The sequence below is a fragment of the Microbacterium sp. NPDC055665 genome, assembly GCF_053618035.1.
Genome location: NZ_JBSHGY010000008.1, coordinates 1 through 55,295, shown reverse-complemented (window position 1 = coordinate 55,295; position 55,295 = coordinate 1). Strand labels below are relative to the sequence as shown.

Below are 55,295 nucleotides of genomic sequence, written 5' to 3'. Positions count from 1 at the left end.
CGGCGGCTTCGGCATCGAACACCTCGCCGGTGAACTCGACCGCGCCGGACGCGAGGCCGGAGTCGAGCACATGGAATCCGTCTTCGGCCGTGACGAAGACGTGGCCGTCGTGGTCGCCGGCGCCGTTCACGCGCAGGAAGCCGTCGAGCTCGACCTGCCCGATGGTGTCGAGGGTCTCGCCGTCGAGCACGAGCACACCCCCGTCATAGGTCACGGCGATGCGGGTGTCGCCCTCGTGATGGTCGTCCGGCGCGGAACCTGCGGTGTTCTCGGCGGCGGGACCTGAGGTCGCGCATCCGGCGAGCGCCACGGCGGCGATCACGCCGAGGGCGCCGATCGCGAGGCGGCTGCGGGGTCGGGACATGGATCGTCTCTCTTTCTTCTGGGTGGGTGCGCGGGATGCGCGACGACGACGGAGTCGTCGAGGGATCAGCCGACCTGCTGCACGAACCGGGGGTCGAGGTCGGCGAAGGTTCGGGTGACGGCGCCGTCACCGTGGTCGATCTCGTGCACGGCCCCGGTCGCCGGGTCGGTCACGTAGGCATGCTGGGCGTCGACGAGCAACTGCACGCGGTCGCGCAGCGCGGGGTCGGTGACGGATGCTGCCAGCAGCGGCTCCGTGCGGGCGAGTACCGTTCCGTCCGGCGCGAGCACCCGCACGCGACCGTCGGCATCGATCGCGACCGTGCGGCTGTCGTCGTCACCGAGGGCAGCAGCCTGCACGAGGGGCACGTCCGAGGGGAGCAGCATCCACTGCCGCTGTCGCACGTCGAGCAGCCAGGCGCCCTGAGCGCCCGTGACACCCGCGAGGTCGGGGCGGTCGGTGCGGCCGGCGAGGCTGGTCACGGGGGCGGTCGCCGCGGGGTACGGGATCGTCTCGGCAGCAATGGCGCCGCCCACCTCGCGGGTGAACAGCACGGCCCCCTCGGTGCAGGTGAACACGGCGCCGACGCGAGTTATGTCGGCGTCCGAGGGGTCGGTGCACGGGGTCGCAGCGTCGGCGACCGGGGAGCCCGCGGAGTCGAGCAGTTCGATCGTCGAGCCGGCTGTCGGCACGAGCAGATGGTCGGCGAGGAACGCCACGGGGCCGGAGGCGTCGACGGTCGCGCGTGGGGCGGCATCCAGTCCATCGGCGAGAGCGTCGTGGGCGAGCAGGACCAGCTCCCCGCTCGCGAAGGCGACCGTCGCCCGCTGCTCCCCTGCGACGACCCGGACGTCTCCTTCGCCCTCAAGGGTTCCGAGGGAGCGGGGCTCGCCGCGGAAGGAGTGGGTGTGATCGCCGTGCGGCACGGTCCAGCGGGCGGAGTCGATCACCTCGACGGCGGTGCCACCCTGCGCGTCGTGCACACGGTAGAGGAGGCGGCCGTCGCCGAAGAGGCCGGTGACATCGCCGTGGCCCGGCGCGAGGGTCGAACGCTCCTCGGTGTCGAGGTCGAGGAGAGTGAGCTCGCCGTGCCGGTCGGCGATCACGAGGGCGCGAGCCGGGGCGGCGACCTCGGCCGCGCCTCCCCCGTCGATGCCGTGCGCGTCGGGGGCCGCCGGTGTCGCCGGTGCCGGAGCGGACGGCGCACAGGCGGTGACGCCCAGCAGCAGCGCGACCGCGGCAGCGAGGGGTGCGGTGGCGGTGGATGCGGCGAGGGAGGGGGCGCGAGGGAAGTGAGAGTTCATGTCTCCGTCACTTTATTGAGAACGATTCTCGTTATCAAGTCAAGGCGGTTGGCGCGGGGCATGTGTGGCGAAATGAAGCCGTCTTCCCGAACGGGCCACACGGAATGAAGGAGAACTCTCGACATGAAGGAGCGTCGAGACCGATCACTCCTTCATTTCGTGCGAACTCCTTCATCCCGCGTCATACCCACGGACGAGGTGTCCGAACGTCGGCACCCCGGCGTAGGGTCGCAGCATGAGCAGCACAGCATCCCGAGAACGTCATGGCGTGGTTCCCTCCTACCTGCTCGCGCGCCTGGCCGAGTCGGGCCGTTTCCCCAAGGCCGCAGCCGCCGCGCGGCAGACGCTCACCTCGGGCCGCCCGCCCTTCCGCGCGCGCATCGACCTCTCGATCGACGAGAACGGAGACCTCGTCGCGCAGCTGTCGGATGCCCCGAACCGCACGATCAGCGATGCCGGCAATACGCAGCAGCTTCCTGGCGCGGTGGTGCGCGGGGAAGACGATGGCCCCGTGGAAGACACCGCGGTGAACGAGGCCTTCGACGGGCTCGGCGCCACGTTCGAGATGCTGCTCGCCGCGTTCCAGCGCAACTCCCTCAACGATGCCGGCGCCCCGCTCGATGCGACCGTGCACTACGGCATCGACTACGACAATGCGTTCTGGGACGGTGAGCGCATGGTGTTCGGCGACGGAGACGGTGAGGTGTTCCAGGGGTTCACCGGGTCGCTCACCGTCATCGGACACGAGCTCGCGCACGGCGTCGTGCAGCACACCGCGAACCTCGAGTACCAGGGGCAGCCCGGCGCGCTGAACGAGTCCATCGCCGATGTGTTCGGGGCCCTGACCGAGCAGTACGCGCTCGGGCAGACGGCCGACCAGGCGACCTGGCTCATCGGCGCCGAGATCTTCACCGACGCCGTCGAGGGTGCGGCGCTGCGCTCGATGATCGCGCCCGGCACCGCCTACGACGACGACGAGCTCGGCAAAGACCCGCAGCCCGACCACATGAGCGGCTTCGTCCGCACGACCGAGGACAACGGCGGGGTGCACATCAACTCCGGCATCCCCAACCGCGCCTTCGCCGTGTTCGCGACCGACCTCGGCGGCAACGCCTGGGAGCGCGCCGGCACGGTCTGGTACCGGGCTCTCACCGGAGGCCTGTCAAGCACCGCGACCTTCACGGAATTCGCCGACGCCACGGTCGCCGCAGCTACCGCGCTCGACGATGCCACGGCCGAAGCGGCTCGACGCGCCTGGAGCGCCGTGGGAGTCTATGAGGATGAGCGAGTCCCCTCCACCGACTGACACGCACGTCGTGATCGCGGTGGTGCGCTCGGGCGGCATCGCCGGCATCCGTCGTCAGTGGCGGGTGGAAGCCGAGCCCGACGACGCCGGGGAGTGGATCGACCTCATCGACGGCTGCCCGTGGGACGAGGAGACGGATGCCGGCACCGGCGCCGACCGCTACGTCTGGAGCATCCGGGCCCGCACACCCTCCGAGCGCCGAGAGCGAGACCTGCCCGATTCCGCACTCGACGGGCCGTGGCGCACGCTCGTCGAAGCGGTGCGCACGGCCGCCCGGCGCTGAACCCGCACGCTCCGGCATCCGATCAATCCGGTGTGAATCCGGCCCTGCCGCCGACGCGCAGGTTCACAATGGAGACCATGGGACTGTTCCAGCAGAAGCCGGAAGAACAAGAGAACCAATGGGTGCTGCCCTCTGAGCCGCTCGAGCGCACGGAGGCGGACACTCTCGACACGGCGCCCGTCGTCGATCCGCTGTCGATCGGTCTGGGCGCCGAGACCAGCGGCGACCTGAGCTCGGTCCTGTTCCCGGTCGCGCCACCGACCCCCGAGGCCGTGACAACCGAGAGCCGCGAACCCGAACCCGAAGACGACTGACCACCGGCACGCCGTCGCAGGATCACCTCGGCGACGGATGGCAGGCATCGGTTCCCTGCGCCCCTGTGTGCGAATCGACGAAGCGCCGCGCGGCTACGGTTGAGGGATGACGATCACCGCCGCCGCAGACGGCTCCGCCCTGGGCAACCCCGGCCCCAACGGCTGGGCCTGGTACATCGACGACGCGAACTGGGCAGCCGGCGGCTCCCCGCACGGCACCAACAACCAGGGAGAGCTGCGCGCGGTGCTCGAGCTGCTGCTCGCCACGGCCGGCACCGACGAGAAGCTGCTGATCGAGTGCGACAGCCGCTACGTGATCGACTCCGTGACCAAGTGGATGCCGGGCTGGAAGCGCAAGGGCTGGCGCAAGTCCGACGGCGGGCCGGTGCTCAACCGCGACCTGCTCGAGGGCATCGACGAGGCGATCCGCGGTCGTGACGTCGAGTTCTCGTGGGTCAAGGGGCACGCCGGACACCCGCTCAACGAGGCGGCCGACGAACGCGCGAACGCTGCCGCCAAGGCCTACCAGGCGAAGCAGGAACCGCGGCGAGGACCGGGCTTCACGATGGGGACGGATGGCGGTGCCGCCGTCGCCGGATCGGCCTCCGTCGCGGCCTCGGCACCGGCACCGACCTCGGTCGCACCATCGTCGGCCGCAACATCGCCGGCGGCAGAGTCAGGTTCCGCGCCCGCACGCGACGGTGGCGCAGTCGCGACCGACGACCGCGCCCGCTCGACGGCGGCAGCGGCAGCATCCTCCGCTCCCTCTCCCGCCGCAGCGGCGTCGCTCGCAGAGCCGCTCTGGGCCGAGGCCTCCGACCTGCTCGACGGCCTGGACTCCCCCGACGATGACCCGATCGAGTTGCGGATCCCGCTCTCGTCGGACGAGCACGCCCGCCTGCGCGACCGCGCCGAGGCCCAGGGCGTCTCGCTCGAAGAAGCGCTCCGCCGCCTGATCTGAGCGCCGAACTGATCGATCCGCGAGAGGCGTCGCGGCGCGTCAGCCGAGACGCTCGGGACGCGCGCCGATCCCGACGAACCGCCCGGTGATCCGTGACAGCCGCGGATGATCGCGCAGCATCCTCAGGGGAAGCGGCAGCGGCGCACCCGGGTCACTCGACGAGAGGACCGGGCCCTGCAACCGTCGCTGCACAGCCTGCGTGACGATCAAGGGCCAGGTACGTCGACGCTGGACCCGTCGCAGATCGGTCGGGCGCGGGGCGCGCTGTCTCAGCACCGGGCCGAGGATGCGGGCGGTGGCGACGGCGTCCTGGATCGCCAGGTTGATCCCCACTCCTCCGGCCGGCGACATGGCGTGCGCGGAATCGCCGATGCAGAGCAGTCCGTCGAGGTACCAGCGACGCAGCCGCTCCAGGCGCACACGCAGGAGGTGCACGTCAGCCGGCTCGAGGTGCGCGGTCGCCTGCCCGAGACGGGAGGAGAGGCGGCGGAGACGGTCGCGCATCCGCCGCATGTCGTCGGCGGAGCCGGTCCAGGTCCCCGCAGGGATCACATGGGCGATCTGGAAGAAGTCGGTGCGATCGATCGTGATGACCATGCCCGCACCCGCCTGGATGAACGGGTACCGCTCGTCGGCGGTCTTCGGCAGCCGGAACCAGAGCACGTCCATCGCGGCCGCCACCCCGACGGGCGAGAGTCCGGCCGCGGCCCGGAGTTCGGAGTCGCGACCTCCGGCATCGACGACGAGCCGAGCGCGGACGTCGACCCCGCCGTCCGGCCCGGTTCCGGTGACGCCGACGATCCGCCCCTCCTCGCGCACGATGCCGTCGATGCGGGTCGACCGCAGCAGGCGAAATCCGGGGAGTCGCTCCGCGGCCTCGGCGAGAAGATCGAGGAAGTCCCATTGCGGCATGAAGGTCATGACCTTTCTCGCCGTGGGCAGGTGCGAGAAGTCGGCCATCGTGAGCTCGGTGCCGTGCCAGCTGAGCGTGACCTTCGACATGTCGGCGTGCGGTCGGGCCAGGAATTCGTCGAGCAGCCCGAGCTCGCCCAGCAACTCCTGGGTCGACGGGTGGATCGTGTCTCCGCGGAAGTCGCGCAGGAAGTCGGCGTGCTTCTCGATCACGGTGACCCCGACCCCCTGGCGTGCGAGCAGGAGTCCGAGCATGAGGCCGGCGGGGCCGCCTCCCACGATGACGCAGTCGGTGTCGATTCGCGTGTCCATGAGCTCATGGTCCTGCGCCGGGTGCCACGATGCGAGCATGGTCAATAAAGCCGCCGGACGTCCGCGCGGGGCCTCGACCGCCCGCGCCCGGCTGCTGGATGCCGCGCAGCAGCACTTCGATCGCGGTGATCTCGGAACGATATCCTCGCGCCGGCTCGCAGATGAGGTCGGCGTCAGCCACACACTGGTCAATTATCATTTCGGCTCCCGCGACGGCCTCGTCGCAGCGACGATCGCCCTGCGTGCAGCACCGCACGATGTCGTCGCGCTGTCTCGAAGCGGCGACGGCCGCGGACCCGTCGACCCGTCTCGGCTGGCCCACGGCATCCTCGCGGTGTGGGAGCATCCCGAGCACGGCGCGCGCCTGGCGCAGTTCGCGCGCCGACTGGCGTCCGGGCACGGTTCTGCGGCATCGATCAGCGACTACATCCAGGCCTCCGTCTACGAGCCGCTCGTCGCCGACTTCGGACGCGAGCAGGCGCGGAGGATGGCGGTCGCGATCGTCGGTTTCCTCTTCGGCAGGTATGTGCTGGTGCTGCCGATGTTCGCGACACTCTCACGAGAGGAGGCCGGTGCGCTCCTCCTCTCGATGATCCGATGATCGCTCTGCGCGACGTCCACACGGATGCGCCGAGGTCCGATCCGTAGACTCGGCGGATGAGGAAACGGCGGGTGACGCAGCGGTGAAGGCGCGTACCGTCTTCGGCCTGCTCCGCCTCGGCGCTGCCGCCGTCTGCCTCGCGGCGCTGATCCACCGGCTGAGCTGGGGGCTCGCGTCGCACACGATCGCGAGCCAGAACTTCTTCGCCTATCTGACCAACCAGTCCAACATCGCGTTCGTCGTGCTGCTCACGATCGCGGGCGTGATCGCTCTGCGCACGGCGCGGGATCCGCGATGGCTCACGGTGGCGCTGGCCCTCGTGCTCACCTGGACGATCACGGCCGGGCTGGTCTTCGCGATCCTCGTCTGGCAGGCCGGGATCCGCGGCATCCGCATCGATGTCCCATGGTCGGATCAGGTGCTGCACTTCTGGCTGCCGGCGCTGACCGTGGCCGCGTGGGCGCTGGCGCCCGGCCACCGCTCGGTGCCGTGGCGAGTGGTCCCGGTGACACTCGCCTATCCGGTGCTGTGGGGGATCGCGACGATGATCCGCGGGCCGATGATCGGCTGGTACCCCTACTACTTCCTCGACCCGCGGCAGGTGAGCGGGCCCTTGGAGTTCCTCGCCTCGTCGGCGATCGCGCTCGGCAGCTTCGCCATCGTCTCCACCCTGCTCGTGCTCATCAGCCGGATGCCGCTGCCCAGACGCCTGCGGACGGATGCCGATGACGATGAGGATGCGCCGGACGGGTCACCGGCGGTCGACGGCGAGCGCGTGCCGGAGGAATCCGAGCGGGAGACGGCGACCGCGCGAAGCTAGTCGTGTCGGACGGCACGGCGCCGGACGGAACGGTGCCCGCGGAAGCCGCTCGATGGGGAGCGGCGGTCAGATCCAGAGCGTGAGCGAGGCCAGGGCTGCTTCGAGCGCCGCCTTCTCGTCGAGCGCTGCGAAGTCCGCGGCAGCGGTGCCCCCGACGAGGCCCACGAGCACGTTCTCTCCGGTGGTCGGCTGCAGGTTGATCCAGGTCGGGATCAGCACATCGGCTCCCACGGCATGCCAGACCGACTCCTCGTTCTGCCAGAACGGCTCGTCCCACCGCAGCCAGACCGTCTCGATCGCACCCATGCCGAGAGCGGCGATCGCACCGCGCTGCGAGAACGGAAGCGCCGGCTCGAACTCGATGCTGCGCTTCTGGAGCACACCCAGCGGCACGGTCACCACGACCCGGTCGAACGACAGGGCCTCGCCGGTGCCGAGGCGGATGCTGACGCCGGAGTCGTCGTACGCGATGCGGGCGACGGGGGAGCTCAGCCCCACCTGCACACCGTCGAGGGCGTGCTCCACGAACGGGGTGAGATCGTCGCGCGCCGCCTTCGGATCGCCGGTCGGCAGGGGCGGGGCCAGCCAGCTGGAGAGCACGTCGGCATCGGCTCCGGTACGGGTGGCGAGTATCGCGAGCAGGGCGGCGGTCGCGGGGTCGGCGGGATCGACGCCCGCCGCGGTCAGGGCGTCGGCGACCGAGGAATCTTCGGGTGCGGCCTGCGCGGTCGTCATCGCCGCGGTGAACGGCTGCGGGTCGACCGGGTCGATATCGGCATCCGGCGTGCGCCAGAGCTCGCCGGTCAGCTCGTCGATGCCGACATCGCCGCTGGTCAGCTGATCGAGGACCTCGGAGTCGTCCTCGCCGAAGAGCCAGGCCCCGAGCTGCACCGGCACCGGCCACGAGTCGTCGACCTGCGAGTGGACGCGTCCGCCGACACGATCGCGCGCCTCGAACACGGTCACCTGCACCCCGCGTTCGGCGAGCAGTGCCGCCGCGGTCGCGCCCGCGAGTCCGGCGCCGACGACGGCCACCCGCTCGCCCGAGCTCGACGGGATCATGAGCTCCTCCACGGCGCGCACACCCGAGGCGATCGCGCCGCGCACCGTGCCGGGAGCTTCCTCGTCGGTCGCCTCACCCGCGAAGAACACGCGGTCGTCGATGGGCAGACCCAGTGCGGTGCGGGTGCCGGCGACGACACCGACGGGGGCGAAGCTGGCGGCGCCCAGGGCGAACGGGTCGGTGGTCCAGGTGCTGCGGACACTGCCGGCCGGCGCGGGAACTCCGGGCGGCGGCTCGGGCTCGCGGGTGCGCGTGGGCGTCGGCGTGGGCGCGGGTTCGGGGGTGCAGGAGGCGAGAAGCACCGAAGCGACGCCGGCTCCGGCGCCGAGGAGCAGAGTGCGGCGCGTGATCCTCATCGTGTCGCCACTTTATCCCGGCGCGGGGGATTCTCGATCCCGCCGAGCGGTCCGGACCCCTCCGCCGCTGCGACACAGAACGACGACGCGGGTAACCGGGCGTAACCACCGGTAACCCCTCGACTCCCCCGTCGGCCGGTTCTCGCACCTCACATAACGTTTCACCACCAAGACCCCCACACAGCAAGGAGAGGCCATGACGGCATCCCGGAATCGGTTGCTCGGAGCGATCGCAGCGGCCGCGCTCACCATCACGCTCGCCGCATGCTCGACGAGCGCCGGCGGCTCCCCCGGCCCCACCAGCGGCGACGAGCCCGAAGCGGGAGGAACGCTCAAGGTGGCTCTCAACGCCTGGGCGCCGACCAACCTCGACCCGCACCAGCAGGGGAACTCGAACGACCCGCTCATCTTCCGTGCGATCTTCGACACACTGTTCTGGCAGAAGGAGGACGGGACCTTCGAGGGTCTGCTGGCCGAGTCGTACGACCTCTCCGACGACGGCCGCGTGTACACGATCCACCTGCGACCCGACATCACGTTCCAGGACGACTCGCCGCTCACCGCCGAGGTCGTGCAGCAGAACATCGAGCACATCTTCGATCCCGCCACGGCGGCGCCGCTGCAGGCGTCGTACCTCGGGCCGTACGAGAGCTCGAAGGCCATCGACGACCTGACCCTGGAGATCACGCTCTCCGAACCGTACTCCGCACTCATCAACGTGCTGTCGCAGGCATACCTGAGCATCATCTCGGGGAAGCAGCTCACCGAGGCGCCCGAGACGATCGTCGATCACCCGATCGGCACGGGGCCGTTCGAGGTCGTCGACTGGCGGGCGGACGAGTCCCTCACGCTCGAGCGCAACGACGACTACGCGTGGGCGCCGGAGTCGGATGCCGGAAGGACGGGAGCCGCCTACCTCGACGGCATCGAGATCAGCTTCGTCGCCGAAGACAGCGTGCGCTACAACGGCCTGGTGGCCGGTGACTTCGATGTCATCGACTGGACTCCGCCGCAGAGCGTGGAGTCGGTGCAGAGCAATGACAGCCTCGAGTTCACCAAGTTCGACCGGCCCGGCCACCCGTATTCGCTGTGGCTCAACGAGAAGAATGCTCCTCTCGACGACCAGGCGGTGCGGCAGGCGATCTTCGCCGGCCTCGACCGCAAGGCGATCATCGACGCGGTCTCGTTCGGGCAGTGGACGGTGGCGGATGGCTTCCTCGTCCCGTCGACGCCGAACTACGCCGAGAACAGCACCGCCACGTTCACCTACGACGTCGATCAGGCCAACGAGCTCCTCGACGACGCCGGCTGGTCCGAGGTCGACTCCGAGGGGTTCCGCACGAAGGACGGCGAGCGCCTGTCGCTCTACTTCCCCACGACGGGCGACGTGACGCAGGCCAACCAGATCCTCGAGATCGTGCAGGACCAGCTCAAGGACATCGGCGTCGAGGTGCAGATCGATCTGCTCTCGTCCGAGGATCAGCAGGCCCGCGTCGCCGCAGGCGAGCAGGACATCAGTGCCGGCATCTGGACCACGAACACCGCCGACGTGCTGTTCATCAAGTACAGCTCGACCGAGGTCACGACGCCTGAGCGCCGGGGGACCAACCAGACCAACACCGCCGATGCGGAACTCGACGAACTCGTCGCCGCGGCACGGGCATCGACCGACGCCGACGAGATCGCGGATCTGTACGCGCAGGCGCAGGAGCGTCTGACCGAGATCGTCCCCTCGATCCCGCTGTACTACCGCCCCTCGCTCGTCTCCTCGCAGGACAGCGTGCACGGTCTGGCATTCGACCGCGCCTACGGCAACCTCTGGTTCTACAACACCTGGAAGGAGGGCGCGGGTTCCTGACCGGAACCCGCCACCCCTTTCGGAGGGGATGCTGCCGGCGGATCACACGACGATCCATCGGCAGCATCCCGCGTCCTCCACCCCGAACTTCCGCCGGCGACCATCCCCCGGAGCCCCATGACCTCGACACGAACCGCCCACCACGTGGCGGGGTATCTGCGCCATGCGGCGCTGCGCGCCCTCGCCGGCATCGGAGTGCTCTTCGGCGCCATCAGCCTGGCCTTCGTGGCCCTCTACGTCCTCCCCGGCGACCGGGTCTACGCCGTCGTCGGTGGCGCGGAGGTCAGTCTCACCGCCGACCAAGAAGCGGCGATCCGCGAGCAATACGGTTTCGATCAGCCGCTCTGGGTGCAGTACGGCACCTACCTCGGACGACTTCTCACCGGAGACCTCGGCACCTCGTATCAGCGCGACCTTCCGGTCGTCGACATCATCGGGGAGCAGCTCGGCCCGACCCTGCAGCTCGCCGGAGCAGCAGCCGTCGTCACGATCGCCCTCACCGTCGCCGTCGCGCTGCTCACCGCGAAGCGTCCGATCCCGCACCGCGTCTCGTCCGTCATCGAGATCTTCTTCCTGTCGGCACCGGGATTCTGGATCGGCATCGTGCTGCTGACGATCTTCTCGTACTCCCTGCACCTGCTGCCCTCCGTCGGCAGCGACGGCCCCGAGACCCTCGTGCTCCCGGCGTTGATGATCGGTCTCAGCACCGCTCCCGCTCTCATCCAGGTCTTCCGTGGGGCACTCGAGGACGCGCTCGACGAGCCGTTCATCATCACCGCGCGCACACGGGGAGTGAGCGAGGTGACCGTGCGGCTCCGTCACGCACTGCGTCACGCGCTGATCCCCCTCAGCACGCTCTCGGGCTTCCTCATCGGCGGCCTGATCGGGGGTGCGGTGATCGCGGAGACCCTCTTCAGCCGGCAGGGAATCGGCCGCGTCCTGGTGACGGCCGCGAACGCCAGCGATGTCCCGCTGGTGCTCGGACTCGTGCTCCTCGCCGCGGCCGCCTACGTCGGCGTCAACTTCATCGTCGACCTGCTGTACCCGCTCATCGACCCGCGCATCCGAACGGAGGCACACGCATGAGCGTGACAGAACTCGCCCGCCCCAGTCTCGTCCTCGAGCAGACGCCGACCACCCCCGTGGACGAACAGCGCCCCCGACGGCGGCGCGCCCTCCGCGGCTACCCGGTCGGCTTCTGGATCTCCGTCGCCTTCTTCGCGGTCGTCGTGGTCGCGGCTATCGCACCCGCCGCCCTCGCCCCCTTCGATCCGCTGTCGACCGACACCTCGAACGTCCTCGCGCCGCCGAGCATCGCTCATCTGCTCGGTACCGACGAAGCCGGACGCGATGTTCTCAGTCGCATCATCTACGGCGCGCAGCCGGCGCTGTTCCTCGGCATCGGCGCGACGATCATCGCGCTGGGGGTCGGAAGCCTGATCGGGCTCGCCGCCGGACTCGGCAATCGGTTCCTGGATGCTCTGCTGATGCGCGTGACCGATGTGTCGCTCGCATTCCCCGAGCTGCTGCTCGCTCTGCTCATCATCTCGATCTTCGGCGGAGGGCTGCTCAACACGCTCCTCGCGATCGGCATCGCGGGAATCCCCAGCTACGCCCGGCTCGTCCGCGGCCAGACCCTCGCGATCCGCAACGCGGGCTACGTCGAGGCGGCGCGCGGCATCGGTCTCAGCCCCACGCGGATCGCTCTGCACCATGTGCTGCCCAATGCGATCCGCCCGGTGCTCGTGCTCGCGACGATCGGCGTCGGCACGGCGACCCTCGCCGGTGCGGCGCTCACCTTCCTCGGTCTCGGCGTCGCACCCCCCACCCCGGAGTGGGGATCGATGCTGTCGATCTCACGCAACTTCCTCGAGCGCGCGTGGTGGTACGGCATCTTCCCCGGACTCACGATCACCGCTCTGGTCGTCTCCACGACCACGATCGGCCGAACACTGCAGCGACGTCTGGAGGGGAAGCGATGAGCCGCCCCCTCCTCGACGTCGCCGGCCTGCGCATCGCATTCGGTCGCCATGCGGATCGTCTCGACGTCGTCCACGGGATCTCGTTCTCGATCGACGCCGGCGAGACCCTCGCGATCGTCGGCGAATCCGGCTCCGGCAAGAGCGTCACGGCACGCACGCTCGTCGGGCTCACCGGCCCGGACAGCGACGTGAGTGCGGATGCGCTGCGCTTCGGCGACCACGATCTCCGGACGGCCTCGAAGCGCGCGTGGCGCGGCATCCGCGGCGGTGAGATCGGGTTCGTCCTCCAGGACGCGCTCGTCTCGCTCGACCCCCTCCGGACGATCGGCCGGGAGGTCGAAGAGCCGCTGCGCGAACACTTCTCGTGGGATGCCGAGCATCGGCGCGAAGAAGTGCTCGCGCTGCTCCGAGATGTGGGGGTGCCCGAGCCGGAGCTGAGACGTCACCAGCGCCCCCACGAACTCTCCGGTGGCCTCCGCCAGCGAGCCCTGATCGCCAGTGCCATCGCTGCTCGGCCGCCGTTCCTCATCCTCGACGAAGCGACGACCGCGCTGGACGTGACCGTGCAGGCGCAGATCCTCCGGCTTCTCGAGCAGTTCAAGGAACAGGGGCGCACGCTTCTGCTGATCACCCACGATCTCGCCGTCGTCTCGCAGATCGCCGACCGAGTGATCGTGATGAAGGACGGGAGGATCGTCGAGACCGGCGCGACCGCCGAGGTGTTCGCCGGGGCTGCACATCCTTACACCCGCCGGCTCATCGCCTCGATCCCCTCGCACCGCCCACGCCGGGCGGCGACCGTCGTGGATCGTGCCGCACCAGAAGACGGGCACAGCCCCGCGGACACCGTCGCCGTGGCGCAAGTGGACCACATCGGCCGCACGTTCCGCCTTCCGGGCGGGTCCGAGCTGCGCGCGCTCGACGATGTGTCCTTCACCCTGCACCCGGGTCGCACGCTGGGGCTCGTCGGAGAGTCCGGATCGGGCAAGACCACCGCGGGCCGCATCCTGTTGGGCCAGGAGAGAGCGGATGCCGGAGAGGTCCGAGTCGTCGGCACCCGCTGGGCGGATGTCGAGGGGCGCGAGCGAGCCGCTCTCCGTCAGCGCATCCAGGCCGTGTACCAGGACCCGCTGAGCTCGTTCGATCCGCGGCATTCGATCGATCGGATCCTGACTGAGGCCGTCGGGGCGCTCGGCCGCCACGATCGTACCAGCCGTCGACGTCGCGTCCGCGAGCTCCTCGACCATGTCGAGCTGAGCGCACAGCTGCTCGATCGGCGACCGCTGCAACTGTCCGGTGGGCAGCGCCAGCGCGTCGCGATCGCCCGAGCTCTCGCCCTGGAACCGACCATCATCGTCGGCGACGAGCCGGTGTCGGCGCTCGATGTGTCGATCCAGGCGCAGATCCTCGATCTCCTCGTCCGCATCCAACAGGAGACGCACGTCGCCCTCTTGCTCATCTCGCATGATCTCGGTGTCGTGAACGCGATCAGCGATGAAGTGCTCGTGTTGAAGAACGGCAGGGTCGTCGAGCACGACTCGGTGTCGAACGTCTTCGACCGGCCACAGGCCGACTACACCAAGGAGCTGCTCGCGGCGATCCCGCGAATCCACGGCTCTCCCCAGCCCATCTCCCCCACGATTGGAAGCACCATATGACCGCCCCCACGCAGACCGCACCGATCAGCACCTATCAGCGCCTCGCCGAACGGTTCCGTCCGCTGTTCGCCGAGATCGCCTCCGGCGCGACGGACAGGGAGATCAACCGCACGCTCCCCTTCGAACAGATCCGGCTGCTGCGGGATGCCGGATTCGGCGCCGTGCGCGTGCCCGAGGAGTTCGGCGGCGACGGGGCGTCCGCGGTGGATCTCTTCCGTCTGCTCATCGAACTCGCCAGAGCCGACTCCAACGTCGCCCATATCTGGCGCGGACACTTCGCCTTCCTCGAAGTGCGGCTCACGCACGACGACCCGGAGTACCGCCGGCATTGGGGGGAGCAGGCCGTCGCCGGCGTGGTGGTCGGCAATGCACAGAGCGAACCGGGGAGCGGGGCGCCGACCGAGAGCAACACCGTGATCACCGAGAAGGATGACGGCACCCTCGTGCTCAACGGTGAGAAGTACTACAGCACGGGCACGATCTTCTCGGACTGGGCGAACGTCACCGCGCGATACCAGGACCATCACGCCACCATCGCGGTTCCGCTGAATGCGCCCGGCGTCACGATCCACGACGACTGGGTCGGGTTCGGCCAGCGCCTGACCGGAACCGGGACGACTGCCTTCTCGGAGGTCGTGGTCGATCCCGCACACCTCACGGTGTACTCGCCGGGAGCGCGCGAGCGGAGCTACATCTCCGGCTTCTACCAGCTCTTCCTCCTCGCCGTGGTGGCCGGTATCGGGCACGCGGCCGTCGACGACGCCGCGGAGTACGTGCGCTCGCGCACGAGGCCGCTGCTCAGCGGGGCGGCGGTGCAGGACGACCCGTTGTCGCACGCGGTGCTCGGCAGAGCGGCGGGATCCGCATTCGCGGCCGAGGCGGCCGTGCTGCACGCCGCGCAGAAGATCGACGATGCGTACCGTGCGGCGTTGGACGGCGTTTCGGAGAGGGAGCCGTTCGAGGCGGCCGACGTCGCCGCGTACTCGGCGCAGATCGCCGTGATCCCTCTGGTGCTGTCGGTGACCACGGATGTCTTCGACGTCGGCGGATCGTCATCCGTCGCGCAGAGCCGAGCGCTCGACAGGCACTGGCGCAACGTCCGGACGATCGGCGTGCACAACCCGATCGCCGCGCGACAGCGCGCGGTCGGGCACCGGGTGCTCTTCGGTGCACTGCCCGATCCGTTCGCCGAGCGTGAGGCTCGGGAGAGCGGAACGGGTGCGGTGCAGGATGCTGCGCCTGTCGGTGCCGCGGAGGAAAGTGCGGCCGTATCGGAGAGCGAGGGCACCGCGTGAGCGAGCGCGATCGGCCTCTCGTCCTGAGCCTGTTCGAGATGGCCTCCCCCGTGCACCTGTCGCACGGGCTGTGGACACATCCGCTGGATCAGCGTCACCGTGTCGCCGACATCGGGTTCTGGCGAGAGCTCGGCTCCCTGCTCGAGTACGGCACGTTCGACGAGCTGTTCCTCGCCGATGTGCTCGGCGCCTACGACGTGTTCGACGACGGACTCGGCACCGCCGTGCGAGAGGGGTTCCAGATCCCGGCGCTCGATCCCCTCATCGTGCTGGGCGCGCTTGCGGACGCCACCGATCACCTCGGGCTGGTCGCGACGTTCTCGACGACCTATGAGCCTCCTTTCGCGTTCGCACGACGGCTCGCCACACTCGATCACCTGTCGAAGGGGCGCATCGGCTGGAACATCGTCACCTCGTACCTCACGAACGCGGCGAGGAACTTCGGTCTCGCAGACCAGATCGAGCACGACGCCCGGTATGAGATCGCCGATGAGTTCCTCGAAGTCGTGTACCGCCTGCTGCTGCAGTCGTGGGATGACGACGCGATCACCGCCGACCGTGACAGGCGCGTCTACGCCGAGTCGGACGCCGTGCGCTACATCGATCATGTCGGCTCTCGGTTCCAGGTGGCCGGCCCGAGCCTGACCTCACCCAGCTCCCAGCGCGTACCCGTGCTCTTCCAGGCGGGCAGCTCGCTGCGGGGCCTGTCCTTCGCGGCGAAGCATGCGGAGGTCGTGTTCGTGGGCGGATCGACCCTCGACGACATCCGTGCGAACGTCGACGCGATCCGGGCGCAGGCGGCAGAGTTCGGCCGCGACCCCGACACGGTCTCCTTCCTCGCGGGAGCGCATGTCGTCGTCGCGGAAACCGAGCAGGCCGCGCGCGAGAAGGCAGCGGACTACGACCGATATCGCACACCCCGGGAGGCTCTCACGCAGCCCGCCCGTACCCCCGACCTGAGTCGCTACGAGCCGACCGAGCTCGTCGAAGACATCATCCGGCGGGAAGATCACGGGTATCGGCTGCTGATCCGGGAGTGGCGTCCTGGGCAGACGGTCGGCGAGCTCGTGGCGAAGGCGGCGAGCTCGCGGAAGGGCATCGGCGGCGACTGGTCGATCGTCGGCGACCCGGTGCAGGTCGCCACGCGGCTCGAGCAGATCGCCGACTACGCACACCTCGACGGTTTCAATCTGAGCCAGGATGTGAGCTTCGAGTCGGCGCGCGACTTCATCGAACTCGCTGTGCCGGAGCTGCGGCGACGCGGCCTCGCCCGATCGAGCTATCGCGACGGGGAGACGCTGCGGGAGCGCCTGTCGCGCGACCGGTCCGGAGCCCGTCCGCACCCGACCCACCCCGCGTGGGAGGTGTCGTCGCCCGTGCGGTGAACGATTCAGGAAGACTGTCCGTCCGGAACTCGAAAACCGGCCGATCCGTGGGGCGGATCGGCCGGTTTTCCTGAGTTGTGAACGCGATGCCGTGGTCAGACGGCGAGCAGCTCCCGCTCCAGGCGGGCGAACGACGACTCCATGCCGTCGGCCATGCCGGTGGCGAGGATCATGTCGCGCGTCTCCTTGTCGGGGTACTCGATGAGCACCGTGACGAGGGTCGCGCCGTCCTCTTCGTACAGGTTCAGGTCGTTGAGCGTCTCGGTCGGCAGACCCTGCATCCGCTCGGTGGTGACCGCCCGGCGCGGGGCGTCGATCAGGAGCGCCTCCCCCTCGAAACCGAACGGCTCGCCCTCGGTGTCGCCGACCGGCGCCCAGGAGTTCCGGTACGACTGGCCCACCTCGGTGGCGGCCACGCACTCCGTCATCTCCCAGCCGTCGGGGCCGAGCATCCACTTGCGGATGAGCTCGGGTTCGAAGTGCGCGCGCCAGACGAGCTCGCGCGGCCCTTCGACCAGGCGAGTGATGCGCACGTGGGTGTCGTCGAGCAGCTCGACCCGGGTGCCCTTGCCCTGGGCGTACTCGCGGAGATCCTGCAGCACGGCATCCAGCTGCGCCATCGCCATCTTGATGCCCTCGACCTGGCCCATCTCGACGACCTGTTCGAGTGCATCGACCGAGTCGAAGTGGCTGGTCGTGACCATGCGGGTGCCCTCGGGTGTCGAGTCGAACGAGAACGACATCCGCTGCGCGGGGAAGCCCTCCAGAGGCTTGCCGGACTCGTCGACGAACGAGTCGATGACCTCGAAGGAGTTCGGTGCATCGATCGAGAGGAACTCCCACGACCCGGACGACTTCTCGCCGCGGGGGCCGTTCATCGAGTAGACCGCGCGTCCGCCGACGGTGTGGTCCCAGGCGGTGAAGGTGGCCGGCCATCCGGGAGGACCCCAGAATCGCTCGAGCTGGCGCGGGTCGGAGTAGGCGCTCCAGACGCGCTCGATGGGGGCCGCGAAGTCGGCGACCACGGTCATCGTGAGGTTGTCGGTATCGGTGGTGACGTCGGTGACAGGCATTTCAGTCTCCTTGCTCGTTCTTCTTGGTGTCGCTGTTGTCGGATGAGCCGGGTCGAGGGGTCTCGGCCAGCAGGTCGTCGAGTCGGGCGATGCGCGACCGCCACAGCTCTTCGTATCGGGCGAGGAGCGCCCTGGCGCGGGCGATCATCTCGGGGTTCGCGCGGACGAGCCGCTCGCGTCCCTCGGCGCGCTTGACGATGAGGTTCGCGGCCTCGAGCACGGCGACGTGCTTCTGCACCGCGGCGAACGACATCTCGTAATCGGCGGCGAGGTTCGAGACGGACTGCTCACGCTCGATCGTCCGACGCAGGATGTCGCGCCGGGTCGACGTCGCCAGTGCGTGGAAGACACGGTCGACCTCCGCTTCGCTCAGTTCTCTTTGTGCAACCATTTGGTTGTACGTTATGCCCGTGCGGAAGGGATGTCAAGGGTGATGTGTGGATTCCGCGCGCCCGAGGAGCTCATCGGCGCGCGGGCATCGACACGGCCACGATCAGCGCGAGGAGTGCGGCTGCCAGTGCGGCGATGAACGCCGCTCGGAAGTCGAACGCCTCAGCGAGGATCCCCGCGCTCACTCCCGCGGCGAGGATGCCGAGGTCCCAGAACGATGTCATGCCAGCCACGGTGGCACCGGCCGTATGCTGCGGGGAGCGCGCGACGGCCATCCCGACGGCGGCGGGGAATGCGAGGCTGCATCCGGCGCCGACGAGAGCCACACCCCCCAGCACGCCGGCAGTGGTGCCCGTGGCGACGATCACCACGAATCCGAGCGCCTCGACGAGCAGACTGACCGTTGCCACCGTGCGGCCTCCGATCCGGTCGACCATGCGGCTGCCGGCGACCCGGACGAGGAGGAAAGCGCCGGCGAAGACCGGCAACCCGAGAGAACTGCCTCCGGGGCCGCTGTCGAGGTAGAGCACCAGTACCGCGGAAAGAGTGCCGTACCCGTACGCCGCGAGCCCGAACATGATCGATGGCGCCGCCATCCCCCGCACCCACAGCGCCTCGAGCGCGAACGTCGGCAGGTGCACTCGCCCCGACGATCGGGTGGTGACCACGACGATCAGGCTCCCGAGACCGAGGGCGGCCAGTGTCAGCCAGGCGATGCGCTGGCCGCCGAGGACGGCGGTGCTCGCGACCAGCGGCCCGAGAGCGAGGCCGGACCACATCGAGAGGCCGAACAGACCCGAGGCACCACCCCTCTTGTGCGGGGGAACCTGGCGCCACGCCCAGGGAAGCGCCCCGGAGAAGACCGCGGCCTCCCCCGCCCCCATGACGACCCGCGACACGAGCACGTGCCACTCGGTGGCGGCCAGCGCCTGGCCGAGCGTTCCCGCCAGGGTGAGCGCCGCGCCGAGGATGACGACGCGCCTGCCTGCGCCCGCGTCGCTCGCCCACCCCGCGATCGGTCGACACAAGGCGGTGGCGGCGAACGCGATGCCCACCGTGAGGCCGATGAACGCCGCGTCGGAGTGGAACCGCGTCGACAGCGTCAGGGGAAGGAGCTGCAGGGTTCCACCGAATGCCAGATAGGCGAGGAAGACAGTCGCCCACAGCCGCCGCACCGGCGGGGCGTTCGTAAGATGAGACCGATCGGTCATCACACGATGTCCTGGCGAGAGGAGACACCATGCCCGTGCCGAAAGGGGCCCGGATCGATCCCGAGGAGACCCGGTCGAGACTGCTGGATGCCGCGGACCGTCTCTTCGCCGCTCGCGCCATGCACTCCGTCGGGGTGAGCGAGATCGCATCCGAGGCAGGCGCATCGAAGCTCAGCCTCTACCGCTACTTCCCCTCCAAGGCGGAACTCGCTTCTCGCGTCGCGGTCCGCCGGAGCGAGAGGATCCACGAGTGGTTGCGCCGGGAGACAGCGGAGGCCGAACCAGGACGCGACCGCGTATTGGCGATCTTCGACCTCCTCATCGAATGGTTCGCGCAGCCGCAGTACCGCGGATGCGCGGTTCTCAACGCCGTCACGGACAGTCGCGGTGACGACGAACGCCGGGTGCGGGCGACTGCCCGCTCCCACCTCGACAGCTATCGGGAACTGCTTCGCGCCCGCGTCGTCGAGGCGGGGGTCACGGACACCACGCGCGCTGACGGGCTTGCACGCCAACTCCTTCTGCTGATCGAAGGAGCCACCGCCGTCACCGTCGTCGACGGCGAGGGCTCCGTCGCCGGAGCCGACGCTCGGGCCGCCGCGGAGATTCTGCTCGACCGAGCGATCTGACTCGCGGATCCTTACTCCCGCGCAGCCGGCATCTCTGTATGCTCGCATCGTTAGATAATACTGATCGGTTCTATCTGTGGAGGTGCACCTTGGACTATCTGAGCGCTGACCCGCCGAACGGCGAGATCCCGCCCGCTGCCACCCGCCATGTCACTCTCGACAGCGCCGGCCACACGCTTCACGGCGTCCTGCACCTCCCCGCCGGAGCCGGTCCCCACCCCGTCCTGCTGCTGCTGCACGGCTTTCCCGGATGGGAGCGTAACTTCGACATCGCCCACGCCCTGCGCCGAGCCGGGGTGGCGTCGCTGGTCTTCCACTACCGCGGATGCTGGGGCATGCCCGGCGACTGGTCGTGGGCCAACACGCTCACGGACACCGACGCCGTCCTCGACACTCTGCTCCGCGGCGACCATCCGCAGATGCCCGAGTTGGACACCACCCGAGTCGGCGTCGCCGGGCACAGCCTGGGCGGCTTTCTCGCCCTGTACACAGCGGCTCGACGGCCGGAGGTGCGTGCGACCGTCTCGATCTCCGGATTCGACTTCGGGGCTGTCGCTGCCGCCATCGAAACCGACCCGGCACTTCTCGACACCTACGTCGATGCCTTCGGCTCCGAAACCTCCGTGCTCGCGAACACGGACGGCGAGTCACTCGCCCGCGAGATGCTCGAGGCCGGCCAGGATTGGTCGCTGCGCTCCTTGGCCGCGCACTTCACCGACCGGGAGGTCCTCCTGATCGGCACCAGCCGCGACGGCGTCACCCCCTCGGCGCTGCATCACGACCCGCTTGTCACGGCGTTCACGAACGCAGACAGCAGGGTTCGCCAGACCGTCTTCGACACCGATCACTCTCTCGCAGACCACCGCCTGCGGCTCACGGTCGAGGTCGTGGAGTTCGCACGCGCGCAACTGATCGACGCCCGCCCCACGTGACGCAGGCTTCGTCCGCGGCCGAATCTCCGCGTTCGCGCGTCGGCCTTCCTCGCCCGCGGCTCACTTCCTGATCGAGGCGCGGAGGATCCGCACGAGCGTCTCGTGCGCGTCGTCCTCGTCGATGCGGGAGGCGAGTACCGCGCCCGCGAGCACGTCCGCCGAGGCGAATGCCGCCTCCAGCGCGATCGGATCGATGTTCTCGGCGCCGACGACGCGGGCGAGGGCGGCGCGACAGCGTTCGACGTATGCCACCACAGATTCCTGCCGCATCCGGGCGAGCACCGGCGTTCCGTGGAGAGCCGCGACCACGCCCGCCATCTCGATGCCTTCGGCGCGGGCACAGGCGATATAGCTCGCGGCGACGACGTCCACGACTCCTTCGACGTCGGGCCCGGCGTTCGCCAGCGCAGTCTCGAGCGAGGCATCCTGGCGTTCGTCGAACTGACGGTACAAGGCGGCGAAGAGCCCCGAGCGGTCGCCGAAGTGCTCGTAGACGACGGGCTTCGTGATGCCCGCCCGGTCTGCCAGCGCACCGAGGGTCAGCGCATCGGCACCGTCAACACGGATCATCTCCCGCGCGACGCCCAGCAGCTGCGCGCGACGGTCCGCCTTGGACAGCCGCGGTCGCGCACCCTCTTTCGCCTTCGTCACGCTCACCCCTTGTGCCCCATACCTACTATGAGTAAGTTACGGTTGGTAGGTATCCAGCCTATCCCGCATGCCACCGGCACGCCACACTCCGAGGAGAGACATGACCGCCGACCTCCGGCCCACCACGCACTGGATCTACGCGCATCCGCAGTCGGGATCCCTGAACCGGCAACTGTTCCAGGCGGGGGTCGAAGCGCTCACGCCGCGTTACGACGTGCAGACCTCGGATCTGTATGCCCAGGGCTTCGACCCCCTGCTCGCTCAGCGCGATCTCGCCGGTAGCGAGGGCAACATCGTCGACCTGATGGGCCAGGTCTACGAGAGCGGACTCGTCCCCGACGACGTGCGCCTCGAACAGCGAAAGCTCGAGGCCGCCGAACTGCTCGTGTTCCAGTTCCCCCTGTGGTGGTACGGCGCACCGGCGATCCTCAAAGGCTGGTTCGATCGGGTGTTCACCAACGGCTTCGCCTACGGCGGCGTCGACGCGGAGACGGGGCTGCCGCTCCGCTACGGCGAAGGCGGCCTGAAGGGCAAGCGCGCGCTCATCATCGTGACGGCGGGCGAGGATGCGCGGAGCATCGGCTCACGAGGGGTCAGCGGCGACATCGATTCGCTGATGTTCCCGATCACGCACGGCACGCTCTGGTACACGGGGATCGAATCGCTCGACCTCCACGTCATCCACGATGCCGACGCCCTCGACGCCGCGGCCGTCACCTCCGAGCGCGACCGGCTGACCACGAGGCTCGCGGGCATCCATGACGAAGTGCCGTCTCAGCCGTTCCGCGCCCTACGTGACGGCGAGTACCGGGGCACGCGGGCGCTGCGCGCCGACATCCTTCCCGGACGAACCGATCTCGATATCCACCGCCGGTGACATACCCGCCCCGACTGCCCGGGCGCTCAGCGACCGAGCCGAGCGCCCGGGCGCTCAGCGTCCAACGACGTCGCGGATGGCTCGGATCACGGCATCCTCGCGCTCGATGTGCAGGTACTGATGAGAGGCGCCTTCGAGGACGCGTTGCTCACCCCGCGGCACCGATTCAGCGATCGAGGCCTGCATGCGACGCACCCCGTCCAGCGCCTCTCGCATCTGCGCATCAGTCATGAAGTTCGCCCAATAGGGGTTCGCGCCGCCCGCGGTGAGGACGATCAGGGGAATGTCCGAGAGAGGCCCGCCGGCGCGCAGCTCGTCGTAGACCGTCGTCTCGAAGTTCTTCGTCTCGGCGATCTGCGTGCGCCACGATCGGAGATGCTCCTCGATGAGCGGGCCGCGCACCTCCTCCGGCCACGACGAATAGATCTCTGCGTACTGTTCACGGGCTTGCTGCACCTGCTCGGCCGTCAGGTCCGGGAGCTCGTCGAGACCGGATGTCATCTGGTCATTCAGCTCAGCCGCCTGCGGGGGCATGAACGACATGATGTCTTCATGCCCAGGGTCGAGCAGCACGAGGCCTGCCGTCTCCTCCAGATGCAGCTGGGCATAGCGGCGGGCGTAGAAGGCACCCAGGGAGTGCCCGACCAAGATGTACGGCCCGGGGACACCGGCCGCGTGGAGCAGCGAACGGAGCTCCTCGGCCACATCGGTCGGAGTGCGGGGCAGGTCGACGGGGTCGCTCCAGCCCGTGCCGCCACGGTCGTAGAGCACACTCGTCGTGATTCTCCCGACCTCCCGATGCAGGTTGAGGAAGTCGTAGCCGATGAGGCCGGCGCCCGGAAGGAAGACCACGGCCGGCCCCTCGACCCCGGATCGGTGCAGCATCAGCCGGCGGCCATCGTACTCATGAAGCGCGCCGAGCGGCGGATGCTGGCGCCTGTCATCCATCGGAATGGTTCCCATCATGGACTCCTTAGTCTCATTTCTGAGACTAATCTAAACCATGAGACCATGGACTCGTGACCAAGCGCGATCTGCTCACGCACCCGGTGCGCCTCCGTATCATCCACGCCATGTCCGGAGGGCGTTCCGCCACCGGCTCCGAGATCCGAGCCGCGCTCGCCGACATCCCCAAGGCCACGCTGTATCGGCACCTCGCGCTACTCACGGACGGAGGCGTTCTCGAGGTCGACTCTGAGCAGCGGGTGCGGGGCGCGGTGGAGCGTCGATACCGCCTCAACCGTGCCGCCTCCGTCATCGATCCGGCCATGGCGGCGTCTACCTCCATCGCCGAACATCGTCGCGCATTCGCCGCCGCGGCCGCCGTGCTGCTGACGGAGTTCAACGCCTATCTCGATCGCCCGGACGCCGATCCCACAGCCGACCTCGTGGGCTATCGCCAGCACTCGATCTGGCTCAGTCCCGACGAGCGCGAACAGCTGATCAGCGACCTCCGCGACGCGATCGTCCCGCACATGGGGCACGAACCCTCCGCCGCACGGAGTCGCCACCTCCTCAGCCCCATCCTCTTCCCCGCCCGCAATGCCGAAGGGGGTCCGGACGAGGCGAGGAGCCCGGCGCGACCCGCTGCCGAAGGTTCGTCCAGCAACCAGGGTCGACCCGACCCGAGCCCCTGACCGGGGTCCGCCGAGCCGGTTCTACGACCGGGCCGGCGCCGCCACCCGAAGCGCGTCGGCGGCGGCATCCATCGCGTCGGCGTTGAGCGCGAAGTACGCCCACTTGCCGCGCTGCTCGCGCGTGACGAGACCCGCGTCGGCGAGGAGCTTCATGTGGTGCGAGACGGTGCCCTGCGAGAGACCGACCGGCTCGGTGAGGTCGCAGATGCAGGCCTCTCCTCCAGCCCCGGCCGCGATGAGCGACAGCAGCCGCACGCGCGTGGGGTCACCGAGCGCCTTGAACACCCGCGCGACGCGCTCGGCATCTTCGACCGCCAGTGCGGAGGTGACGCGCGGGACGCAGCAGGCGGTCGCTTCGATGGTCGTCGGCAGGCTCATGGGTCTATTCTGACACGTATTGACAATCTTCAATAGATGGGCGACAGTCTTCGTATTGAAGTTTTTCGATCCGAGGAGATGTGATGTCCGAGCTTCCCGTCGTCGTCATCGGAGCAGGCCCGCAGGGCCTCGCCGCCGCCGCGCACCTCGTCGAACGCGACGAGAACGTGATCGTGGTCGAACGCGGACACGGACCGGCATCCGCAGTCGCCGACTGGGGGCACGTGCGCCTGTTCTCGGCATGGCCGGAGCTCACTGACGCTGCGGCGCGCCGCCTGCTCGAGCCGACCGGATGGAACGCACCCGCGTCGGGCTACCCGACCGGCGCGGAGTGGATGAGCGAGTATCTGGCGCCTCTCGCCGATACGCTCGGCGAGCGGATCCGCTACGCGACCACGGTCACCGGCGTCGCGCGTCAGGGCCGGGACAAGGTCGTCGACGGCGGACGCAAGAGCCAGCCGTTCGTCGTGCACACCGTCGATGCCGACGGCGATGAGGGCCGCCTCCTCGCCCGCGCCGTCGTCGATGCCAGCGGCACCTGGGACCTCCCGAACCCTGCGGGGGCCGACGGCTTCCCGGCGCTCGGCGAGGCCGCAGCATCCGATCGGATCTCGTACCGGATCCCGGCCGACGTGTCCGAGCTCGCCGGCTCGCACGTCATCGTCGTGGGGGCCGGGCACTCCGCCACACATGCCGTGTTGCGACTGAGCGAGTTGGCGCGCCGGGCTTCGGGAACGCGCGTGACCTGGCTGCTGCGCCGAGGCAGCGCCGCCAACGTCTTCGGTGGCGGCATCGGGGACGAGCTTCCCGAGCGCGCCGCACTCGGCTCCCGCGCGCGGAAGGTGATCGACGAGGGAGTCGTGGAGCTGGTGACGGGGTTCCGCGTCGCCGAGTTCCGGAACGGCGACGACGGCCTGACGGTCGTGGCCGAAGACGGGCGCGAGGTGGCGGCGGTCGCGCACGTGTTCGCGCTCACCGGCTTCCGGCCCGACACCGACATGCTGCGCGAACTGCGGATCGACCTCGACCCCGCACTCGAAGCGGTCGCGGGCATCGCCTCAGAGATCGACCCGAACATCCACTCCTGCGGATCGGTGGGGGCGACAGGAGCGCGGGAGCTCGCGCAGCCCGAACCCGGGTTCTTCATCGTCGGCGCCAAGTCGTACGGACGCGCCCCGACGTTCCTCGCCCTGACCGGCTACGAGCAGGTCCGTAGCGTCGCCGCTCATCTCGTCGGCGATCACGAGGCAGCGGGCCGCAACGAGCTCACCCTTCCGGACACCGGGGTGTGCGGCGGAGCCGGTGGGTTCGACGACACCGCGGGCAGCTGCTGCGCTGCGCCGTCGGTGCTGCAGATCGGCGCGCGCCCGGTCACGGTGGGCTGATCGCGACACAGGTGACCATCGGGTGAACTCCGCCCACGTCGGTTGCGGCTGATATCGACGGATGTCAATATAGACACATGTCGATTCAAGGCCTCGCGAGCACGGGAACCACTCCTACCGCCGCTCCGCCCGCACGCCGCCTGTCGAACCTCGACCGATGGCTGCCGCTCTGGATCGGTCTGGCGATGGTCGGCGGCATCCTCATCGGGCGGTTCATCCCCGGCGTCTCCGACGTGCTCGCCCGCCTCGAGGTCGGGGGCATCTCGATCCCCATCGCGCTCGGGCTGCTCGTGATGATGTACCCGGTGCTCGCGAAGGTCCGCTACGACAGGGTCGCTGCCGTCACCGGCGACAAGAGACTGCTCGTCTCCTCGCTGGTCCTCAACTGGCTCGTCGGCCCGGCGTTGATGTTCGTCCTCGCGTGGACGCTCCTGCCCGACCTGCCCGAGTACCGCACCGGACTCATCATCGTCGGGCTCGCGCGCTGCATCGCCCTGGTCGTCATCTGGAACGACCTCGCCTGCGGCGACCGCGAGGCCGCGGCCGTGCTCGTCGCCATCAACTCGGTCTTCCAGGTGATCGCCTTCTCGCTGCTCGGCTGGTTCTACCTCACGGTCGTTCCCGGCTGGCTCGGTCTCGACGCGCAGGGGCTGGACATCTCGATCGGGCAGATCGCACTGAACGTCGTGATCTTCCTCGGCATCCCCCTCGTCGCCGGTTTCGCCTCGCGATTCATCGGCGAGCGCACGAAGGGACGCGACTGGTACGAGGAGAGCTTCCTGCCGAGGATCGGCCCCTGGGCGCTCTACGGCCTGCTGTTCACGATCGCGCTGCTGTTTGCCCTGCAGGGCGAGCAGGTCACGAGCCGACCGTGGGACGTCGCGCGGATCGCGCTGCCACTGCTGGCGTACTTCGCGATCATGTGGTTCATCGGCCTCTTCGCCGGCAAGGCGCTCGGGCTCGGTTACGCGCGATCGACGACACTCGCATTCACCGCCGCCGGCAACAACTTCGAACTCGCCATCGCCGTCGCCATCGGCACCTTCGGCGCGGCATCCGGCCAGGCTCTCGCGGGGGTCGTCGGCCCGCTCATCGAGGTGCCCGTCCTCGTCGGACTCGTCTACGTCTCACTCTGGGCGGCCCGCCACTGGTTCCACACCGATCCGTACACCGCCGCCCCGCACACCGCCGAGAGGATGCCGTCATGAACGTCACGCTGACCACCACGGATGACACCTGCAGCCCCGTCGCCACCCATGCCATCGGGCTGGAGGCAGCCTCGTCCGTGGCGTCAACGCTGAAGGCGCTGTCGGATCCGCTGCGGCTGCGGATGCTGTCGGCCATCGCCTCGGACCCGCGCGGAGAGTCGTGCGTCTGCGACTTGGCCGAGCTCGCCGAGGTCTCCCAGCCCACGGTCTCCCACCACCTCAAGGTACTGAAAGACGTCGACGTCCTCACCTCGGAGCGCCGGGGAACCTGGGTCTGGTACCGGATCAACCCGTCCCGGCGCCGCGCCGTCACGGCCCTGCTCGATTCGTTCGCTCCCGCCAGCATCGCGCCATGGAGTGCCTCCACTGACAACGATCAGCGACGGCCCGACTTCGACGCCCGGGTCACCCGTCTTGCGGATGAGCTCGCCGCAGAGGTACCCGAGCTCGATCACGATGTCGTGCTCACCACCGTGCGCGAGTCGTACACCGCCCTTGCACGGAGCGCCCGCGTCACCTCGGCGCTCGTTCCCCTCACCGAGCGCTTCGCCCGCCAGCGCCTCGCCGATCTCACCCGCGACCGCGACACTTCCGTGCCCCAGGTGCTGTTCGTCTGCGTCGCAAACGCCGGGCGTTCGCAGCTCGCCGCCGCGCTCGTGAACACGCTGGCCGCCGGCAAGGTCATCGCACGCTCGGCAGGATCGAGTCCCGCCGACGTCGTCCACCCGCACGTCCGCTCGCTGCTCGCCGAGATCGAGGGCGATGCCGCCGCCGAGCGCTTCCCGAAGCCCCTCACCGACGACGCCGTGCGCGCGGCCGATGTCGTCATCACCATGGGCTGCGGCGACGTCTGCCCCATCATCCCCGGCGTCCGCTACGACGACTGGGCCGTCGGCGACCCGGCCCTCGCTTCACGCGAAGGCGTCGAAGCCATCCGCGACGACATCGCCGGGCGCGTACGCGCACTCCTCGACGACCTTCTCCCTGACCACACCTCTCCGAAGGAGCAGCCATGACCGACACGACCACCAAGCCCTCCGTGCTCTTCGTCTGCGTGCACAACGCGGGACGCTCGCAGATGGCCGCCGGATTCCTCCGCGATATCGCCGGCGACCGCATCGAGGTCCGCTCCGCCGGCTCCATGCCCGCCGACCAGATCAACCCGACCGCCGTCGCGGCGATGGGCGAGCTCGGCATCGACATCACCGCCGAGCAGCCCAAGGTGCTGACGACCGAGGTCGTGCAGGCATCCGACGTCGTCATCACGATGGGCTGCGGCGACGCCTGCCCGTTCTTCCCCGGCAAGCGCTATGAAGACTGGAAGCTCGACGACCCGGCCGGTCAGGGCATCGACGCGGTCCGGCCCATCCGGGACGAGATCAAGGCGCGCATCGAGCAGTTGGTGAGCGAGATCGTCTAGCAGTCGCGCGCGTCCGCACCGAGTCAACCGCAGGCGCGATCCGGTGAGGCGATCGCACGGGCAGGCCTCAACGCGGGGAGAACCGGCCGGACCTGTCGACTATTCGGGGCGCCGGGTCTACCGTGGACGCAAAAGCGCAGGGGGGACTTGCGCCACGCATCCGGAGGAGTGCACCATGTCCGAACCCGCCGAGAACACCTCGCCTGGCACCACCCGCCGCACGATCCTCAGGGCTTCAGCCTGGTCTCTGCCCGTCGTCGCCGTCGCACTGGGCACACCCCTGGCCGCGGCCAGTACGCCCATCTTCGACATCATCGTCTTCTCGGGACCCGAAGGCAGCGAGATCGGCGCGACGAGCCCCGATGGCCTGCAGGCGTTCACCCTGCAGCTCCCTTCGCAGTTCGACGTCCTGGTCGAGGACCGCGGGGAACGCGTCATGCTCCCGCCGGGGGCGACGGTGCAGGTCAGTTTCGACACGAGGCTTCTCGGCGATCTCGTTCTGGAGATCTTCAACAACGGTCCCGCCCAACCGATCTCGTCGGACGTTCAGGGAAGCGTGCAGACAGTGACCTTCATCCTGCCGTTCGAGTTCGACAAGGTTCTTCTCCTGCCGTCGTTCGGCATCGTCAGAGACGGAGAGTGGGTCCCGGATGCGAACCCCTACACCGTGATCGTCATGTCCCCGCCCGGCGTCGACGAGCCGAACCTCGGGAACAACTCCCTCACGATCTTCCCCACCTATGCGCCCACCACCCCCTGACCAGACGCATCCATTCACCTGAATCCATCACCGATATTCAGGCGTAGGCTGGAGAGAAGGACGGACCGTCCGAGAAGATCTCCCGGCACCGTGCCCGCCCGGAAGTGGAGTCCCTCGTGGCTCAGTACGACGTCTCGAACCGCTCGGCGATCGTGACGGGAGCAGGCAGCGGAATCGGACGCTCGACCGCCCTCCTGCTGGCGAAGAACGGCGCATCCGTCGTGGTCAACGACCTGAACGCCGAGCACGCGAACGCGGTCGTCGAGGAGATCCGCGCGGCGGGCGGCATCGCGGAGGCCTCGGTCGGCGATGCGACGGATGCGGCCTGGATCGCCTCTTCGATCGAACTCGCGAACTCCCTCGCCCCGCTGCGCATCGGCGTCAACAATGCCGGCATCGGCGGCGCATCCGCCCCCACCGCGGAGTACGAGGGCGAGGCCTGGGACAAGGTCATCGCGATCAACCTCAACGCGGTGTTCCGCAACATGAAGGCGCAGATCCCGTCGATCCTCGCGAACGGCGGCGGATCCGTCGTGAACATCGCCTCGATCCTCGGCAGCGTCGGCTTCGCCGGATCGCCCGCCTACGTCACGGCCAAGCACGGCGTGGTCGGCATGACCAAGTCGGCCGCGCTCGAGTACTCGGCGCAGGGTGTGCGCGTGAACTCGGTGGGCCCCGGCTTCATCGACACCCCGCTGTTGGCGACCATGGGTGACGAAGCGAAGGACTTCCTGGTGTCGAAGCACCCGATCGGACGCCTGGGCCAGGCCGACGAGGTCGCGAACCTCATCGCGTTCCTCGCCAGCGATGCCGCGAGCTTCGTCACCGGCAGCTACCACCTGGTCGACGGCGGATACACCGCTCTCTGATCGAATGGCATCCGGTCCCGGGACCCGATTCCCGGTGACCGGATGCCATCCACAGCGACGTACCCCCCGAAACGTCGCTGTGCACCTCCCGCCCGCGGGCCGCACCGCTTTGCCCAGGATGCGCCGGCGGGGGAGGCGAGTCTGAAGTCAGGCGACCGCGTGCATCGACGGGAACGCGGACGACAGCGGCGAGAAGTCGATGTCGGTGAGATCCAGTCCACCGGCCGTGCTCGCCGCGGCCATCATCTTCACCAACAGCGGCCGCTCGAGCTCGATCTCCTCGTCGAGCGTGAAGCGGACCGGGATCGACGCATGCATCCACAGCGTCTCGGTCGCCGCACGCGATGTGCGCAGCGTGAGCGGAAACGACTCTCCGCGTCGCAGCTTGGTGACGGTGACGAGCCGCAGGTGCGCGAGCACCCGATCGTCGACCTCCACGATCTGCGATTCACTGGCGTAGCTGAGCTGACCCATGGCACCTCCTCGAGAATAACTTCAACGATTAGATTACTAGTTTAACTAGCTAAATGGTAGCCGAGAGTTTTGAGGCCTCTCCAATGGGGTGAGGCTTCCGGAGACTGAGGCTCCTGGATGCCGGTATTAGCGCGGAGACGAGTCGGCGAGGTCGGAGATCTCCTCCGTGAGGCGTCGGAGGAACCGAGAGATCACGGAGAGCTGCTCCGGCGTGAACTCGCTCTCGATGCCTGCCACCCGCCGGGAGATCTCGTCGGCGGGCGAATGCAGGTCGCGCAGCGAGGTGCGCAGGATCTTCGACCGCGCGTCGTCCGGGTGCACGGAGACGACGACATGCCCGCGCGCAGTGAGCCGACGGATCAGGGCGGTGACCGCTGCGGTGCTCACACCCAGATGCGCGGCGAGATCGCCGGGCGTGACCGGTCGGTCGGCCGGCGCATCGGCGATGAACCCCATGGCGGCGCGATCGGTCTCGTTGGGCTGGCGCTCCGCAGCGAGGCGGCGTCCGAGCCTGGCGTCCACGCGGCGCAGAGCTTCGACTTCGCGCGCGAGTTGCGCCGTCGCGATCTCCAGCTTCGTCCCCATCACACCTTCGCCTTTCCCCGGCGGCCCATGTTACCTCGATCGTCTGATTACCGGTTCGTCTAGCAAAATCGGTCGACCATCAGGCCCTTCCGTCGATGAGAGGATGGAATCACGATGAGAAGGGACGTCATGGTCGAGCCCATAGACCTCAAGGACGAGCGGTACATCGGCTTCGCCGATCTGCTGGATCACCTCCACACGCGGTTCCCCGCCGTCTCGCGGGATCGCATCGCGCGCATCATCGAGGCCGAGAACGACGCCATCACCGGCGGGTTCCTCCTCGTCGTCCCCGCCGAGGTGGCGACCGGCGCGACCGAGATGCTCGAACTCAGCACGTCACGTGCCCTCAGCGATGAAGAGGGAGTGGCATGATGGCCGAGCCTCAGGACTACGCCCGCTCCGGATACTGGTACCCCGACGGCAAGAGCGCGAGCACCATCGACGTGCTGAACATGCTGCGCCGCTACCGGGCAGCGGAGACCGCGATGCGCGAGCGCACCCGCATCTCGATGGGCATGAACGAGACCGACCTCATGGCGCTGCGATTCCTCCTGCGCGAGCAGCGCGCCGGCCGGATCGTGCGAGCGATCGACATCGCCCGGATGCTCAACATCTCGACCGCCTCGACGACCACGCTCATCGACCGCCTCGAGAAGGGCGGCCACGTCCGCCGCGAGGCGCATCCCACCGACCGGCGGGCCGGAGTCGTCGTGCCGACCGTGAGCAGCGACGAAGAGGTGCGTGCCACGCTCGGGGCGATGCATCACCGCATGCTCACGCTCGTGGACGAACTCTCCGACCAGGAGCGGGCCGTCGTCACGCGGTTCCTCGCCGGGATGACCGCCGCGATCGAAGAGGCATCCGACCTCGACGAGGAGCTGCGCGACGTGATCCGCGACCAGGCGGCGCCCGAGGCGGAGTGAGGCCTACAGGCCTTCCGCGATCTCCTTGATCGCGGCGAGGCGGCGGTCCCACTCGCGCCCGATCACGTCGAGCTTCGCCGCGGTGGCGGAGAGCTCGGCGCCGACGACCCGGAAGCGCACTTCCCGACCGACACGCACGGGTTCGACCAGGCCGACCTCCTGCAGCACGGCGAGGTGCTTCGCGATGGCCTGTCGCGACACCGGAAGGCGCCCGGCGAGGGCGGATGCCGAGGCGTCCCCCTCGCCGAGAGCCGTCAGGATGCTCCAGCGTGTCTCGTCCGCGAGCGCCGCGAACATGGGCAGCAGGGTCTCTGTGGTCACGCTTCGCCTTCCACCAGAGCGACCATCTTGTCGAGCTCCAGGTCCCAGCCCGTACGGTGCGACTCGAGGTTGGCACGCGGGTCGGACGTGCGCTCGAAGCCGCTCTCGACGACCGTGAGCCTGGTGCCGCCGTCGGCCTCTTCGAGCGTGAAGGTGAAGACGGTCGAGGTCGCCTCGTCGATCGCATCCGGGAGCTTGCCGAGGGCGTCGTCGTTGTTCCAGCGGTAGCTGATGCGCCGCGGCTCGTCGTATTCCTCGACACGCAGCGGGATCACGTCGTAGTCGGGGAACGTCATCGTGCCGGTCGCGCCGACACCGCTGCCGTCGAGCACGGTGCGTCCGAACCAGCGGGAGATGTGCTCCGGCTCGGCGACCGCTCGCCACACCTTCTCGACGGGTGCCGCGATCTGGATGCTGCGTCGGATGGAGAAGGTCTCCTCGTCGACGACGGATGCCTCGTTGTGGGTCATGCTCACCATGATGGATCCTTTCCGGGTTTCGCGCTGGCCGGTCGACCAACTGCAACTCCAGAGTTGCACACTGGTCAGCGTGACGCAACCCCCGGGTTGCAGATGTGTGGCATCTGTCCCGGCATCCGTCCACTTGTCGGGAGATTTCACAGATGCAGGACGAAACGCCGCAGATCCGTCCTGCATCCGTGCATCCGTCCGACATCTGCACCGGGGACGGGCGTGACGGGCGGACAGGACAGGGCGGGCGGATGCCGGGACCGGGACAGGACGGGCGGATGCCGGGACCGGGACAGGACGGGACGGATGCCGCGGGCTAGTCGCGCGGGCGGCGCTTCTCCAGGAACCCGGCGAGCAGCACGGCGACGAGGGCGGCGACCGGGGCGACGAGCAGCCCGGCGCGCAGGCTCTGGGTCTCGGCGATGTACCCGACGAACGGCGGCGACATCAGGAAGCCGAGGCGCAGCAGCCAGGACACGACCGTGAGCCCGACGCCCGCCCGCAGCCCCGGCAGCTCGTCGGCGGCATGCATCGCCGCGGGGATGAGGGTCGCGATGCCGAAGCCGACCGCCGCGAATCCGAGGATCGTACCTGGAACTGTCGGGAAGGCGAGCGCGAGCGTCATGCCCACCGCCGCGATGATGCCGCCCACCCGTGCGACCCAGCGCTGTCCGAACCGGTCTGTGAGCGGGTCGCCGAGCATCCGGCCGATGAACTGCGCGCCGACCAGGGCGATGAAGCCGAGCGGGGCGATCGCCGCGGCGGCCCCCAGGGATTCGGCGAGGTACAGGGTCGCCCAGGAGTTGCCGGCATCCTCGGCGACGGCTCCGGCCATCGCGATGAGGGTGAGCGCGATGATCGCGATCACGGTGCGCGGGGTCACGTGACGACGCATCGATCCCGTCACCTCGGTCGGCTCGGCGACGGCATCCGGCTCGGACTCGTCGTCGCGGCCGGGGAGGCAGAACCGCAGGGCCACGAGGGCGACGGTCGCGAACACGGCGGTGGAGATGCCGAGGTGCACGCCCAGGGGCAGCCGCAGGGCGATCGCGACGGCGGCCATCGCCCCGCCGATCACGGCGCCGATCGACCAGATCGCATGGAAGCCGTTGATGATCGACCGCCCGTAGCGCCGCTGCACCCGGAGGCCGTGCGCGTTCTGGGCGACATCCGTGATGGCGTCGGATGCTCCGCCGAGGAACAGCGCCACGGCGAACAGCACGCCCGAGGGCGCGAGCGCGGCCGACAGCAGGCCGATGCTCGTGAGCACGGTGCCGATCACGGCGATGCGCGCCGAGCCGAAGCGGCGGATCAGCACGGCCGCGAGAAGGCCGGCGGCGATGGCTCCCGCGGGGAAGGCGGCGATCGCGAAGCCGTAGCCGAGGTTGTCGAGCCCGAGCCCGGCCTTGATCTCCGGGTAGCGCGGCAGGATGTTCGCGAACAGCGCCCCGTTGGTCAGGAACAGGGCGGAGACGGCGATGCGCGCGCGCCGGGACGCCCGGTCCGGAGCCGGTCGTCGAATCGATTCGATTGAAGCCATGTCTACGATCGTAATGGCACGGCGCGCACTCCATATCCGCACCCGCTCATCGCCACAACCCCGTACCCGCCACCCGCTCCCGGTCGTACTCTCGACCCATGGCTCAACTCACCCAACCCACCGGCCGCGAAGAGGCGCTGCGCGCCGTCCCCCGTGACGACGGATCGGCACCGCGCGCGCTCGTGCTGGGTGCGACCGGATACGTGGGCGGGCGGCTGACACCGCGCCTGCTCAACGCCGGTTACCGGGTGCGGGTGCTGGCGCGCGACGCCGCCCGCGCGGCGTCGTTCCCCTGGGGTCCCGACTGCGAGATCGTCGAGGGATCGGCCGACGATGCGGATGCCGTGGCCGCAGCCATGGACGACGTCGACGTCGTGTACTACCTGATCCACTCGATGACCGCCGGCAAGGGCTTCGAGGAGAGCGACGAGCGCGCGGCGACGACGGTGGCCGAGGCCGCGGCTCGCGCGGGTGTGCGGCGCATCGTGTACCTCGGCGGGCTGCATCCGGATGACGCGAAACTCTCTCCGCATCTGCGGTCCCGCGTGCGCGTGGGCGAGATCTTCCTGCAGTCCGGCGTGCCGACGCTCGTGCTGCAGGCGGGCGTCGTGATCGGGTCGGGGTCGGCCTCGTTCGAGATGATCCGACACCTCACCGATGTGCTGCCGTACATGCCGGCGCCGAAGTGGGTGCGCAACCGCATCCAGCCGATCGCCGTGCGCGACGTGCTGCACTATCTGCTCGGCGCCGCGCGGGTCGACGCCGACGTGAACCGCGCGGTCGACATCGGCGGGCCCGACGTGCTGCGCTACGGGCAGATGATGAACGGCTATGCGGTCGAGGCCGGTCTCCCCCAGCGGGCCATCGCCGCGCTGCCGGTGCTCACGCCGGGGCTCGCCTCGCACTGGGTGAACCTCGTGACGCCCGTGCCGCGCTCGATCGCCCGCCCGCTCGTGGCGTCGCTGCAGAACGAGTGCATCATGAAGGACCACGCGGTCGACGAGCTGATCCCGCAGCCGGAGGGCGGCCTGACGCCGTATCGGCGAGCCGTCGACCTGGCGCTCGGCCGGGTCGACGCCGACGCGATCGAGACCAGCTGGCAGGATTCCGAGGTCTCGGGCGCTCCCAGCGATCCGCTGCCGAGCGACCCGGACTGGGCGGGTCGCACCGTCTTCACCGATGCCCGCACGCTCGTCACCTCGGCATCCGTCGACCGGCTGTGGCCGGTGATCCTGGGCATCGGCGGCACGAACGGGTGGTACTCGTCACGGTTCCTGTGGGCGGTGCGCGGGCTGATGGACCGCGTGGTCGGCGGGGTGGGACTGCGACGGGGCCGCCGCAGCCAGACCGTCGCCCGCGTGGGCGACGCGATCGACTTCTGGCGCGTCGAAGCGGTCGAAGAGCCGGGAGCTGCGACCGAGTCCTCGCCGGCGAGCGGTGGGCTGCTGCGCCTCCGCGCCGAGATGAAGGTGCCCGGTGAGGCCTGGCTCGAGCTGCGCGCACTCCCCGAAGCCGCGGGCGCGCGCTACGAGCAGAGAGCGATCTTCTTCCCGCGCGGGCTCACCGGACGCCTGTACTGGCTCGCGGTGCTGCCCTTCCACGGACTGATCTTCGCCAGCATGGCATCGCGCATCACCCGCACGGCCGAGAACTCCTAGCGCCCCCGGGCGTGCGGGGCGTGTTGGGCGGGTTGGGCGGGCAGGATCAGGCGATCCTGCCGATTCAGGCCGATTCCCGATGAATCCGCCTGTTCTCGCAGGATCGCCTGATCTCGCGCGCGCCTCGCGAGCGGATCAGTCCGCGCGGGGCCGCTCCTGCGCATCCGCCGCCGCCTCGCCCGTCACCGCCTCGCCGGTCGCCGCGTCGTCCAGCGCCGCGTCGTCGAGCGCCGCGTCGACCACGGCATCCACCTCGGCCGACGGGATGATGTCGATCGCCTCGGTGGCCGCCTCGTAGACCTCGGCGAGACTGTCGTCGACGGTCGACTCGTCGATCCAGGCGAGGTCGTCCTCCGAGTGGTCGTACTCGACGGGCACGAGCGCGAAGTCGTCGCCGTATTCCTCGAGCCCCGACATGACGCTGTGGCGCACGGCGGCGCGGGCGTAGCGGTCGCGCAGGATCAGCGGATCCCGCCGCAGATCCTTCATGAACGCGATCATCATGAACCCCATGATGATCGCGAACGGCAGCGCGGCGATGATCGTCACGTTCTGCAGCGACTTGAGGCCGCTCCCCTCCTCGCCGGTGACGAGGAGCACGGCGGCGATCACACCGACCAGCACGCCCCAGACGACCGCGACCCAGCGTGCCGGCTCCGGCCGGCCCTGCTGCGAGAGGGTGCCCATCACGAGGGAGGCGGAATCCGCGCCGGTGACGAAGAAGATCGCGATCAGCAGAATGAGCACGATGCTCGTGATGAGTCCGAACGGCAGGTTCGCGAGCACGCCGAACAGCACTTCCTCCGGCGGGTCGACGGCGAGGTTCGCGCCGTCCATCTGCTGCTTGATCGCCGTGGTGCCGAAGATCGCGAACCAGATGAGCGAGATGACCGAGGGCACCACGATGACCACGGACACGAACTGGCGCAGGCTCCGGCCGCGCGAGATCTTCGCGATGAACATGCCGACGAACGGCGACCACGAGATCCACCACGCCCAGTAGAAGATCGTCCAGCTCGACAGGAACGTCTGCGCCGCCTCGCCCTGCGACGCCGAGCGGCCGATCATCTGCGGCAGGTCCCCGATGAACTGCACGGCGACCGACGGGATCACGTTGAGGATGAGCAGCGTCGGTCCGACGAAGAACACGAAGAACGCCAGCAGCAGGGCGACGACGGCGTTGATGTTCGACAGCGCCCGGATGCCCTTCGAGACGCCCGAGACCGCCGAGGCGATGAAGCACGCGGTGAGCACGGCGATGACCGCGATGAGGATGCCGTTGCCGAGCGGGCCGGCGCCGCTGACGATCTCGACGCCATGCCCGATCTGCAGGGCGCCGAGGCCCAGGGATGCCGCGGTTCCGAACAGCGTGACGATGATCGAGAAGATGTCGATCGTGCGGCCGAGGGGTCCGGTCGTGCGGCCCTCACCCAGCAAAGGGGCGAAGATCGACGAGATGAGCGGGGTGCGTCCGCGGCGGTAGGCGCCGTAGGCGATGGCGCCGCCGACGAGTGCGTAGAACGCCCAGGCCTGCGGACCCCAGTGGTACAGCACCTGGGTCTGCGCCGTGTGCATCGCATCGAGGGTGTTCGCCTCGACGGTTCCCGGCGGCGGGTTCTCGAAGAAGGTCAGCGGCTCGGCCGCACCCCAGAACACCAGGCCGATGCCCATGCCGGCGGCGAACAGCATCGAGATCCACGAGAACATCGAGTACTCGGGCTCTTCGTCGTCGCGGCCGAGGGGGATGCGCCCGTAGCGGCTGAAACCGACGAACAGCATGAACACCAGGATGACCGTGGCGATGGTCGTGAAGAAGAACCCGAAGTACTCCACCACCCAGCCGAGCACGGCCGTGGTGGTGCCGGAGAGGTTGTCGCCGGCGAAGACACCCCACGCGATGAAGGCCACGGTGAGGGCGACCGCGACGCCGAACACGAGCGGGTCGGTGCGGTAGGTGCGGCCGGTCTCCTCGACCGAGACGCCGGGCACGAGGGCCGGGTGCACGCTGCGCGGCGGGACGGCGGCGATGTCGCGGACGATCTTCTTCGCGGCCTCGGTGGCTTTGGCCGGGAGGCGGTTCACGCCCGTGGCGACGGCATCCGTGCGGGGGCGCTGGGGGGTGCTTCCTGCGGAGCGTGCGGGCGGCTTCTCGTCAGGGGTCTCCATGGCACACCATCCTGTCACGCGATATACCGATGCGTGGGTGCGAAAACCGAGGCCAACCGTGTGGATGCCGCGTTTCCCGGGCGTGCCGGATCAGGCCGTCACGCGGAATCAGGCGGTTCCTGTCGCAAACTGCCTGATTCCGCGCGATCGCCTGATCCCACGGCCGGAATCCAGCGGCGACGCTTCCCGCCCGGGCGTGCCGCGACTAGCGCGGGCCGCGGCGACCGACGCCGGCGAACACGGAGTGCAGCAGCGGCAGGGCCGAGACGCAGATCAGGGTGATGCCCAGCGGCGGCAGCGAGGGGACGAGCAGTGCCCCGCCGACGAGCATCGCCGCGAACAGCACGCCCGAGGCGATACGGCGCGCGATGCCCTCGAGCCGGTCGAGGCGGCGTTCGAGTCGTGAGGTGTCGAACGACACGTTGCCGTCGTCGATGCGGGTGATGATCCGGTCGATGCGGCCGGGCAGCTGCCAGGTGGTGCTCATCGTGTCCATCGCCTGGGTCGCGAAGGCCTGCACGATGTTGCCGCTCTCGTCGCGCAGCAGGCGTCCGGCGTAGGGTTCCGCGGCATCCCACACGTTGAACGCCGGGTCGAGTCCGCTGCACATGCCCGACGTCAGCGAGACCGCGCGGATGAGCAGCAGCATGTTCTCGGGCAGCTGCAGCGGGAGCGAGCGCACCATGTCGCCGAACTCCTCGGCGAAGTCGCGGAACTCCCGCGGATCGACCTTGCTCAGTTCGGCGAACCCCATGCCGCCGAAGCGGGCGAACAGCGCGGTCAGGGCTCGTTCGAGCTCATTGGTGTCGGCCGAAGGGAGCAGCACGCCGATCTCCTGCGCGGCGGCGACGAGTCCGCGGCTGTCGCGCCCGGCGACCGCGATGAGGAGGGTGCGCAGCCCATCGCGGAGGCTGTCCGGCACCTCGGCCATCATCCCGAAGTCGATGAACGTGAGCTGGAATCCCCCGGGCACCGAGGGGACCGGCGTCACGAAGATGTTGCCGGGGTGCGGGTCGGCGTGCACGAAGCTGTGCGTGAACACCTGGTCGAACATGACCTCGGCGAATACGGCGGCCACCTCGGACGGGTCGATGCCGGCGGCACGCAGAGCATCCGTGTCATTGATCTTGATGGCGGTGACGTCGGAGAGGGTGAGCACGCGACGGGTCGACCGCTCCCAGACGATCTCGGGGGCAGCCACGCGCGGGTCATCGGCGAAGTACTCGCGGAACCGCTCGGCGCTCGCGGCCTCGTGCAGGTAGTCGATCTCCTCGAGGCTGGTCGCGGCGAACTCCTCGACGAGCGCGGGGGCGTCGACACGATCGGCGACGATGCGCACGCGGGTCAGCCAGCGCGCGACCCGGCGGAGTGCGGCGAGGTCGACCGCGACGATCCCGTCGATGCCCGGACGCTGCACCTTGACCACGACCTGGTCGAGCCCGGTGTCGGCGGCGTCGAGCTCGGAGAGCCGGGCCCGATGCACCTGGCCGAGGGATGCCGCCGCGACCGGGGTGTCGTCGAACCACGCGTACGCGCGCTCGAGCGGGATGCCGAGTTCGGCTTCGGCGAGCGCGCGGATGGCCGCGGTCGGCACGGCCGGAACCTCGTCCTGCAGGCCCTCGAGCTCTTTCGTGATCTCGGGCGGGAGCACGTCGAGGCGCGACGACATGAACTGCCCGACCTTGATCATGAGCCCGCCGAGCTCTACCGCGAGCACATGGAAGCGACGCGCGAACGTCTGCATCCGCTGCCCTCGCGTGCGCTCGGCGATCCGGCTCATGCCGAAACGCGGGAGGACGAGCTCGAACCACCAGATCTTCAGGAACTCGCGGCCCGCGAACGACACGATGCGGCGGTACCTGGCGCGGTGCGCGCCCTGTGCCGCGGCATCCGTCATCGCGTGGTCCTCTCGCAGGCCCTCACCCGATGCCGCACCGTGCGGTCAGTCCTGCGCGAGGATCGAGTACAGCCTACGGCGGGCCTCGTCGAGGATCTCGATGGTCTGCTGCACCTGCTCGGGCGAACCGCTGCGACCGACCTGCGCTGCCGCGGCGGCGAGGTCGACGCCCGCCTTGGGCAGGGCGCTGAAGCGGGCGTTGTCGCGGTTGCCGTCCTTGCCCGACGACTCCCAGGGAGCCGGGGTCTCGGAGCTCTCGTCGGCGACCGCACGGCCGGCCTCGGTGAGCGAGTAGGTCTTGCGGCCGTTCTGCTCGTCGGCCTCGATGAGTCCTTCATCGGCGAGCAGCTGCAGCGTCGGGTACACGGAACCGGCGCTGGGCTTCCAGGTGCCACCGCTGCGCTCGGCGATCTCGTTGATGATCTGGTAGCCGTGCATCGGCTTCTCGGCGAGCAGCGAGAGCACGGCCGTGCGCACATCGCCGCGGGCCATGCGCGAGCCGCCGGACGGGCGGGGCTCGAACGACTTGCGGAGCTGGTCCATCGCCTCGAAGATCGCGGATGCCGGACCGCCGGGTCCCGTGCCGAAGCCGGCGCCGCCGAAGAGGCCGCCGTTGTTCCCGGAGCCGCTGTTGCCGCCGAACGGGTTGGAGGGGAATGCGTTGTTCATGATGACCTCCTGCTGGGGTTGAACGATACTCAACGATATGTCGTTCAGGCTGAAGGTGGGGTGTGAGTTTCAGGAGGGAGTCCGGCTCTCCCGATTCAATCCGAACGCTCGATCAGGCGCGCCCCGAGGAGCGCGGCACCGGTGAAAGCCGCGTCGACTCCGAGCTTCGCCGGCACCACCCGAGCCGCCGCGGGTCCGGGCATGGCGGCCGCCCGATACGCTCGCGCCACCTCGAACAGATAGCTCTCGCCGATCTCGGCGACCCCGCCGCCGACGACGATCACCTCGACATCGAGCGCCGCATTGGCGCTCGCGAGAGCGCGCCCGAGATAGTGCGCGCCGTCGCGGATCACCCGTTCCGCCCGCGCGTCTCCGCCCAGAGCCGCCGCGTGCACCTCGCGCAGCGGGAGGCGCACTCCGGTCTCCTCGAAGAAGGACTGCTCCAGACCGGGACCGGAGGCCACGGCCTCCACGTGGCCGAAGCCACCGCAGGGGCAACGCCGCTCGGCGAGGTTCGGCGGCAGCGAGATCTCCATATGCCCGACCGAGCCCGCCGTTCCGGTGAACCCGCGGCGCAGACCGTCCGCGAGCACGACCGCCCCGCCGATACCGGTGCCGACCGCGACCATCAGCATCGCCTGCGCGCCCGCTCCGGCGCCCCGCTCGGCCTCGGCGACCGCGGCCGCGTGCACGTCGTTGACCACCGAGACCGAGGCGCCGACCGCATCCGCGAGGGCACTCCGCAGGGGGAATCCGACCCAGCAGGCGATCGCATCCGTGGCCGAGGTGATCGTGCCGTCGGGCCCGACCACACCCGCGGTGCCGACTCCGACCGCCTCCACAGGGTCGCCACCGCACACCTCGACCACGGCATCCACCACCGCCTGCACGATGACGGGACCACCCGCTCGAGACGGTGTGGCGATCGTGCGCACCCCGGTCGCCCGGACGAGCCGGTCGGCGTCGCGCTCGAAGCCGGCGACCGCGATCTTCGTGCCGCCGATGTCGACGCCCACGATCATGCGGGGCTCCGAACCGCGGGGGTCACCTCGACGAAGCGTCGTGTGATCGCGATCGGATCCGTGATCGCCCCGCCGACCACCACGGCGAGCGCACCGGCATCGAAGGCCTGACGGACCTGCTCGGGCGTCTGATACCGCCCCTCGGCGATGGTCGGGATGCCGGCGGCGACGAGATCCGCGACCAGCTGCAGGTCCGGCCCCTCCCTGCGCACCGAGTGCGGCGTGTATCCCGAGAGGGTGGTGCCGATCACAGCCGCTCCGGCCTCCCGGGCGCGCAGCCCCTCGTCGAGGGTGGAGACGTCGGCCATCACCGGACGCCCGGTCGCATCCGCGATGTCGCGCAGCAGATCGAATCTCTCGCCCAGCTGCTCGACCGTGGCATCCACCGCGATGATGTCCGCCCCCGCACCCGCGAGCCCGAGCGCCAGCGCGACGTCGGGGGTGATCACGTTGCGCACGCCGTTGAAGACCTTGTGCAGTCCGATGATGGGCGCGCTCGTCGACGGCCGCATGCGCCGGATGTCGTCGGGACCGTTGAGCCGCAGACCGCTAGCCCCTCCGAGCAGCGCCGATTCGGCGAGCGCGGCGATCACCTCCGTGTCGCGCACGGGGCTTCCCGATTGCGCCTGCACCGAGGCGATCAGGCGGCCGGTGATGAGTTCGAGGGGGTCATGCGTCATTTGAGAGCTCCTGCGCTGGCGCCGCCGATGAAGAACTTCTGACCGATCAGGAAGATCACCACGGCCGGAAGGGTGAACATGACGCAGGCGGCCATCAGCGGCCCCCAGGCCACGTCGTTCTCCCCGAAGAAGGCGTACAGACCGATCGAAAGCGTATAGGTGGACTCGTCGTTCAGATAGATGAGGGGGTTGAGGAAGTCGGTCCACGCCCACACGAACTGGAAGATCGCGGCGGTCACGATGGCCGGCCGCGCCAGCGGCAGCACGATCGTCGCGTAGGTGCGGAACTCGGAGGCTCCGTCTAGACGCGCGGCCTCGATCAGCTCGTCCGGCACCGCGAGCAGGAACTGCCGGATCATGAAGATGAAGAACGGCGTGCCGAGGAACGCGGGGACGATCAGCGGCAGATACGTGTTGGTCGCCTCGAGCCCGTTCCACACGAGGAACAGGGGAATGAGGGTGACCTGCGGCGGGAGCATCATGGTGGCCAGCACCAGGATGAGCAGCGGCCGGGATCCGCGCCAGCGCACCTTGGCCAGCGCGTAGGCCACGAGCGGGCACGAGATGACCGTGCCGAGGATGCTCATGCCCGACACGAACAGGGTGTTCCCGAGGTAGCGCCACACCGGGATCTGCTCGAACGCCTCGGCGAAGTTGTCCATCGTCCAGTCGGTCGGCAGCAGCGACGGCGGCGAGGAGAACACGTCGCCCGGCGTCTTGAACGCGGTCGACAGCATCACCAGCAGCGGGAAGAGGAACAGCAGCGCGAGCAGCGCGACCGAGACCTGCTGCCGGACTCGGCGCATCGTGCGGCGCACCCGCCGCGGACGCTTGCGGACGGCGACGTCAGCGTGTGCCATCGTGCACCCACTTCCTCGAGGTCGCGAGCACGATCAGGCTCACGACCAGCGTGATGATGAACAGGGTCCAGGCCATCGCCGACGCGTAGCCCATCTTCAGGAACACGAACGCGTTCTGATACAGGTACATCGCGTACGACAGCATCGACTGCCCCGGCCCGGAGCCGGCCTGATTCAGCCGTTCCTGGGAGAGGATGTACGGCTGCGTGAAGATCTGCAGGAAGCCGATGATGCTCACAATCACCTGGAACAGGGTGACCGGCGAGACGGTCGGCCAGGTGACACTGGTGAAGCGGCGCCACATGCCCGCACCATCCAGTTCGGCGGCCTCGTAGAGCTCCTTCGGGACTTCCTGAAGGGCGGCGAGATAGATGATCATGGTGCCGCCGACGGTCCACAGCGACATCAGGATGATGGCGGGCTTGGTCCATTCAGGTTCCTGCAACCAGGCCGGACCCTCGATGCCGAACCAGGACAGGAAGTAGTTCACGAAGCCGTACTGGGCGTTGAGCAGCCAGCGCCACAGGTAGCCGCCGACGACGACGGGCACGATCGAGGGCAGGTAGACGAGCGCGCGGTAGAGCGGCTGACCCCGCACCGGGGTGTTCAGCAGGTGCGCACCGGCGAGGGCGATGCCGATCGCGAGCGGAACGCCGAAGACCGTGAGGACGGCGGTGTTCGCGAGCGACTTCCAGAAGACGCCGTCGTTGAACATCTGCACGTAATTGGCCAGCCCCACCCACTCCGGGGACTGGAACAGATTGAAGTCGGTGAAGCTGTAGTACGCCGACGCCGCGATCGGGTAGGCGAAGAGGAACAGGAAGCCGACGATGAACGGCGACGCGAACGCGAGTCCGATCAGGGTCGACCGACGGGTGCGACGCCGCCGCGGGGCGCGCCCGCCGGGCCCGACAGGAGCGTTCTCCTGCCGGACCCGGCGCGCTGTTGCAGTGGTCACGGAGCCTCGATCACTTCGTCGAGTAGTTGGCCATGCGCTCCTCGACCGTCGCGATCGCCTCTTCGGGGGTCGCCGTGAGACGGACGACCTCATCGAAGGCGGTGGCGAGGTCGGTGGCGTACTCGGCGCTGTACGGAAGGCTGGCGAGCGACTTCGCGTTCGGGGAGGATGCCGCATCGGCCCACACGCCGAAGTCCTGGAGGCTGTCGAAGGCGGCGCTGCCGGCGAGGGACGTGCGCCCCGGCAGGTTGCCGAGCGCGACGGCGAACTTCTCCATCGGCTCCTCGCTGACGAGGTACGCGAGGAAGGTCGCCGCCTCCTCCTTGTGCTTCGAGTTCGCGGGGATGAAGAGCGTGCTGGCGGTCACCTGCGTGCTGTTCTCGAGCTCCGGTGAGGCGGCAGGGATCGCGGTGACGCCCCACTCGAAGTCCGGGGCGATCTTGGCCGCGGAGGCCGAACGCCATTCGCCGTCGATGATCATCGCGACCTTGCCGCTGAAGAACGGGTCCTGTGCCGAGAGGTACTCGCCCTGGCCGGAGACGAAGGTCGCCATGGCCTCGGCGCCGACCGGCTCGATCACGTTGTCCTGGTACCACTGCAGGGCTTCGAGATTGCCGTCTTCGGCCGGGGTCGGACCGTCGTCGCCGTCCCAGCTGCCGCCGAACGCGTAGCCGAGGGTGGTCAGGGTCGTGCTGTCGTTGGCCGAGCCGAGGCCGAGCTGCGTGATCTTGCCGGATCCGTCGACCACGGTGAGCTTCTCGATCGCGGCGGCGAGCTCGTCCATGGTGGTCGGCGGGGTCACGCCCGCCTCCTTCAGCAGTTGCGTGTTGTAGAGCAGCTGGAAGCTGTGGGTCGCGATCGGCAGCGAGTAGATCTTGCCGTCGTACGTCATCTGCTCCATGGCGCTGGGGATGAAGTCGTCGACCTCGATGCCCTCGGCCGCGATCGCCTCGTCGAGCGGCGCGAGGATGCCCTTCGAGGCCCACGCGCCGACCGTGTTGCCGAAGTTGTCGGAGATGTCGAACGACCCGTTCGAAGACGACATCGAGGTCAGCTGCTTCTGGGTGTCGGGACTGGAGACGCCCTTGACGACGATCTCGTCCTGGCTGTCGTTGAAGTCGGCGATGATCTCTTCGAGCGCCTTGGCCTCTTCGCCGCCCCAGAGGTACGAGAAGGTGATCTCGGTCGGGCCGTCGGCGTCGCCGCCTCCCGCACCGCATCCGGTGAGGGCTGCGACCGTGGCTGTGGTCAGGGCACCGGCGATCAGGGCGCGCCGGTGCATGTGCTGCTTCGTGTACATGGGAGTTCTCCGCTCATCATTGACCTTGCAAAAGGATTGGAATAGACCAATTCGGAACCGCTGAGAACAGACATTGACACATCCGCAGGTTCTCGTCAAGATTGGGTTAGTCCAAAAGGGCAAGACCGGAGGGGTGGCATGTCGTCGATCGAAGGCGTGACGAAGCACGAGCGGGTGCGGCGGCATCTGGAAGAGGTCATCCAGCAGGGGCTCGCCCCACACGAGAAGCTGCCGACCGAGCGCGACCTCGCCGAGTCACTCGAGGTCAACCGTCAGACCGTGCGGCGCGCCCTCGACGAGCTGGAGCGCGACGGGCTGGTCTACCGGCTGCAGGGCGCCGGCACTTTCGTGAGCGCGTCCCGCATCAGCAAGACCTTCGAGCTCACCTCGTTCTCGGAAGACATGCACACGCGCAACATGCGGCCCGGTTCGCTGTCGGTCGATGTCGGCACGGCATCCGCCGGACAGACCGCCGGGTACGCGCTGAATCTCAGCCCGCAGTCGCCCGTGGTCCGCATCCGCCGCGTGCGCACGGCCGATGACATCCCGATCTGCCTCGAGGTCTGCTCGATCTCCGCCGATGCGGTGCCGGGCCTGGAAGACGGCATCGTCGGCGACTCGCTCTACGAGGATCTGCGTTCGCGCTTCGGCATCTCCGCCGTCCGCGCCGACCAGGAGATCCACGCGGTCGTGCTCGACGAGGAGCAGGCGGCGGCACTGCAGACGCCGCCCTTCTCGCCCGCGTTCCTCGTCAAGCGCACGACCTACGACGCCCGCAGCCGTCCGATCGAGTACGCCGAGTCGGTGTACCGCGGCGACCGCTACTCGTACCTGGTCTCCATCTCGCGCCCCTGAATCCCCGTTCCCGGACTCCCGAAACCCGAACTCCCCCGACCCCTCTCGACGAAAGGCACTCCCCGTGTCCGACACGACTCTGCGCCCGCGCATCGCTCTGCTCCCGCTCGACGACCGGCCGGTGAACGTGCGGCTTCCCGGCGACGTCGCCGCGGTGGCCGGAGTGATCCTCGACGTTCCGCCGGCCGAGATCCTGCCCTCGTACCGCGCCGCCGGAGACGCGAGCGCCCTCGGCGCCTGGCTGCTCGACCGCGTCGCCGACCCGGCCACGGTGCATGTGGTGGTGTCGGTCGACATGCTGCTCTACGGCGGGCTGATCGCCAGCCGTACGAGCGCCGACACGACGCGCGAGGTGCTGGAGCGGCTCGATGTGCTGCGCGAGGTGCGTCGCCGCCGGCCGGAGCTGCCGATCTCGGCCGTCTCGCTCGTGACGCGGGCCAGCAATTCGTACTCGGCGGCCGAGGAGCCGGAGTACTGGCGGGAGCACGGCAAGGAGATCCACGCGCTCGGCGGCGACGCGCACCGGCTGCTCGACGAGCCCGACGTGCTGCCGCTGTCGGAGCTGACACCGGTGCCGGCCGAGATCGTGTCCGACTACTCGGCACGGCGGCTGCGCAATCACATCGTGAACCTGTCGACGCTCGCCCTCGTCGAGGATGCGACGCTCGACTTCCTGGCGATCACCGCCGATGACACCGCACCGTTCGCCGCGGGCAGCGCCGAGCAGGTGTGGCTGCGGCACTGGATGCGGATGCTGCCGTCGGGCCGCGACGTGCTCATGTACCCGGGCGCCGACGAGGTGGGGGCGGCACTGGTCGCCCGAGCCCTCGCCGCGAACGCCGGCGTGACCGCCTCGTTCTCGGTCGCGTGTGCGGATGCCGAGGGCATGACGCGCATCCCGCCGTACGAGAACATGTCGCTCGCAGCCTCCGCGAGCCGGCAGATCCGTGCGGCCGGTGCCGTCGAAGTCGCCGAGGGCGGCGATGTGACCCTGGTGCTGCACTCCCCCGATCCCGACCGGCACGACATGTTCCGCGGACGTCCGGATCAGGTGGATGCCGATGCCGTGGCCGGCACGGTCGCGCTGATCCAGGAGCGGTTGGACGCGGGCCTGCACGTGGCCCTCGCCGACGTCCGCTACCCCAACGGCGCCGACGAGGCGCTCGTGCGGGCACTCGCCGAGGCGGGGCTGCTCGGGCGGCTCGAGGCGTTCGGCGGATGGAACACGGCCGGCAACACGCTCGGCAGCGTGGTTGCGGTCGCGGCGGCCGGAGTGGTCGGCCGCGCGACGGGCACGTTCGATGCCCGCGCTGCCCGCATCGCCCTGCTCACCCGCCTGCTGGACGACTTCGCGTACCAGGCGGTCGTGCGCACCGACTCCGGTCCCGCCCTCTTCCCGGATGTCTACCCGATGGCCGACGACGCCCGGGTCGCGACGGCGGAACGGGTCATCCGTGAGGAGTTGACGGCGCTGCTGGAGTCGACACTCCCCGCGGAAGACGTGCGCATCCAGGAGCTGACCCTGCCGTGGCGGCGATCGTTCGAGATCGGGCTCGTGCTGAGTTAGCCGAGCACCTCAGGCGGCGCGATCCGTCGGCAGCGTCAGAACCTCGGCAGCGTCAGCGCGTCGGCAGCGTCAGGATCTCGGCCCCGTCCGCGGTGATCGCAATCGTGTGCTCGGTGTGCGCGGTACGGCATCCGGTGGCGCTCCGCAGGGTCCAGCCGTCGTCGTCGGTGCGCAGCACGTCGGTGTCGGCCATGACCCAGGGTTCGAGCGCGAGCAGGAGTCCCGGGCGCAGTGCGTAACCGCGGCCGGGCCGCCCGTCGTTCGCGATGTGCGGGTCCTGGTGCATGGTCGAGCCGATGCCGTGGCCGCCGAATTCGAGGTTGATGGGGTATCCGGCGTCGCGGAGGACCGTGCCGATCGCGTGCGACAGGTCGCCGGTGCGGGCACCAGGGCGAGCGGCGGCGATGCCGGCGGCGAGCGCGCGCTCGGTCGCCTCGATCATCGCGAGGTCCTCTGCCGCCGGGGCGCCTCCGATAACGAAGCTGATGGCCGCATCGGCCGAGACGCCACGCAGGGTGACGGCCAGGTCGAGAGTGAGCAGGTCTCCCGGCCGGAGTGCGTAGTCGTGGGGCATGCCGTGCAGCACGGCATCGTTCACGGCGGTGCACACGTAGTGCCCGAACGGACCACGGCCGAACGAGGGTGCGTAGTCGACGTAGCAGGAGTCGGCGCCGGCATCCTCGATCAGCTGCTTCGCCCTGCGGTCGAGGTCGAGCAGATTCACGCCGACCGCGGCGAGGGATTTCAACGACTGCAGGATGTCGCCGACGAGCGCGCCGGCCGCCCTCGCGCGCACGAGCTCGTCGGCGTTCAGGATCTCGATCATGGGCTCTCTCCCGTTGGTACCAATAACTATCCCGGTAACACTATCCCGGTATTAGTATGGGCATCATGATGGTCCGGATGCCGCTCACCCCCGCCGAGCTCGAGCGGGGCGAGCGCCTGGGCGCCCTGCTGCGTCGAGCCCGCGGCGAGCGGTCGATGCTGAGCATCGCGCTCGACGCCGGCATCTCCCCCGAGACCCTGCGCAAGATCGAGTCCGGACGAGTGGCCACCCCCGCCTTCTCGACGATCGCGGCGATCGCCGGCGTCCTCGAGATCTCGCTGGATGCGGTCTGGGCCGAGGTCGGTTCCCGCACGGACGACGCCTCGGCTCGCCGCATCGCCTCCTGAGTCGGACGGCGTTCCGCGCCGCACCCCTCCGGCCACTGCCGTGGCTGCCGGATCGCTGCCCGTGGCCGCCCGATCGCTGCCCGACACTGCGCAGTTCTGCATACCCGCCCGCGAAGCGCAAGCCTGGTGACCCCCACAGGAAGTCATGTTTAGCTCGGAGGATTGTCGACTTGGGGGAGTGAGACGTTTGTCACAGAGCATTCAGCCGGAGAGCATTCAGCCGGAGAGCAGCAGTCGCGGGAACAGCATCCGCGTGAGCGTCGTGGTGCCGGTGTTCCGGCCGGGGCCATCGTTCGATGACCTCATCGCGTCGCTCGATCGGCAGACGCTCGACCCCGACGCGTTCGAGGTACTGCTGTGCGACGACGGCTCGGGCGAGCCGACCGGCGAGCGCCTGGCCGCCATCGCCCGCACACGTCCGAACGTGCGGGTGCTCTCGCTGGAGCACTCCGGGTGGCCCGGAATGCCGCGCAACCACGGCATCGATGCGGCCCGAGGGAAGTACGTGCAGTTCGTCGACCAGGACGACTACCTGTTCGACGGCGCGCTCGAGAAGCTGTGCGACTACGCGGACGCGAACGCGTCCGACGTCATCGTCGGCAAGGAGGTGGGGATCGGCCGCCCGCTGCCGAGCCGGATCTTCCGCAAGGACATCCCCCGGGCGACGCTGGGCACCGATCCGCTGCTCGAGATGCTCACACCGCACAAGATGTTCCGCACGGCGTTCCTGCGCACGAACGGCATCCGCTTCCCGGAGGGGCGCGTGCGGCTGGAGGATCACATGTTCGTGATGCAGGCGTACTTCGCCGCCTCGACGATCTCGATCCTCGCGAGCGAGCCCTGCTACGCCTGGGTGAAGCAGCCGGGCAGCGCGAGCTCCGCGCGGATCGAGCCCGAGACGTACTTCCCGCACCTGGAGACCGTGCTCGACATCGTCGAGGCACACACCGAGCCGGGGCGCCTGCGCGACCGGCTGCTGCGACACTGGTTCCGCGGCAAGATCCTCAAGCGCATCGCGGGGCGGCGCATGGTCAACTACCCCGACGAGTATCGCGACCGCCTGCTGGATGTCGTGGTCCCGCTGACGCAGCGGCGGTTCGGGCCGGGCGTGGATGCCGGTCTCGGGGTCGCGAACCGGATCCGCGCGGCACTGCTGCGGGCCGATCGTCGTGACGACCTGGTGCGTCTGGCCGAGTTCGAGGCGGGCCTGGAGTGCCGCGCGACCGTGACAGCCGCGCACTGGTCGCGGGGCGGCGGGCTGCACCTCACGCTTCGCATCGACATCACGCAGGGCGGGAAGGATGCGCTGGTGTTCGAGACATCCCGCTCGGATGCACCTGCTCCCGGTGCGCGGAACGTCGGCGTGAGCGGCACCGACGCGAGCACCGCCGGCGCGGGCACTCCCGCGGCGACGTCCCCCGGCGCCAAGAAGATCACGCGGCTGACGTCGCTGCCCCTGTCGTCTCTCGAAGGGCTCCCCGCGAATCTTCTGGTCGTGGATCGCGAGCTTCGCAACGATCGTGTGGATCTGATCCTCCGCGACGGCACCGGCACGGAGCGCGTCCTCTCCGGCCGCCGCCCCCGCGACCTCTCCGCCGTCGCCGTCTCGATCGATCCGGTTCGCGCGTTCGAGCGCACGGACGAGTCCCGAGGCGGCCCTCTCAGCGTCAAGGTCCGCCGGGCGGGGTGGACGTTCGACGTTCCCCTCGAGGCCGAGCCTGCGGTGCTCGCTCGCGTCGGCCGCTCGCCGATCCTCGCGGGGCGCACCTGCACGCTCGCGGTGGGCGAGGGGGGCGCGGTGCAGCTGCATCGCGAGTGGCCGGGCGGCGGACTCAAGGATGCAGCGGGGCGGGCGGTTCGCCGCATCCGTCGCGCCGTGCGGCGGCACTGACCGCGCCGTCGCGGGGCTGAGCCCTCCGCCCGACGGCACCGGCCCTCCGCCGCGGCGCTGATCCGCCCGCCCCTCGGCTTGCTCCATCGAACGAATAACGATAGATTCCTGTTGTTCTTCGATGAAGGAGTGAGCATGGGGAAGACGATGATCGTCGTTCTGCGCATCGTGATCGCGGTGGCGCTGCTGGGTTCGGTGGCGGTGCAGGCGCTCATCGTGCCGCTGCTGTGGCTCGACCTCGCCGAGGAGGAGCTGTGGGGCCGGATCGTGCTGGTGTCGCTCGTGGTGCTGGGCGTCGGCACGCTGCAGGTGTTCGGGGTGTGCGTGTGGATGCTGCTGACGAGGGTGCGGCGCGGGTCGATCTTCTCGGAGTCGTCGTTCCGCTACGTCGACGTGATCATCGGCGCGATCCTCGTCGCCGCGGTGCTCACGTGGATCCTGGCTGCACTGCTCGCGCCGGGGGCGACGGCGCCGGGGGTCGTGGCGCTGATCGGCGGCGCCGGGGTCGTGCTCGCCGGGATGGCACTGCTCGTGGTCGTCATGAAGGCGTTGCTGCGGCAGGCGATCGACCGCGAGGCCGAGGCGCGAGCGCTGCGCTCCGAGCTCGACGACGAGGTGATCTGATGCCGGTGGTGGTCGACATCGACGTGATGATGGCGCGACGGAAGATGAGCGTCGGCGAGCTGGCCGAGCGGATCGGGATCACGCCGACCAACCTCGCGGTTCTGAAGAACGGTCGCGCGAAGGCGGTGCGCTTCACGACGTTGGACGCCCTGTGCGCGGTGCTGGAGTGTCAGCCGGGGGACCTGCTGCGGTGGGAGCCCGAAGCCGGTTGACGCACGAAGCCCCGCGGTCCGCCCGCGGGGCTTCGCGTCGATCGATCAGCGCAGCACGAACTCGACGGTCGTGACGTTGCCGGCGACGTCGTGGACGAGGAGGGTGTTCTCGCCCTTGACCCCTCCGAACGTTCCCGGCTTCACGAAGTTGAGGTCGGACCAGACGTTGTTCGAGAGGTCCTTCCCGACGCCGTTGAGCTCGAGCCGGTCGATCTTGCCGGCATCGTGGAGCTTGAAGCTGACCTTGTCGTAGGCCGTCGCATCGCCGACGGTGAACGAGTCGCCGGTCTTGACGGTCACGGTGGGGGCCGTGGCGTCGACGGTGAGATCGAACGTGGACGTCTTCGAGATGTTGCCCGCGGCATCCTGCGCGTTGTACTTGATCGTGTACGCCCCGTCGGGGAGCGTCACAGTCGCGACGTGCGAGCCGGTGGTGCCGGTGGCCTTGGACTGCGTGCTCTTGACGAGCGTGCCTCCCTGGTAGATGTTCGCGACGATGCGGGCGAGCCCCACCTCGTCGGACGCGTCGACGCGGATGTCGATGGCCTTCGACGGACCGGCCGTGGTCGGACTGACGAGCGTCACCTGCGGGCGGGTGGTGTCGGGCACCTGTCCGGCGACGAACGAGACCGTCGTCTTCTCGGAGCGGTTGCCGTACATGTCGACGGCGGTGACCTCGGCGATGTAGCTCGCCCCCTTGGTGAGGGTGATGAGCGGGGCGTCGGCCTGACGTCCGTTGCGGATCGCGAGCGGGATCTCGAGGATGCTCGGGCGCGGCGCGATCTGGAAGTCGGCGAGCACCTTCGCGCCGGCGCGGATCGGCAGCGCCTCGACGCCGGTGGCTGCGTCGCGGACCCGCACGTCATAGCCGTAGACGGACTCGTCGTCGGTGGCAGCGGGCACGCGGAGGATGTCGGCGCCGGATGCGGTCACGGTGTGCTCGGGCGCACCCTGCTGGACCGGTGCGACGTTGTCACGCGCGGCCGAGGTGTAGTCGAAGTTGGCGCGCACCTCCTCGGGCGTCGTGCCGTCGAGGCGGACCGTCCAGGTCGGACCGGCGAGCGTGCCGGCGCTGGCGAAGGGGTAACCGGCCTGGTACGCACCCCAGGCGCCGTTCGTGTAGGTGCGATCCTCGTCGGCGGCGAAGTTGATGCGGTCGATCTCGGTGCGGTCGGCGTATACCTCGACGTACAGGGCCTGCGCCGTGGGGATCGTGAACTCGTCCCAGAGGGCGTTGCCGTAGATCTGATACGCGTCGTGCGGGGTCTCGGTGTACGACATGGATCCGTCGTTCACGGCCGTGAACCCGCCCTGCCAGATGGAGCGCTCGTCGTTCAGGTGCAGGTGCGAGTGACCCGAGAAGTAGACCGCCTGCGGGTATCCGGAGAGGTCGGCGGTGAGGGTGGCGTTCGAGGCCTGCGCTCCGTCGTAGACCGTGCTGGCGGTCGGACGGTGGCCGACGACGAAGATCGGGGTGTTGAGGGCATCCGGCTCGGCGGAGAGCGCGGCGAGGCGACCCTGGAGCCAGGTGCGCTGCGCGCCCGAGTAGCGCTCGGTGTCGATGACGAGGAACGTCTGGCCGTCGATCGACTTCTCGTAGTAGCCGCCGGTCGCGTTCGGGAACCAGTCGCCGTAGTACTTCGCCATGTCGGCGTTGCCCACGTCGTGGTTGCCGTGCGACATCAGGATCGGGGTGTCATCGAGTCCGAGGCGGTCGATGTTCTCGTCGAAGATCGTCTTCACGACCTGGTGGTCGGGCGCGGTGTTGTTGTTGTTGTCGTTGATCTGGTCGCCGTTGGAGATGATCAGATCCGGGTCGGGGTTGATCGACGCGAGGGTGTCGAAGTGGCTCTTCCAGATGCCCCGGTTCTTCTCTGTGAGCGCCGACGTATGCACGTCGCTCATCACGAAGAACGAGGTGAGCGGCTTCTCATCGGTCTTGATGATGTAACCCTCGATCTCGGCGGGCGAGGTCGCGCCGCCCTTGATCGAGACCGCGGCGAGGTTCGTCGTCTCGTCGATGACCAGTGGCTTCTTGTAGAGCGGGCTCTTCGCGGTCGGCGTCGATCCGTCGAGCGTGTACCTGATCTGCGCGCCCTGTGGCGCGGTGAGCGTGACGGTCTTCGACTCGGTGAATCGGCCGCCGTCGTGACTGAATGTCGGTGCCGCGAGCTCCTCGGCGGCGTTCGCCGCCGTGAGGGGGAATGCGACGGCGGCGGCCACGGCCGCGAGCGTGCACACTCCTGCGATCTGTCTCTTCACTTCATCCTCTTCCACGTGTGTATCTACGACGCACCGCACCGGCGCTGAGACGACGCTAGGGAGCCGTTCCAGCCGGGGAGCGGCGAAAGCAGGAACGTTAGGTAAACAACTTTGCGGTCAGTGGCCGGGATCCCCCGAAAAGAAGTGAATACAAGATCACGGTGCTGTTCCGCCGTTCCCTGCCGACGGACACGCCGCGCCGCGAACGCTCTCCGGAGCGCGGCGTGCTGGCCAGTCGACGACCGCTCGCCGGAGCCGGGTCACGCGGACCGTCACGCGGCGGCCACTCGCCGGAGCCAGGTCATGCGGCGATGTCGAAGCGGGCGCGTCCGCCGAGTCGCGGAATGCGGGTGGGGTCGACGTGCGGGGGTGGGAGGAACCACACTCGTCCCCCGGTCCCGTATCGGGGATGGTCGATTCGGATGTCCCATCCGTTGTCGTGGATGCGGTGGTGACACGTCTCACACAGCAACACCCCGTTGCTGAGGTCGGTGGGGCCGTGGTCGCGTTTCCACCAGCGGATGTGGTGCGCTTTCGTCATCTCCGGTGGCAGCCCGCACATCGCGCATCCGCCGTCGCGTTCGGCCAGGGCGAGGCGTTGCGCCCGGGTGAACAGGCGTTTCTCCCGACCCCAGTCGAGCACTTCACTGTCCGTCCCGAGGACACAGGGGATGATGCCGCCGCCGGCGGCCATCCGCCGCGCTGCCCCGATGCTGACGGGCTGGTCGAGACCGTCCACTGTCGCGGATCCGGTGCCGGTTTCGAGGTCTGAGAGGTTCATCCGGATGATCACGGTGGCCCCGGCGACCGGGATCCGCGTCTGGCAGCCGAGGACGTGCGCGCAGAACACCGCGAGCGCGTCGGCTTGCATCATGGGGACCGTGCGCCGGTCCGCATCGGGGGCATCAGTGTCGGGGGCGTCATTCCGGGCGGCGAACGCGGCGGTCACGAACCCGCGGATCGCGGTCACGATCGGGGCGGCGGTCTCGGCATC

The 55,295-nt window shown here is 69.2% G+C and carries 57 protein-coding genes (1 of these 57 running past the window's edge); 31 read left to right on the top strand and 26 right to left on the bottom strand.

The features are described 5' to 3' along the window. Both ACWGO6_RS15650 and ACWGO6_RS15645 read right to left on the bottom strand, forming a co-directional pair. Window positions 1-364, bottom strand: the beginning of a protein-coding gene (locus tag ACWGO6_RS15650; RefSeq protein WP_452327197.1) for a hypothetical protein. 845 nt of this gene lie to the left of the window's left edge; the window shows 364 of its 1,209 coding nt (coding positions 1-364); it begins with the start codon at window positions 362-364; the stop codon falls past the left edge of the window. A gap of 65 nt (window positions 365-429) precedes the next feature. Continuing rightward, window positions 430-1,668 (bottom strand): hypothetical protein, encoded by a 1,239-nt coding sequence (locus ACWGO6_RS15645; RefSeq protein ID WP_452327196.1) that lies wholly within the window; start codon window positions 1,666-1,668, stop codon window positions 430-432. A gap of 235 nt (window positions 1,669-1,903) precedes the next feature. Here ACWGO6_RS15645 and ACWGO6_RS15640 point away from each other — a divergent pair, with 235 nt between their 5' ends. The 4 genes from ACWGO6_RS15640 (at window position 1,904) to ACWGO6_RS15625 (ending at window position 4,532) form a co-directional block, all read left to right on the top strand. Continuing rightward, the gene (locus ACWGO6_RS15640; RefSeq protein ID WP_136042670.1) at window positions 1,904-2,974 is read left to right on the top strand and encodes a M4 family metallopeptidase; all 1,071 of its coding nucleotides are present in this window, start codon (window positions 1,904-1,906) and stop codon (window positions 2,972-2,974) included. Beyond that, a complete protein-coding gene (locus tag ACWGO6_RS15635) occupies window positions 2,949-3,257 on the top strand; it encodes a protealysin inhibitor emfourin (RefSeq protein WP_376102431.1) in 309 nt (102 codons plus the stop codon). Before ACWGO6_RS15640 ends, ACWGO6_RS15635 begins: the two co-directional genes overlap by 26 nt. A gap of 77 nt (window positions 3,258-3,334) precedes the next feature. Next, window positions 3,335-3,571, top strand: a complete 237-nt coding sequence (locus ACWGO6_RS15630) for a hypothetical protein (protein ID WP_452327195.1) — start codon at window positions 3,335-3,337, stop codon at window positions 3,569-3,571. A 106-nt stretch (window positions 3,572-3,677) separates the two neighbouring features. Beyond that, window positions 3,678-4,532: a ribonuclease H family protein gene (locus tag ACWGO6_RS15625; RefSeq protein WP_452327194.1), complete on the top strand. Its 855-nt coding sequence runs from the start codon at window positions 3,678-3,680 to the stop codon at window positions 4,530-4,532. 39 nt (window positions 4,533-4,571) lie between these two features. Here ACWGO6_RS15625 and ACWGO6_RS15620 read toward each other — a convergent pair whose 3' ends face one another. Further along, window positions 4,572-5,756 carry an FAD-dependent monooxygenase gene (locus ACWGO6_RS15620; protein WP_452327193.1) on the bottom strand — a complete coding sequence of 395 codons (1,185 nt, stop codon included), beginning with the start codon at window positions 5,754-5,756 and terminating at the stop codon, window positions 4,572-4,574. A gap of 37 nt (window positions 5,757-5,793) precedes the next feature. Between ACWGO6_RS15620 and ACWGO6_RS15615 the strand changes: the two genes are divergently transcribed. Beyond that, window positions 5,794-6,357, top strand: coding sequence for a TetR/AcrR family transcriptional regulator (locus tag ACWGO6_RS15615; protein WP_452327192.1), 564 nt, complete (start codon window positions 5,794-5,796; stop codon window positions 6,355-6,357). Between the two features lie 82 nt (window positions 6,358-6,439). Continuing rightward, a complete protein-coding gene (locus ACWGO6_RS15610) occupies window positions 6,440-7,177 on the top strand; it encodes a Pr6Pr family membrane protein (RefSeq protein ID WP_452327191.1) in 738 nt (245 codons plus the stop codon). A 66-nt stretch (window positions 7,178-7,243) separates the two neighbouring features. On the opposite strand, the gene ACWGO6_RS15605 is transcribed toward ACWGO6_RS15610, so the two are convergent. Then, window positions 7,244-8,596 carry an FAD-dependent oxidoreductase gene (locus ACWGO6_RS15605; protein ID WP_452327190.1) on the bottom strand — a complete coding sequence of 451 codons (1,353 nt, stop codon included), beginning with the start codon at window positions 8,594-8,596 and terminating at the stop codon, window positions 7,244-7,246. Window positions 8,597-8,792: 196 nt separating this feature from the next. Here ACWGO6_RS15605 and ACWGO6_RS15600 point away from each other — a divergent pair, with 196 nt between their 5' ends. The 6 genes from ACWGO6_RS15600 (at window position 8,793) to ACWGO6_RS15575 (ending at window position 16,774) form a co-directional block, all read left to right on the top strand. Continuing rightward, on the top strand, window positions 8,793-10,454 hold the full coding sequence (locus tag ACWGO6_RS15600; protein WP_452327189.1) for an ABC transporter substrate-binding protein: 1,662 nt from the start codon (window positions 8,793-8,795) through the stop codon (window positions 10,452-10,454). A 117-nt stretch (window positions 10,455-10,571) separates the two neighbouring features. Next, entirely contained in the window at window positions 10,572-11,540 is a 969-nt protein-coding gene (locus ACWGO6_RS15595) for an ABC transporter permease (protein WP_452327188.1), read from the top strand. Next, window positions 11,537-12,436 carry an ABC transporter permease gene (locus ACWGO6_RS15590; RefSeq protein ID WP_452327187.1) on the top strand — a complete coding sequence of 300 codons (900 nt, stop codon included), beginning with the start codon at window positions 11,537-11,539 and terminating at the stop codon, window positions 12,434-12,436. The genes ACWGO6_RS15595 and ACWGO6_RS15590 overlap by 4 nt, the downstream gene beginning before the upstream one ends. Beyond that, window positions 12,433-14,094 carry a dipeptide ABC transporter ATP-binding protein gene (locus ACWGO6_RS15585; RefSeq protein ID WP_452327186.1) on the top strand — a complete coding sequence of 554 codons (1,662 nt, stop codon included), beginning with the start codon at window positions 12,433-12,435 and terminating at the stop codon, window positions 14,092-14,094. The genes ACWGO6_RS15590 and ACWGO6_RS15585 overlap by 4 nt, the downstream gene beginning before the upstream one ends. Next, on the top strand, window positions 14,091-15,389 hold the full coding sequence (locus ACWGO6_RS15580) for an acyl-CoA dehydrogenase family protein (RefSeq protein ID WP_452327185.1): 1,299 nt from the start codon (window positions 14,091-14,093) through the stop codon (window positions 15,387-15,389). The genes ACWGO6_RS15585 and ACWGO6_RS15580 overlap by 4 nt, the downstream gene beginning before the upstream one ends. Next, window positions 15,386-16,774, top strand: a complete 1,389-nt coding sequence (locus ACWGO6_RS15575) for an NtaA/DmoA family FMN-dependent monooxygenase (RefSeq protein WP_452327184.1) — start codon at window positions 15,386-15,388, stop codon at window positions 16,772-16,774. Before ACWGO6_RS15580 ends, ACWGO6_RS15575 begins: the two co-directional genes overlap by 4 nt. A gap of 95 nt (window positions 16,775-16,869) precedes the next feature. Here ACWGO6_RS15575 and ACWGO6_RS15570 read toward each other — a convergent pair whose 3' ends face one another. The 3 genes from ACWGO6_RS15570 to ACWGO6_RS15560 form a co-directional block, all read right to left on the bottom strand. Next, entirely contained in the window at window positions 16,870-17,847 is a 978-nt protein-coding gene (locus tag ACWGO6_RS15570) for an SRPBCC family protein (RefSeq protein WP_452327183.1), read from the bottom strand. 1 nt (window position 17,848) lies between these two features. Next, window positions 17,849-18,238, bottom strand: a complete 390-nt coding sequence (locus tag ACWGO6_RS15565) for an ArsR/SmtB family transcription factor (protein ID WP_136042658.1) — start codon at window positions 18,236-18,238, stop codon at window positions 17,849-17,851. Window positions 18,239-18,308: 70 nt separating this feature from the next. Then, complete coding sequence (locus ACWGO6_RS15560) at window positions 18,309-19,448, bottom strand: MFS transporter (RefSeq protein WP_452327182.1); 1,140 nt, start codon at window positions 19,446-19,448, stop codon at window positions 18,309-18,311. Window positions 19,449-19,477: 29 nt separating this feature from the next. Between ACWGO6_RS15560 and ACWGO6_RS15555 the strand changes: the two genes are divergently transcribed. Further along, window positions 19,478-20,077, top strand: coding sequence for a TetR/AcrR family transcriptional regulator (locus ACWGO6_RS15555; RefSeq protein ID WP_452327181.1), 600 nt, complete (start codon window positions 19,478-19,480; stop codon window positions 20,075-20,077). Between the two features lie 89 nt (window positions 20,078-20,166). Further along, window positions 20,167-21,009, top strand: coding sequence for an alpha/beta hydrolase family protein (locus ACWGO6_RS15550; protein WP_452327180.1), 843 nt, complete (start codon window positions 20,167-20,169; stop codon window positions 21,007-21,009). Window positions 21,010-21,069: 60 nt separating this feature from the next. On the opposite strand, the gene ACWGO6_RS15545 is transcribed toward ACWGO6_RS15550, so the two are convergent. Beyond that, the gene (locus tag ACWGO6_RS15545; RefSeq protein ID WP_136042654.1) at window positions 21,070-21,660 is read right to left on the bottom strand and encodes a TetR/AcrR family transcriptional regulator; all 591 of its coding nucleotides are present in this window, start codon (window positions 21,658-21,660) and stop codon (window positions 21,070-21,072) included. Between the two features lie 100 nt (window positions 21,661-21,760). Here ACWGO6_RS15545 and ACWGO6_RS15540 point away from each other — a divergent pair, with 100 nt between their 5' ends. After that, window positions 21,761-22,537, top strand: coding sequence for an NAD(P)H-dependent oxidoreductase (locus tag ACWGO6_RS15540; RefSeq protein ID WP_452327179.1), 777 nt, complete (start codon window positions 21,761-21,763; stop codon window positions 22,535-22,537). Window positions 22,538-22,591: 54 nt separating this feature from the next. Here the strand turns inward: ACWGO6_RS15540 and ACWGO6_RS15535 are convergent, their stop codons facing one another. Beyond that, the gene (locus tag ACWGO6_RS15535) at window positions 22,592-23,503 is read right to left on the bottom strand and encodes an alpha/beta fold hydrolase (protein ID WP_205820360.1); all 912 of its coding nucleotides are present in this window, start codon (window positions 23,501-23,503) and stop codon (window positions 22,592-22,594) included. 53 nt (window positions 23,504-23,556) lie between these two features. Between ACWGO6_RS15535 and ACWGO6_RS15530 the strand changes: the two genes are divergently transcribed. Beyond that, window positions 23,557-24,174 carry a helix-turn-helix domain-containing protein gene (locus ACWGO6_RS15530; RefSeq protein ID WP_452327178.1) on the top strand — a complete coding sequence of 206 codons (618 nt, stop codon included), beginning with the start codon at window positions 23,557-23,559 and terminating at the stop codon, window positions 24,172-24,174. Window positions 24,175-24,195: 21 nt separating this feature from the next. Here the strand turns inward: ACWGO6_RS15530 and ACWGO6_RS15525 are convergent, their stop codons facing one another. Next, on the bottom strand, window positions 24,196-24,552 hold the full coding sequence (locus ACWGO6_RS15525; RefSeq protein WP_136042651.1) for an ArsR/SmtB family transcription factor: 357 nt from the start codon (window positions 24,550-24,552) through the stop codon (window positions 24,196-24,198). 83 nt (window positions 24,553-24,635) lie between these two features. Between ACWGO6_RS15525 and ACWGO6_RS15520 the strand changes: the two genes are divergently transcribed. The 6 genes from ACWGO6_RS15520 to ACWGO6_RS15495 all read left to right on the top strand — a co-directional run bounded on the left by ACWGO6_RS15520 (window position 24,636) and on the right by ACWGO6_RS15495 (window position 30,194). After that, a complete protein-coding gene (locus ACWGO6_RS15520) occupies window positions 24,636-25,937 on the top strand; it encodes an FAD-dependent oxidoreductase (RefSeq protein WP_452327177.1) in 1,302 nt (433 codons plus the stop codon). A 77-nt stretch (window positions 25,938-26,014) separates the two neighbouring features. Beyond that, window positions 26,015-27,145, top strand: a complete 1,131-nt coding sequence (gene arsB / locus ACWGO6_RS15515) for an ACR3 family arsenite efflux transporter (RefSeq protein ID WP_452327176.1) — start codon at window positions 26,015-26,017, stop codon at window positions 27,143-27,145. Next, on the top strand, window positions 27,142-28,161 hold the full coding sequence (locus ACWGO6_RS15510; protein ID WP_452327175.1) for a metalloregulator ArsR/SmtB family transcription factor: 1,020 nt from the start codon (window positions 27,142-27,144) through the stop codon (window positions 28,159-28,161). The genes arsB and ACWGO6_RS15510 overlap by 4 nt, the downstream gene beginning before the upstream one ends. Beyond that, the gene (locus ACWGO6_RS15505; RefSeq protein WP_452327174.1) at window positions 28,158-28,565 is read left to right on the top strand and encodes an arsenate reductase ArsC; all 408 of its coding nucleotides are present in this window, start codon (window positions 28,158-28,160) and stop codon (window positions 28,563-28,565) included. The genes ACWGO6_RS15510 and ACWGO6_RS15505 overlap by 4 nt, the downstream gene beginning before the upstream one ends. 175 nt (window positions 28,566-28,740) lie before the next feature. Next, a complete protein-coding gene (locus ACWGO6_RS15500) occupies window positions 28,741-29,325 on the top strand; it encodes a hypothetical protein (protein WP_136042646.1) in 585 nt (194 codons plus the stop codon). A 116-nt stretch (window positions 29,326-29,441) separates the two neighbouring features. After that, entirely contained in the window at window positions 29,442-30,194 is a 753-nt protein-coding gene (locus ACWGO6_RS15495; protein ID WP_452327173.1) for an SDR family NAD(P)-dependent oxidoreductase, read from the top strand. A 147-nt stretch (window positions 30,195-30,341) separates the two neighbouring features. On the opposite strand, the gene ACWGO6_RS15490 is transcribed toward ACWGO6_RS15495, so the two are convergent. Together ACWGO6_RS15490 and ACWGO6_RS15485 are read right to left on the bottom strand one after the other, a co-directional pair. Continuing rightward, complete coding sequence (locus ACWGO6_RS15490) at window positions 30,342-30,668, bottom strand: DUF7882 family protein (protein WP_452327172.1); 327 nt, start codon at window positions 30,666-30,668, stop codon at window positions 30,342-30,344. A 126-nt stretch (window positions 30,669-30,794) separates the two neighbouring features. Continuing rightward, a complete protein-coding gene (locus ACWGO6_RS15485; protein ID WP_452327171.1) occupies window positions 30,795-31,253 on the bottom strand; it encodes a MarR family winged helix-turn-helix transcriptional regulator in 459 nt (152 codons plus the stop codon). A gap of 129 nt (window positions 31,254-31,382) precedes the next feature. Here ACWGO6_RS15485 and ACWGO6_RS15480 point away from each other — a divergent pair, with 129 nt between their 5' ends. Together ACWGO6_RS15480 and ACWGO6_RS15475 are read left to right on the top strand one after the other, a co-directional pair. Then, window positions 31,383-31,625: a hypothetical protein gene (locus tag ACWGO6_RS15480; RefSeq protein ID WP_136042642.1), complete on the top strand. Its 243-nt coding sequence runs from the start codon at window positions 31,383-31,385 to the stop codon at window positions 31,623-31,625. After that, entirely contained in the window at window positions 31,625-32,176 is a 552-nt protein-coding gene (locus ACWGO6_RS15475; RefSeq protein WP_136042685.1) for a MarR family winged helix-turn-helix transcriptional regulator, read from the top strand. The genes ACWGO6_RS15480 and ACWGO6_RS15475 overlap by 1 nt, the downstream gene beginning before the upstream one ends. A 3-nt stretch (window positions 32,177-32,179) precedes the next feature. Here the strand turns inward: ACWGO6_RS15475 and ACWGO6_RS15470 are convergent, their stop codons facing one another. From ACWGO6_RS15470 to ACWGO6_RS15460, 3 genes are all read right to left on the bottom strand, one after another. Beyond that, window positions 32,180-32,497, bottom strand: a complete 318-nt coding sequence (locus ACWGO6_RS15470) for an ArsR/SmtB family transcription factor (RefSeq protein WP_308737263.1) — start codon at window positions 32,495-32,497, stop codon at window positions 32,180-32,182. Further along, the gene (locus ACWGO6_RS15465; protein WP_452327170.1) at window positions 32,494-32,976 is read right to left on the bottom strand and encodes an SRPBCC family protein; all 483 of its coding nucleotides are present in this window, start codon (window positions 32,974-32,976) and stop codon (window positions 32,494-32,496) included. Before ACWGO6_RS15465 ends, ACWGO6_RS15470 begins: the two co-directional genes overlap by 4 nt. Window positions 32,977-33,283: 307 nt before the next feature. Further along, window positions 33,284-34,507, bottom strand: a complete 1,224-nt coding sequence (locus tag ACWGO6_RS15460) for an MFS transporter (RefSeq protein WP_452327169.1) — start codon at window positions 34,505-34,507, stop codon at window positions 33,284-33,286. A 98-nt stretch (window positions 34,508-34,605) separates the two neighbouring features. Between ACWGO6_RS15460 and ACWGO6_RS15455 the strand changes: the two genes are divergently transcribed. Further along, a complete protein-coding gene (locus ACWGO6_RS15455) occupies window positions 34,606-36,165 on the top strand; it encodes an SDR family oxidoreductase (RefSeq protein WP_452327168.1) in 1,560 nt (519 codons plus the stop codon). Window positions 36,166-36,300: 135 nt separating this feature from the next. Here ACWGO6_RS15455 and ACWGO6_RS15450 read toward each other — a convergent pair whose 3' ends face one another. The 8 genes from ACWGO6_RS15450 to ACWGO6_RS15415 form a co-directional block, all read right to left on the bottom strand. Continuing rightward, a complete protein-coding gene (locus ACWGO6_RS15450) occupies window positions 36,301-38,331 on the bottom strand; it encodes a BCCT family transporter (RefSeq protein ID WP_452327167.1) in 2,031 nt (676 codons plus the stop codon). Window positions 38,332-38,536: 205 nt separating this feature from the next. Then, window positions 38,537-40,228 (bottom strand): ABC1 kinase family protein, encoded by a 1,692-nt coding sequence (locus tag ACWGO6_RS15445; protein ID WP_452327166.1) that lies wholly within the window; start codon window positions 40,226-40,228, stop codon window positions 38,537-38,539. Between the two features lie 45 nt (window positions 40,229-40,273). Continuing rightward, complete coding sequence (locus ACWGO6_RS15440) at window positions 40,274-40,897, bottom strand: PadR family transcriptional regulator (protein WP_452327165.1); 624 nt, start codon at window positions 40,895-40,897, stop codon at window positions 40,274-40,276. 95 nt (window positions 40,898-40,992) lie between these two features. Continuing rightward, window positions 40,993-41,919, bottom strand: a complete 927-nt coding sequence (locus tag ACWGO6_RS15435) for an ROK family protein (protein ID WP_452327164.1) — start codon at window positions 41,917-41,919, stop codon at window positions 40,993-40,995. Beyond that, window positions 41,916-42,599 carry an N-acetylmannosamine-6-phosphate 2-epimerase gene (locus ACWGO6_RS15430; RefSeq protein WP_452327163.1) on the bottom strand — a complete coding sequence of 228 codons (684 nt, stop codon included), beginning with the start codon at window positions 42,597-42,599 and terminating at the stop codon, window positions 41,916-41,918. The genes ACWGO6_RS15435 and ACWGO6_RS15430 overlap by 4 nt, the downstream gene beginning before the upstream one ends. Continuing rightward, window positions 42,596-43,459, bottom strand: a complete 864-nt coding sequence (locus ACWGO6_RS15425) for a carbohydrate ABC transporter permease (RefSeq protein ID WP_452327162.1) — start codon at window positions 43,457-43,459, stop codon at window positions 42,596-42,598. Before ACWGO6_RS15425 ends, ACWGO6_RS15430 begins: the two co-directional genes overlap by 4 nt. Beyond that, entirely contained in the window at window positions 43,446-44,417 is a 972-nt protein-coding gene (locus ACWGO6_RS15420; protein ID WP_452327161.1) for a carbohydrate ABC transporter permease, read from the bottom strand. The genes ACWGO6_RS15425 and ACWGO6_RS15420 overlap by 14 nt, the downstream gene beginning before the upstream one ends. A gap of 10 nt (window positions 44,418-44,427) precedes the next feature. Then, window positions 44,428-45,717 (bottom strand): ABC transporter substrate-binding protein, encoded by a 1,290-nt coding sequence (locus tag ACWGO6_RS15415; protein ID WP_452327160.1) that lies wholly within the window; start codon window positions 45,715-45,717, stop codon window positions 44,428-44,430. A 138-nt stretch (window positions 45,718-45,855) separates the two neighbouring features. Here ACWGO6_RS15415 and ACWGO6_RS15410 point away from each other — a divergent pair, with 138 nt between their 5' ends. Together ACWGO6_RS15410 and ACWGO6_RS15405 are read left to right on the top strand one after the other, a co-directional pair. Next, window positions 45,856-46,572: a GntR family transcriptional regulator gene (locus tag ACWGO6_RS15410; protein WP_452327159.1), complete on the top strand. Its 717-nt coding sequence runs from the start codon at window positions 45,856-45,858 to the stop codon at window positions 46,570-46,572. A 64-nt stretch (window positions 46,573-46,636) separates the two neighbouring features. After that, window positions 46,637-48,139 (top strand): DUF4127 family protein, encoded by a 1,503-nt coding sequence (locus ACWGO6_RS15405; RefSeq protein WP_452327158.1) that lies wholly within the window; start codon window positions 46,637-46,639, stop codon window positions 48,137-48,139. Window positions 48,140-48,191: 52 nt separating this feature from the next. Here the strand turns inward: ACWGO6_RS15405 and map are convergent, their stop codons facing one another. Beyond that, window positions 48,192-48,965, bottom strand: coding sequence for a type I methionyl aminopeptidase (map, locus tag ACWGO6_RS15400; protein ID WP_452327157.1), 774 nt, complete (start codon window positions 48,963-48,965; stop codon window positions 48,192-48,194). A gap of 68 nt (window positions 48,966-49,033) precedes the next feature. Here map and ACWGO6_RS15395 point away from each other — a divergent pair, with 68 nt between their 5' ends. The 4 genes from ACWGO6_RS15395 to ACWGO6_RS15380 all read left to right on the top strand — a co-directional run bounded on the left by ACWGO6_RS15395 (window position 49,034) and on the right by ACWGO6_RS15380 (window position 52,039). Next, window positions 49,034-49,312, top strand: coding sequence for a helix-turn-helix domain-containing protein (locus ACWGO6_RS15395; protein ID WP_452327222.1), 279 nt, complete (start codon window positions 49,034-49,036; stop codon window positions 49,310-49,312). Window positions 49,313-49,565: 253 nt separating this feature from the next. Next, window positions 49,566-51,203 carry a glycosyltransferase family 2 protein gene (locus ACWGO6_RS15390; protein ID WP_452327156.1) on the top strand — a complete coding sequence of 546 codons (1,638 nt, stop codon included), beginning with the start codon at window positions 49,566-49,568 and terminating at the stop codon, window positions 51,201-51,203. Window positions 51,204-51,338: 135 nt separating this feature from the next. Next, window positions 51,339-51,827: a DUF2975 domain-containing protein gene (locus tag ACWGO6_RS15385; RefSeq protein WP_452327155.1), complete on the top strand. Its 489-nt coding sequence runs from the start codon at window positions 51,339-51,341 to the stop codon at window positions 51,825-51,827. Further along, window positions 51,827-52,039, top strand: a complete 213-nt coding sequence (locus ACWGO6_RS15380; protein ID WP_452327154.1) for a helix-turn-helix domain-containing protein — start codon at window positions 51,827-51,829, stop codon at window positions 52,037-52,039. The genes ACWGO6_RS15385 and ACWGO6_RS15380 overlap by 1 nt, the downstream gene beginning before the upstream one ends. Window positions 52,040-52,084: 45 nt before the next feature. Here ACWGO6_RS15380 and ACWGO6_RS15375 read toward each other — a convergent pair whose 3' ends face one another. Beyond that, on the bottom strand, window positions 52,085-54,301 hold the full coding sequence (locus ACWGO6_RS15375; protein ID WP_452327153.1) for a chitobiase/beta-hexosaminidase C-terminal domain-containing protein: 2,217 nt from the start codon (window positions 54,299-54,301) through the stop codon (window positions 52,085-52,087). Between the two features lie 301 nt (window positions 54,302-54,602). Further along, on the bottom strand, window positions 54,603-55,295 hold a 693-nt coding region (locus ACWGO6_RS15370; protein ID WP_452327152.1), incomplete at its 5' end, for a DUF222 domain-containing protein.

Bases quoted from the DNA above. Each gene is read 5' to 3' on its own strand.
- ACWGO6_RS15385 (WP_452327155.1), top strand. From the start codon at position 51,339: ATGGGGAAGACGATGATCGTCGTTCTGCGCATCGTGATCGCGGTGGCG.
- ACWGO6_RS15560 (WP_452327182.1), bottom strand. From the start codon at position 19,448: ATGACCGATCGGTCTCATCTTACGAACGCCCCGCCGGTGCGGCGGCTG.
- ACWGO6_RS15490 (WP_452327172.1), bottom strand. From the start codon at position 30,668: ATGGGTCAGCTCAGCTACGCCAGTGAATCGCAGATCGTGGAGGTCGAC.
- ACWGO6_RS15430 (WP_452327163.1), bottom strand. From the start codon at position 42,599: ATGACGCATGACCCCCTCGAACTCATCACCGGCCGCCTGATCGCCTCG.
- arsB (WP_452327176.1), top strand. From the start codon at position 26,015: ATGTCGATTCAAGGCCTCGCGAGCACGGGAACCACTCCTACCGCCGCT.
- ACWGO6_RS15595 (WP_452327188.1), top strand. From the start codon at position 10,572: ATGACCTCGACACGAACCGCCCACCACGTGGCGGGGTATCTGCGCCAT.
- ACWGO6_RS15570 (WP_452327183.1), bottom strand. From the start codon at position 17,847: ATGCCTGTCACCGACGTCACCACCGATACCGACAACCTCACGATGACC.
- ACWGO6_RS15625 (WP_452327194.1), top strand. From the start codon at position 3,678: ATGACGATCACCGCCGCCGCAGACGGCTCCGCCCTGGGCAACCCCGGC.
- ACWGO6_RS15415 (WP_452327160.1), bottom strand. From the start codon at position 45,717: ATGTACACGAAGCAGCACATGCACCGGCGCGCCCTGATCGCCGGTGCC.
- ACWGO6_RS15620 (WP_452327193.1), bottom strand. From the start codon at position 5,756: ATGGACACGCGAATCGACACCGACTGCGTCATCGTGGGAGGCGGCCCC.
- ACWGO6_RS15460 (WP_452327169.1), bottom strand. From the start codon at position 34,507: ATGGCTTCAATCGAATCGATTCGACGACCGGCTCCGGACCGGGCGTCC.
- ACWGO6_RS15600 (WP_452327189.1), top strand. From the start codon at position 8,793: ATGACGGCATCCCGGAATCGGTTGCTCGGAGCGATCGCAGCGGCCGCG.
- ACWGO6_RS15485 (WP_452327171.1), bottom strand. From the start codon at position 31,253: ATGGGGACGAAGCTGGAGATCGCGACGGCGCAACTCGCGCGCGAAGTC.
- ACWGO6_RS15480 (WP_136042642.1), top strand. From the start codon at position 31,383: ATGGTCGAGCCCATAGACCTCAAGGACGAGCGGTACATCGGCTTCGCC.
- ACWGO6_RS15605 (WP_452327190.1), bottom strand. From the start codon at position 8,596: ATGAGGATCACGCGCCGCACTCTGCTCCTCGGCGCCGGAGCCGGCGTC.
- ACWGO6_RS15615 (WP_452327192.1), top strand. From the start codon at position 5,794: ATGGTCAATAAAGCCGCCGGACGTCCGCGCGGGGCCTCGACCGCCCGC.
- ACWGO6_RS15525 (WP_136042651.1), bottom strand. From the start codon at position 24,552: ATGAGCCTGCCGACGACCATCGAAGCGACCGCCTGCTGCGTCCCGCGC.
- ACWGO6_RS15505 (WP_452327174.1), top strand. From the start codon at position 28,158: ATGACCGACACGACCACCAAGCCCTCCGTGCTCTTCGTCTGCGTGCAC.
- ACWGO6_RS15500 (WP_136042646.1), top strand. From the start codon at position 28,741: ATGTCCGAACCCGCCGAGAACACCTCGCCTGGCACCACCCGCCGCACG.
- ACWGO6_RS15565 (WP_136042658.1), bottom strand. From the start codon at position 18,238: ATGGTTGCACAAAGAGAACTGAGCGAAGCGGAGGTCGACCGTGTCTTC.
- ACWGO6_RS15635 (WP_376102431.1), top strand. From the start codon at position 2,949: ATGAGCGAGTCCCCTCCACCGACTGACACGCACGTCGTGATCGCGGTG.
- ACWGO6_RS15585 (WP_452327186.1), top strand. From the start codon at position 12,433: ATGAGCCGCCCCCTCCTCGACGTCGCCGGCCTGCGCATCGCATTCGGT.
- ACWGO6_RS15465 (WP_452327170.1), bottom strand. From the start codon at position 32,976: ATGGTGAGCATGACCCACAACGAGGCATCCGTCGTCGACGAGGAGACC.
- ACWGO6_RS15510 (WP_452327175.1), top strand. From the start codon at position 27,142: ATGAACGTCACGCTGACCACCACGGATGACACCTGCAGCCCCGTCGCC.
- ACWGO6_RS15425 (WP_452327162.1), bottom strand. From the start codon at position 43,459: ATGGCACACGCTGACGTCGCCGTCCGCAAGCGTCCGCGGCGGGTGCGC.
- ACWGO6_RS15435 (WP_452327164.1), bottom strand. From the start codon at position 41,919: ATGATCGTGGGCGTCGACATCGGCGGCACGAAGATCGCGGTCGCCGGC.
- ACWGO6_RS15395 (WP_452327222.1), top strand. From the start codon at position 49,034: ATGGTCCGGATGCCGCTCACCCCCGCCGAGCTCGAGCGGGGCGAGCGC.
- ACWGO6_RS15580 (WP_452327185.1), top strand. From the start codon at position 14,091: ATGACCGCCCCCACGCAGACCGCACCGATCAGCACCTATCAGCGCCTC.
- ACWGO6_RS15380 (WP_452327154.1), top strand. From the start codon at position 51,827: ATGCCGGTGGTGGTCGACATCGACGTGATGATGGCGCGACGGAAGATG.
- ACWGO6_RS15555 (WP_452327181.1), top strand. From the start codon at position 19,478: ATGCCCGTGCCGAAAGGGGCCCGGATCGATCCCGAGGAGACCCGGTCG.
- ACWGO6_RS15645 (WP_452327196.1), bottom strand. From the start codon at position 1,668: ATGAACTCTCACTTCCCTCGCGCCCCCTCCCTCGCCGCATCCACCGCC.
- ACWGO6_RS15455 (WP_452327168.1), top strand. From the start codon at position 34,606: ATGGCTCAACTCACCCAACCCACCGGCCGCGAAGAGGCGCTGCGCGCC.
- ACWGO6_RS15535 (WP_205820360.1), bottom strand. From the start codon at position 23,503: ATGATGGGAACCATTCCGATGGATGACAGGCGCCAGCATCCGCCGCTC.
- ACWGO6_RS15445 (WP_452327166.1), bottom strand. From the start codon at position 40,228: ATGACGGATGCCGCGGCACAGGGCGCGCACCGCGCCAGGTACCGCCGC.
- ACWGO6_RS15450 (WP_452327167.1), bottom strand. From the start codon at position 38,331: ATGGAGACCCCTGACGAGAAGCCGCCCGCACGCTCCGCAGGAAGCACC.
- ACWGO6_RS15640 (WP_136042670.1), top strand. From the start codon at position 1,904: ATGAGCAGCACAGCATCCCGAGAACGTCATGGCGTGGTTCCCTCCTAC.
- ACWGO6_RS15410 (WP_452327159.1), top strand. From the start codon at position 45,856: ATGTCGTCGATCGAAGGCGTGACGAAGCACGAGCGGGTGCGGCGGCAT.
- ACWGO6_RS15475 (WP_136042685.1), top strand. From the start codon at position 31,625: ATGGCCGAGCCTCAGGACTACGCCCGCTCCGGATACTGGTACCCCGAC.
- ACWGO6_RS15630 (WP_452327195.1), top strand. From the start codon at position 3,335: ATGGGACTGTTCCAGCAGAAGCCGGAAGAACAAGAGAACCAATGGGTG.
- ACWGO6_RS15440 (WP_452327165.1), bottom strand. From the start codon at position 40,897: ATGAACAACGCATTCCCCTCCAACCCGTTCGGCGGCAACAGCGGCTCC.
- ACWGO6_RS15520 (WP_452327177.1), top strand. From the start codon at position 24,636: ATGTCCGAGCTTCCCGTCGTCGTCATCGGAGCAGGCCCGCAGGGCCTC.
- map (WP_452327157.1), bottom strand. From the start codon at position 48,965: ATGATCGAGATCCTGAACGCCGACGAGCTCGTGCGCGCGAGGGCGGCC.
- ACWGO6_RS15540 (WP_452327179.1), top strand. From the start codon at position 21,761: ATGACCGCCGACCTCCGGCCCACCACGCACTGGATCTACGCGCATCCG.
- ACWGO6_RS15590 (WP_452327187.1), top strand. From the start codon at position 11,537: ATGAGCGTGACAGAACTCGCCCGCCCCAGTCTCGTCCTCGAGCAGACG.